The organism is Tabrizicola flagellatus (assembly GCF_046295235.1).
GTDB classification, from domain to species: domain Bacteria; phylum Pseudomonadota; class Alphaproteobacteria; order Rhodobacterales; family Rhodobacteraceae; genus Tabrizicola; species Tabrizicola flagellata_A.
In genome coordinates, this window is the sequence record NZ_JBKBLV010000009.1 from 1 (window position 1) to 56,911 (window position 56,911).

A 56,911-nucleotide genomic window follows, 5' to 3' on the forward strand; every position below is an offset into this window, starting at 1 on the left:
GCCGGTCGCGCAGTGGAGGCGGCGCGAGCCGCCGGGCGGAACGCACCGCGATCAGCTTCGAGACCGCGCGCTTCATCCAGCGCAACATCCCGAACTTCGAGATCCTGAACGAGGAAGCGCTCCAGATCATCGAGCACAATGCCGAGACGGTGCTGGAAGAGATCGGCGTCAACTTTGTGGAAAACCCGGCGGCGTTGCAGCGCTGGCGCGATGCCGGGGCCGACGTACAGGGCGAACGCGTCCACATTCCCCGTGGCCTGGCGCGCAAGCTGATTTCCACCGCGCCCAAGACCTACACCCAGCACGCCCGCAACCCGGAACGCAACGTCGAGGTGGGCGGCCGCAACCTCGTCCTCGCCCCGGTCTATGGCCCGCCCTTCGTCCGCGACATGGAAGGCGGCCGCCGCTATGCGACGCTGGAGGATTTCCGGAACTTCGTGAAGCTCGGCTACATGTCGAAGTGGCTGCACCATTCCGGCGGTACGGTGTGCGAGCCGACCGACGTGCCGGTGAACAAGCGCCATCTCGACATGCTGCTTGCCCACATGACGCTGTCGGACAAGCCCTTCATGGGCTCGGTCACCGAACCCAGCCGCGCGCAGGATTCGGTGGACATGGCCTCGATCCTGTTCGGCAAGGACTTCGTCCAAGAGAACACGGTGATGACCAGCCTCATCAACATCAACTCGCCGATGGTCTTCGACGGGATCATGATGGGCGCGCTCGAGGTTTATGCCGCGAACAACCAGGCCTCGATCGTCTCGCCCTTCATCGTCGGCGGGGCCATGGCGCCGGTGACGGTGGCGGGGACGCTGACGCAGGTGCTGGCGGAAATCCTCGCGGGCGTCAGCTACAGCCAGCTTGTCCGCCCCGGCTCGCCCGTCATCGCGGGGGCCTTCGTGACCTCGATCGACATGAACTCGGGCGCCCCCACGTTCGGGACGCCCGAGGCCGCGCACATCACCTATGGCGCGGGTCAGCTGGTGCGGCGGCTGGGGCTGCCCTACCGTTCGGGCGGGTCGTTCTGCGGGTCCAAGCTGCCGGACGCGCAGGCCGCCTACGAGACCGCGAACAGCCTGAACATGGCGCTTCTGGCGGGCGTGAACTTCATGCTGCACGCCTGCGGCTGGCTGGAAGGGGGCCTCGTGTCCTCCTACGAGAAATTCGTCATGGACGCCGATCAGCTGGGCACGCTGCACCATCTGGCGCAGGGCATCCAGATGGACACCAACGGCCAGGCCATGGACGCGATCCGCGAGGTCGGTCCGGGCGGCCACTACCTCGGCTGCGCCCATACCCAGGCGAACTTCAAGTCGGCCTTCTGGCGGTCGGACCTGTTCGACTACAAGCCCTTCGAGACCTGGGCCGAGGAAGGCAGCCGTGACACGCAGACGCTGGCCAACGAACGGGTGAAGAAGCTTCTGGCCGACTACCAGGCCCCCGAGATCGACCCCGGCATTCGCGAGGCGCTGGAGGCCTACGTCGCCCGCCGCAAGGCCGAGATGCCGGACGCCTTCATCTGAGCGGGCAACGGCCCGAAACCGGAAAGGGCGGCCATTGGCCGCCCTTTGCATGTGCGGGGGCGGTTCAGGCCGTCTCGCCCCGGCGCAGGAACTGGGCTTCGGCCAGAAGGGCGATCAGCACCTCGATGTGACGGGCCACCGAATAGCCGGCGTCACCCGCCTGGCGCGTGGCCTCCAGCCGCGCCTCGACCGACATCAGCGAGCTGACCGTCTCTTCCGGCGAGGCCGCGTGGTCAACATATCGGCGCAGGTCACGCTCGCGCCGGTAGTCGCCCAGGCCGAAACGCGCGGCGCGCATCAAGAGCCGCGGGCGACGCAGGGTGGCAAGCAGAGAGCGGCAGTCGGTCATCGGAATCCTCCTTTGCAGGTCAGACGATCTGGACCGAACCATCCTGACCGAATACAACCTGGCGTTGCGCAAGCCCGCTGATCAGCGCGCGGAGGTTACCGAAGAGTTTAAGCTTTCCATCGAATTGTCGGGATATGACGGAAGTTTAACCAACAGGTAACCAATTCCACCCAAGGTTGTGTGCGTCCAAGGCTGGACATATTGCAGCCCGGGTGTGGACAGATACAGGACGACCGAATTGCCAGAACTGACTGCTGCCAGCCTGCCGGACTGGCTTCCTGCTGCCGTGCGTCACTACCTCGACCATACCGAAGACGGCACATCGCTCAGGGAGCTTGCGCGGCGCGAAGGCCTGCATGCCTCGACCATCCTGCGCCAGGTGCGACGGTTCGAGAACCGCCGCGAGGACCCGCTGATGGACGAGGCCCTGACGGCAATCTCCCGTCTCGTCTCCCGCCAGTCCGATGTCTCAGCCGAAAAGGATGTCCTTCAGATGTCAGTCCACCCGCGCCCCGACCGTTCCGGTGAGCCGCCCGAGATGTTCGACGAACAGGCTCTGCTGCGCGAGGGGATTCGCGTCCTGCGCCGGCTGGCCGAACCCGGCGCGGTGATGGCGATTGCCCCCGACCTCGACAAGGCGGTGGTGCTGCGCGACCTGCCCGACGGGCGCAGCCTGCGCACCGCAGTGCTGGAACGTTCGGTCGCCCATGCCTTCGCGCTGAAGGACTGGGTGACCTGCCGCAAGCCGGGCCGGGTTGCGACCTACGAGATCACCTCGGCCGGTCGTGCGGCGCTGAAACGCATGGTGGACGAGGAGGACCGCCGCCGCCAGGGCATGGCCGAGGCCGCGACGCCATTTGGCGAGCAACACCGGGTCTGGGGCGAGCGCGAGGTGATGGACGACGCGGGCCCCCGCCGGGTGCGCTACAACTTGGCGGAAAGCCCGGTGGCTCTTCTGGGCCGGCGCCGGGACCGGGATGGCAAGCCCTTCCTCGAACCGGAACTGGTGGCCGCCGCCGAACGCCTGCGCGAGGATTTCGAACTGGCCCAGATGGGGCCGCGCGTGGCGCAGAACTGGGACCGGTTCCTCACCGGTGGCGACCGCGGCGCCTTCCAGCCCGACAGCGGGCTCGCCGAAGGCCCGTCCTCGGCACGCGGTCGGGTGGCGGCGGCTTTGCGAGACCTCGGGCCGGGGCTCGGCGACGTGGCGCTGCGCTGCTGCTGTTTCCTCGAAGGGCTGGAGGTGGCCGAAAAGCGCATGGGCTGGGCGGCGCGCTCGGGCAAGATCGTGCTGCGCATCGCGCTGATGCGCCTGCGCCGGCACTACGAGGAAACCTATGGCAAGTCCGGCCCGCTGATCGGCTAGGCCCCGACCCTAGGCACCGACCCCGCGCGCGATCAGCACCAGCGAGATCGCCGCCAGCCAGACCGAGGCCAGCCGCCGCAGCAGGAACAGCGCGCGCGGCTGGCCGCTCCCTTGGCGCAGCATGGCGCCAAGGCCGGCCCAGAGCATCGCCACCAGCACCACCAGCCCCGCAAACAGCGCCAGGTTCGCCCCCAGCCGGTCGGGCGAGGGCAGCAGGACCAGCCCGAACAACAGCGCCTTGGGGTTCAGCGAGGTCGTCACGAACAGCGCGCGCGCGCCTACGGCCTGACCGGCCGCCACCGTCTCGGGCAGACGCCACAGCCGGACCGCGAGCACCGCAACCCAGGTGCCCGCCGCCAGCGTCACCAGGCTGCGCAGGGTCTCGGCACCGTCCAGAAGCGCCGCGCCCGCCAGGGCCAGCGGCAGAACGGTCAGGAAATAGCCCGCAAGCTCGGCCGGGATCAGCCGCAAGGCCCCGCCCCAGCCCCGTTCGGCCCCGGCCAGCAGCATCAGCGAATTGGTCGGCCCCGACGTGAGCAGCAGGAGCAGGACGGCCAGCGCAAGTTCGGTGACGGACATCATGACCCGCCGTTTCTGGGGCCTTCCTGCCCGTTCGGCAAGGGTCCGGCCTTGATCCGCGTCAAGCCGGAAGGGGGGCGTCAGAATGGACGCCCCCCCTCCGCCGGGGTTCCCCGTCCCCGGATCGCGCGGCCAGCCTGCCTGTCAGGCGGCGCGCGTAACTCCAGCCCGGTGCAGGATCCCGGCCAGCGCGCCTCCGGCAAGCGGTGCGGCGATGAATACCCAGAGATCGGCCATCGCCTTGCCGTCGACGAACAGCGCCGGGCCGAAGGACCGCGCCGGGTTCACCGAAACACCGGTCACGTTGATGCCGACCAGATGGATCGCCGCCAGCGTCAGGCCGATGGCCAGGCCCGCCAGTTCCGCCGGCGCACCCTCCTGCGTGGCGCCGAGGATCACGGTGACGAAGAGGAAGGTCATCACCGCCTCGAGGATCAGCGCCGAGGCCAGGCTGTATTCGCCCAGGTAGCCCGCGCCATAGCCGTTCTGCCCCAGTCCGTTGACCGCGATGTCGTAGCCCGCCTTGCCCGAGGCGATCGCATAGAGGATCGCCGCGCCGATCACCGCACCGATCAGTTGCGCCAGAACATAGCTGGCCAGTGCCCCCGCGCTCATCCGTCCTGCGAGAAAGGCGCCCAGGCTGACGGCCGGGTTCAGATGCGCCCCCGAGATCGGGCCGATCCCGTAGGCCGCCGCCACGATGGCCAGGCCAAAGGCCAGGGCGATACCGGTCATCCCGATCTCGGCCCCCATCAGCACCGCGGCGCCGCAGCCGAACAGCACCAGGATCGCCGTTCCGATCACTTCCGCAACAAAGGTCTTTGACATCGCGTGCTCCCTTCCGAGTTGCACCCGCTGCATGGGCGGCGGGCGCCAGACGCGGACTCGTCCGCGTTGCCTTGGGCCGGAAACCGGCTTATCTGGGAAGGAACCATGCGGTCAGGGGGAAATTTCCGTGCGCGACCTCAAGCTTCCCGAAGGACGTCACCCGGAAAAGGCGCATCGGCCCGACAATGCGCAACCGAAAAAGCCCGCATGGATCCGCGTGAAGGCCCCGACCTCGGAAGGCTACAAGCAGACCCGCGACATCCTGCGCGAAAAGAAGCTGGTGACGGTCTGCGAGGAGGCCGGCTGCCCCAATGTGGGCGAATGCTGGTCCCAGGGCCATGCCACCATGATGATCATGGGCGAGATCTGCACCCGCGGCTGCACCTTCTGCAACGTGGCGACCGGCAAGCCGCAGACGCTCGACGCCTTCGAGCCCGGCCGGGTGGCCCATGCGGTGGCCGAACTGGGGTTGAACCATGTCGTCGTCACCAGCGTGGACCGCGACGACCTCGACGACGGCGGGGCCGAGCACTTCGCCCAGACGATCCGCGCAATCCGGCATCGCTCCCCCGGCACGACGATCGAGGTGCTGACCCCCGATTTCCTGAAATGCCCGCCCTCGGCGCTGGAAAAGGTGGTCGAGGCGCGGCCGGACGTGTTCAACCACAATCTCGAAACCGTGCCCGGTCTCTACCACGAGGTCCGACCGGGCGCGCGCTACTTCCATTCGCTGCGCCTGCTGCAACGGGTGAAGGAACTGGACCCGATGATGTTCACCAAGTCCGGCATCATGGTCGGCCTCGGCGAGACGCGGCAGGCCGTGTTGCAGGTGATGGACGACATGCGCTCGGCCGATGTCGATTTCCTGACCATCGGGCAATACCTGCAACCGACGCCCAAGCACCACCGGGTTGATCGTTTCGTCACGCCCGAGGAGTTCAAGGCTTACGAGACCGCGGCGTGGGGCAAGGGGTTCCTCATGGTCTCGGCCACGCCCTTGACCCGATCGTCCTATCACGCGGGCGACGATTTCGCGCGGATGCGCGCGGCGCGGCAGGCGGGGCGGGGCTGAAAACGAAAGGGCCGCCCGAAAGCGGCCCACGGCGTTCCCTGCGCGAGGGTTCAGAACTTGAACCCGACGCCAAAGTCCAAGACTTCGTTGCCGTTCTGGATCTTGGTCCCGCCGCCTTCGACGAACAGGCCGTTCGGCAGGCTGTAGGTCGCCGACAGCGAATAGATGTCGCTTGAATCCTGGATCAGCAGCGCGTCGGCCCGCAGGGCCAGCGCGTCCATCACATCGACACTACCGTGCAGCCGCAGGCTGTGGATGGTGTCCGAGCTGTGCAGTTGCGACAGCGCGAGCCCGAGGTCGAACCGCTCGGCGTCGTAGAGGCCGCCGATCTGCAACAGGGACAGGTTCGGGCCTTCGGCATTTGCGTATTCGCCGGCAATGAACAGCGACATGGCGCCCGACTTGTACTGCATCACGCCCTCGATGATGTCGATGTTGTCGCCGTCGTTCAGGTGGTGGTAACCCCCGCCGTAGGTCAGGCTGCCGGCTGTGTTCGAATAGGTCACGCCCGGGGTGGCCCCGTTGTCCTGCATGCTGAACAGCGAGGTCATGGAACCGGTAAAGAAGCTTGTCTCCAGATCGACCACCCGTGACGACGAGAATTTCGGCATCACGTTCAGGCTGTCCACCAGTGGCCGCGGCGCGCCCAGCGCGAACTCGCCCGCGCCGGTGGACAGGACGAGTGCCGCCCAGTAGTTGGACAGATCGGTTCCGTCGTCCAACCGCGTCGTTTCGATAGAGGTGTCGAATCCCAGAAGCCCGCCAGACCGCCAGTTCGCGCCGACATCGCCGTAGAAGGCCCAGATGCGCGGATTGGCGTCCAGATATTCCAGCTTCACCTCACCGCCGAAACTCAGGCCGTTGCCTGTGGTCTGGGCGGCAGCGGGAAGTGCGACGGTCGCGAAAAGGGTGGCGAGAATGATCCTGTTCATGTCACTGTCCGTTCTGCTCGTTTTTTTGTCATTATGACGCAATCGGCGGCAAAGGGAATGCCCAATTTGTCAAGATCTTGTGTTGGGGAGCCGCGGACCTGGCGCCCTTTCATTGGACGGTCGGCACCGCCAGCAGGTATTCCGCCACCGCCACCCGGTCGCTTTCCGGCAGGCGTGCCATGTTCTCCACCACATGCGCCATGTGGCCGCCCACGCTGTCATAGTCCGGCGTGAAGCCCGTGGTCAGGTATTGCACGATGTCGCTCGCGCTCCACCCCAGCTTGCCCGGCGTGATGTTCGGGATCCGGCCCTGGCCCGAGGGGTTCGGCGCCCCGCCCAGCCAGCGCGCGGTGTCGAGCCCGCCCAGCAGGTTGCGCGGCGTATGGCACTCGCCGCAATGGGCCAGCGCCTCCGCGATGTAGCGGCCGCGCGCGGCGGTGGGGGTCAGGTTGCCCGGCAGCGCCCAGGCCTCGGACAGGAACAGAAGCTTCCAGACCCCGACCGTCTCGCGCAGCGAGAAGGGAAAGGCCAGCTCGTGCGGCTGGCTCGGCGTCGGGTCGGCCGGCAGGGTCTTCAGAAAGGCGTAAAGGTCGGCCACGTCCTGCATCTGCATCTTCGCATAGGACGCATAGGGCAGGGCAGGGTAGTAATGCTCGCCCTCCGGGCTGACCCCGCGCTTCAGCGCATTGGCGAGGTCGAGGAGCGACCAGGTGCCGATCCCGTGTTCGGGGTCCTGACTGATGTTCGGCGCGACGAAGGTGCCGAAATCGGAGGGGAACCGCTGCCCGCCCGACAGGACGAGCTGCGCCTCGCCCTTCGCGCCCTCGGCCATGTGGCACGAGGCGCAGCCGGCGGCCCAGAACACGAGTTCGCCCTTCGCCGCGTCGCCCGTCAGGTTCGCCACCGCCGCCGCCGCCAGCGGCTGCGGCCGGGCCATGACATAGACCCCGCCCGCCGCGATCAGCCCCAGGACCACCAGCCAGCGCAAGATCCGCATCCCGTTCTCCGTCTGCAACCCGGACGCGAGCCTATCCGACCCGTGCCCCGCGTCCAATCACGGATTGCGGCGCAGGCTGTCCACCGCCAGCCAGTCGGGCCAGCCGAAGATGCGCTCCAGCACGACCACGGCGAGGCAAGCCGCGACGACGCCCAGTACCAGCTTCACCCGGGCCGCCGAGGGCGGGTTCTGCACCCAGCGCTTCGCGCGCAGAAGCCACAGAAGCTGGTTCATGCCTCCTCCGTGAACCGCACCTTGCCGATATAGGGCAGGTTCCGGTTCCTTTGCGCGAAGTCGATCCCGTAGCCCACGACGAATTCGTCGGGAATCTCGAACCCCGTCCAGTCGGCCTTGACCGGGACTTCCCGCCGTGAGGGCTTGTCCAGAAGCGCGCAGGTCTTCAGCCGCGCCGGGCCGCGCGCCTGCAACAGGTGCAGCACATGCGAGAGCGTGAAGCCCGTGTCGATGATGTCCTCGACCACCAGCACGTCGCGGCCCGCGATCTCGCCGCGCAGGTCCTTCAGGATGCGCACCTCGCGGCTGGAATGCATCGCGTCGCCGTAGGAGGAGGCTTCCAGGAAATCCACCTCCACCGGCAGGTCGATCTCGCGCACCAGATCGGCGATGAACACGAAGGACCCGCGCAGAAGCCCCACCACCACCAGCTTGTCGGTGCCCTCGAAATAGCGCGTGATCTCGCGTGCCAGCGCCTCGACCCGCGCGGCGATGGACTTCGCGCTGATCATCCGGTCGATGACATATGGGCGTTCGGGCATGGCTCTGTCCTGACTGCTCGCCCCTTCCTAGCGCCAAGAGCCGCCCTTGCCTAGGCCGTGACAGGACGCCCGCTTGATCTTGGCCGCGTCTCGGGCCACATCACGGGCAAGAGAAAGCCGATGCCGACCCATTCCGAGACCAAGCGCCTGCCTTACACCGCCCAGCAGATGTACGATCTGGTGGCCGATGTCGCGTCCTATCCGAAGTTCCTGCCCTGGAACTCGGCCGCCCGCATCCGCTCGCGCCGGCCGATCCCCGGCGGGGGAGAGGTGATGGAGGCCGATCTCGTCATCAGCTTCAAGGTGTTCCGCGAACGCTTCGGCAGCCGGGTGACGCTCTGGCCGGACCAGAAGCGGATCGACACCGAATACATCGACGGACCCTTCCGTTACATGCGCTCGAACTGGGCCTTCCGCGATGCGCCGGGGGGCTGCGAGGTGGATTTCCACGTCGATTTCGAATTCCGCAACGCGATCCTGCAAGGCATCATCGGCGTGGTGTTCAACGATGCCATGCAGCGGGTGGTCCGCGCCTTCGAACGGCGCGCGGCAGAGCTTTACGGGCCGGGCGCGGCCTGACGCGACGGAAATCCCTCACGCCGGCGTGAGTGCCTCACATTCCAACGGAGGTATCCCGTGCGACGCTTTGCCCTTCTCCTTGCCCTGCTTCTCCTTCCCATCGCCGCTGCCGCCGAGACGGTCCGGCTCGGCGAGCGCTGGTATGAAATCTATCTGCCTGCGCGCGCCTCGGGGGCGCCCCTGATCCTGGCCCTGCACGGCGGGGGCGGGGATCCCGACCAGTTCGCCAGTGCGTCGGGCCTGGCCCGGGCGGCGAACCGACAAGGTTTTGCCGTGGCCTTCCCCGCGGGCACCGGGCGGCGGGGCGAACGGCTTCTGACCTGGAACGGCGGCTACTGCTGCGGCTATGCCGCGCGGCAGGGCATCGACGACATCGGCTTTCTCGAACAGGTGATCGCCGACGCCGCAACGCGTTTCGGCGTTGACGGCTCGCGGGTCTACCTGACCGGCATGTCCAATGGCTCGATCATGGCCGAGACCTTCGCCGCGCGGAACCCCGCGCGGGTGCGCGCCGTGGCAGGGGTCGCCGGCACCATGGACACCTCGCGCAACCGGGTGCAGGGCAGGGTGCCGGCGCTTGTCATCCACGGCACCGCCGATCCCATGGTGCCCTACGAGGGCGGGCAGGGCGACTCGAGCCTGACGCGGACCGACTTTTCCTCGGTCGCCTCGGTGGTCCGGGCCTTCAAGGCGCCGTGGGGGGCGCTGAGCGAGTCCAGCCGCCGCATCGACCGCAGGGATGACGGCACGGCGGTCATCGTTACCGACTACAGCAAGGCCGGGCGCGTCGTGGTGCGGCTGATGACCGTCGAGGGCGGGGCGCATCACTGGCCCGGCGGGCGCAAGGCGCGGCTGACCGAGGGCAAGACGCAGGAGATCGACGCCAACACCGAAATCCTGCGCTTCTTCGCTCTGCAACCTTAGGGCGGGGGGGCCAAATCCTTTCGAAAGGATCTGGCCCTACTCCAAGGCCCCGGCCAGCAGGTCCAGCGCGTGCCTTGTCGCAGCCGCCCGCACCTTCGACCGGCCAGGCGCGCCGAATTCCACCGTCTCGACCCGCGTCTCGCGGCCGCGCTGGGCAAGGCCGAAGCAGACCCGACCCTCGGGCTTGAACTCCGACCCGCCGGGGCCGGCGATGCCGGTGATGGCCACCGCCAGCTCTGCCGCCGAGTGGGCCAGTGCGCCCTCGGCCATCTCGCGCGCCACCTCCTCGGATACCGCGCCATGCGCGGCCAGCGTCTCGGGGCGGACGCCCAGAAGCTCGATCTTCGCCGCGTTGGAGTAGGTGACGAAGCCGCGCTCGAACACGTCGGACGACCCGGCGATGTCGGTCAGCGCCGCGGCCACCATGCCGCCGGTGCAGCTTTCCGCCGTGGCGATGCGGATGCCCCAGTAGCGCGCCCGCACCAGAATCTCTGCCACATCTACCGCAGCCATGGCTCCACCACCCCATGATAGAGGCCCGCCAGACCCATCGCGGCGACCCCCGCGAATAGCCCCGCCCAGAGGTCGTCCAGCATCACGCCCGTCGCATCGCCCCTCCGGTCGGCCCGGCCTACCAGCCAGGGCTTCCAGATGTCGAACAGCCGGAACAAGAGGAACGGCGCCACCCAGCCCGGCCAGGCGGCCAGAAGGTCCACGCCGTGGCGCCAGAGCGGTATGATGGTGAAGCACAGCGCCAGCAGCTGCCCCGCCACCTCGTCGATCACCACTTCGGACGGATCCTCTCCGCCCGCCCGCGCCAGATAGCGCGGCACCGCCCAGAAGCCTGCCAGTGTCGCCAGGACAAAGCCCGCCGGCACCGCCAGCGCCCAGCCCGCCTCATAGGCCGCCACCGCCAGCGCCACGGTGATCGCGCTGGCCCAGGTGCCGCTTGCCGGCCGCAGGTGCCCCGCGCCGAAGAAGGTGGCGACGAGCCCGCTCATGCCCGCACCAGCGTCGCGGTGGCCAGCGCCGCGATCCCCTCTTCCCGGCCGGTGAAGCCCAAGCGCTCGGACGTGGTGGCCTTGACCGAGACGCGGTCTGCCGCGACCCCCATGATCCGGGCCAATTCCGATTGCATCTCGATGGCATGCGGGCCGATCTTCGGGCGCTCGCAGACCAGGGTCACGTCGCAGTTTCCGAGCTCATAGCCGCGCGACCGGGCCAGGCCCATAGCATGGGACAGGAAGATATGGCTCGGCGCGCCCTTCCATTGCGGGTCCGAGGGCGGGAAGTGCCGGCCGATGTCGCCCTCGGCCAGCGCGCCATAGATCGCGTCGGTCAGCGCATGCATCCCCACGTCGGCATCCGAATGGCCCAGAAGGCCACGCCCATGCGGCACCTTCACCCCGCACAGCCAGACATGATCGCCCTCGCAGAAGGCATGCACGTCATAGCCGTTGCCCAACCTGACTTGTGGCCGCACATCCATCTCGCGCCCCTTCAGGATCGCCTCGGCCCGGGCGAAGTCGCCGGGAAAGGTCAGCTTCAGATTGGTTTCCTCGCCCTCGACGATCGCCACGTCAAGACCCGCGGCGCGCGCCACCTGCACATCGTCCAGCGACCCCGCGCCATACACCCGATGCGCGGCAAGGATCGGGCCATAGCGGAAAGCCTGCGGCGTCTGCGCCCGGTAGAGACCCGTGCGGTCGACCGTACCCGCGACCAGCCCCTCTGCCCCGCGCCACAGCGCATCCGTCACCCCCACACCCGGCGCGGCACCCTCGTGCCGCTCCAGCGCCGCCAGAAGCCGCCCGATCAGCGCCCGGCTGACCAGCGGCCGCGCGCCGTCGTGGATCAGCACCGCCTCTACCCCCGACCCCTCCAGCGCCTGCAACCCCGCCAGCACCGAGGCATCCCGCGTCGCCCCCCCCTCGACCAGCGGCACACCAAGGGCTTCGGCGCGGGCGCGGTCGTCGGGATGGATCACCACCAGCACCTGCATCCCGGCGAAGGCCGCCAGCGTGTGGGCCAGCACCGGCTTGCCCGCAAGCATCTGCCATTGCTTGGGAACCTCGCCGCCCATGCGGCTGCCGCGACCGGCGGCGACGATGATGACTGCTGTGCGCATGCGGGCTCCTTTGCCTCTGCCTAATCCAGCCCGACCTGCATGACAATCTGGCGCTTGCACCAGCGCATTGCACAAAATTTGTGCATCGCATCTTTTTCAGTCATGATCCCCGATGCGCCGGCTTGGTCGGCATCCCATCCCGGACTAACACCGGATCAATTGCACAAGGAACAGGCTCTTGCCCCTCGCTCTCGGCCCGCTCACGCTCGATCCCCCCGTGTTTCTGGCTCCGCTGGCCGGAATCACCGACCTGCCGTTCCGCCGGCTGGTGGCGCGCTTTGGTGCAGGGCTTGTCGTCAGCGAGATGGTGGCCTCCGCCGAGGTTGTCCGCGCCCATCCCGAAGCCCGTGCCCGGGCGGAACTGGGACTCACTGAACAGGCAACCTCGGTGCAACTCGCAGGCCGCGATCCGCACTGGATGGCCGAAGGCGCGCGCTTCGTCGAAGGGCAGGGCGCGCGGATCATCGACATCAACATGGGTTGCCCGTCCAAGCGGGTGACGACCGGCCTCTGCGGCTCGGCGCTCCTGCGCGACCTCGACCTTGCGCTGAAGCTCATCGAGGCCGTGGTGAAGGCGGTCAAGGTGCCGGTGACGCTCAAGACCCGCCTCGGCTGGGACGACACGCTCCACAATGCCCCCGACCTTGCCCGCCGCGCCGAAGAGGCTGGGGTGCGGATGATCACCATCCACGGCCGCACCCGCTGCCAGTTCTACAAGGGCGCAGCCAACTGGGCCGCGATCCGCGCGGTGAAGGAGGCCGTGTCGATCCCCGTGATCGCCAACGGCGACATTACCGACACCGCCACCGCGCGCGAAGCCCTGCGCCAAAGCGGCGCCGACGGCATCATGATCGGCCGCGGCGCGCAGGGGGCGCCCTGGCGGCTGGCCCAGGTCGCGCATGATCTCTACGGCACGCCAGCGCCCCAGATCCCCGAGGGCGGACGGCTCGGCCGGATGATCCTCGACCATTATGACGACATGCTCACCTTCTACGGCACCGAACTGGGCCTGCGCATGGCGCGGAAACACCTCGGCTGGTATCTGGAGGAAGCCGGCCTGCCCCATGCGCGCGAACCGATCCTGACCTCGACCGACCCGGCCGAGGTGATCCGTCTGGTCGAACTGGCCTTCGCCGATCTGGAGCTGGCCGCATGACCGCCTACCGCGCCCCCTATCCGGTGCCCGGCGTCATCTGGGCCTCGCTGCCCTTCCCGACGCTTCTGATCGACCAGGGGGCGACCATCCTGGAAGTGAACCCGGCGGCCGAGACCTTCCTCAACACCTCGCAGAAGGCGCTGCGCGGCCAGCCGGTGTTCGACCGCCTCGCGATCGACGCGCCCATGGACGAGGCGCTGACGCGGGTCCGCGCCAACCAGTCGCCGCTGAACATCAACGACGTGGACGTGACCTCGGGCGAACGCCCGCCGGTGCAATGCACCGTCCACCTCGCGCCGATGCATGACAACCCCGGCATCGTCATGCTGATCCTCAGCCCCCGGGAACTCGCCGACCGGATGGGCCGGTCGCTCGGCGCCAAGACCGCCGCCCGCTCGGCGATCGGCATGGCCGAGATGCTGGCGCATGAAATCAAGAACCCGCTCGCCGGCATCTCGGGCGCGGCGCAGCTTCTGTCGATGAACCTGACCCCCGAGGATCAGGAACTGACCGACCTGATCGTCGAGGAGACCCGCCGCGTCGTGAAGCTTCTGGAACAGGTCGAACAGTTCGGCAACCTGCGCCCGCCGGACCGCAAGGCGGTGAACATCCACGACGCGCTCGACCGCGCGCGCCGCTCGGCCCTGGTGGGCTTTGCCGCCCACATGACCATCACCGAGGACTACGACCCCTCGTTGCCGCTGACCTATGCCGACAGCGACCAGCTGATGCAGGTGTTCCTCAACCTCATCAAGAACGCGGCCGAGGCCTGCAAGGATGGCGGCACGATCCGGCTGCACACCTTCTACGACCTCTCGCTGCGCCTGCGCCGCAAGGACGGCCCCTCGGCCGCGCTGCCCTTGAACGTCGAGATCATCGACGACGGCCCCGGCATCCCGCCCGAGATCGCCTCGAACATCTTCGAGCCCTTCGTCTCGGGCCGCGAGAACGGCACCGGCCTCGGCCTTGCGCTGGTGTCCAAGATCATCACCGACCACGAGGGCTGGATCACCGTCGATTCGATCCCTGGTCGCACCGTGTTCCGCGTGTCGCTGCCCATGGCGCCACGCGACTTGCAGAAGGAGTCCCCCTGATGGACGGCACGATCCTTGTCGCCGACGACGACCGCACGATCCGCACCGTGCTGACCCAGGCCCTGACCCGCGCGGGTTGCAAGGTCCATGCGACCTCGTCGCTGATGACGCTGATGCGCTGGGTCGAGGAAGGCAAGGGCGACCTCGTGATCTCGGATGTCATCATGCCCGACGGCAACGGTCTGGACGCGCTGCCCCGCATCTCGAAGATGCGCCCCGGCCTGCCGGTCATCGTGATCTCGGCGCAGAACACGATCATGACCGCGATCCAGGCCGCCGAGGCCGAGGCCTTCGACTACCTGCCGAAACCCTTCGACCTGCCCGACCTGATGAAACGCTCGGCCAAGGCGCTGGAGCAGAAGCGCCACGCCGCCCGCGTCGTGGTCCCCGCGCGCGAAGCCGGCGAGGACCTGCCGCTGGTCGGCCGGACGCCCGCGATGCAGGCGCTGTATCGCCTGGTCGCGCGGGTGATGAACACCGAACTTGCCGTGCTGATCACCGGCGAATCCGGCACCGGCAAGTCGCTGATCGCCCGTGCGATCCACGACTTCTCCGATCGCCGTACGCTGCCCTTCGTCGTTGCGCAGGCCGCAGACCTGGCCGGGATCGAAGGCCCCTCGACGCTGCTTGCCCGGGCGCGGGGCGGCTCCATCGTCTTCGACGAGGTGGCCGATTACGACGCCGACACCCAGGCCCGCGTGGTCCGCATGCTGGACATGCTGGGCGACAAGGCCCCGCGCGTGATGGCCACAAGCCAGACCGACCTTGCCGCACGGATGGAGGCGGGCAAGTTCCGTCAGGATCTCTTCTACCGCCTCGGCGGGGTCACCCTGCATGTGCCCGCCTTGCGCGAACGGGTCGAGGACATCCCGCTTCTGGCCGAGTATTTCCTGGCCCGCGGCGAGCGCGATCTCGGAACGGTCCGCCGCCTGTCGCAGCCGGCTGGCGATCTGATCCGCGCCTATTCCTGGCCGGGCAACGTGCGGCAACTGGAAAACACCATCCGGCGCCTTCTCGTGACCTCTCCGGAGACGGAGATTGCCCGCGCCGAGGTGGAACATGTGCTCGGCCAGCAGCCCAGCCCCGAACCCCTGGCCGGGGTGGGCGAAGGCGACAAGCTTTCCGCCTCGGTCGCGCGGCACCTGAAGCGGTATTTCGACCTGCATGGTGGCCAGCTGCCGCCGCCCGGCGTCTACCAGCGGATCCTGCGCGAGGTGGAACTCCCGCTGATCGAGATCGCGCTGGATGCCACAGCCGGCAACCAGGCAAAATGCGCCGACCTCCTGGGAATCAACCGCAACACGCTCCGCAAGAAGATCACGGACCTCGACATCCGTGTGACCCGTCGTCGAAAGTTGATGTAGCGGCGCAACGCCTGTCTGTGTCTTTTCGGTTTCACCCGGTGCGACGGCTAGATATAGTGGTGACTGGTGGGCGAGCCACCGGCTGACGGGCAGGGCAGGGTGCAAGGGGCGGTTCACAGGGATGTCTGGATGCGCTTGTCGCGCCTGCGCCGGCAGCGACGGGTGCAGACGGCGGTTACGCTGGGCCTCGTCTTCCTGGGTCCGGTTCTGGCGGTGGCGACCTTCCTCGCGCTCGGTTCGATCAACACCAGCGCCGCCTCGCCCGTCCTGCGGCTGATCCTGCTGGCAGACCTGATCTATGTCCTGGTGATCGCCGCGCTGGTCCTGGCCCGCGTCGCCCGGCTTATCGCCGACCGCCGCTCGCGTTCGGCCGGATCGCGGCTGCACATGCGGTTGTCCGGCGTCTTCATGCTGATCGCGCTGATCCCGACCGTGCTGGTCGCGGTATTTGCCGTGCTGTCGATCAACATCGGCCTCGAAGGCTGGTTCTCCGACCGGGTCCGCTCGGTTGTCGGCTCCTCGCTCTCGGCCGCCCAGGCCTACGAGGCGGTGCAGCGCGACGATCTGGCCGCCGATGTCGTCACCCTTGCCGGCTATCTCAACGAGGCCAAGCGCAAGGCCACCTTTCTGCGCGACGACCAGTTGCGCCCGCTTCTCTCCCAGGCCCAGGCGGTCGTCCAGCGCGGGCTGAAGGAGGCCTACCTGGTCGATGGCACCGGCAAGCTGATGACACGGGGCGAAAAGTCTTACCTCTTCGACTTCGAACCCCTGACCCCCCAGCAGCTGCGCCTGGCCAGCGAGGGCAAAACCGTCCTGATCCCGGACTGGAAGAACAACGAATTCCGCGCCCTGATCCGGCTGGACGCCTATGCCGACCGCTATCTCTATGTCACGCGCACGGTGGACGGCTCGATCCTGTCGCTGCTCGACGAGACGCAGGAGACGGTCCAGCTCTACAACCAGCTCGAGGCCGAGCGCGGCCGGCTCCTGTTCAACTTCGGGCTGATCTACCTGGGCTTCGCGCTGATCCTGATTCTGGCGGCGGTCTGGCTGGGGCTCTGGTTCGCCGAACGGCTCTCGCGGCCCGTGGGGCGCCTCGCGGGGGCGGCGGAGCGGGTCGGGGGCGGCGATCTCGACGTGCAGGTGGTCGAGGAAGAGGGCGACGACGAGATCGCCTCGCTCGGCCGGCTGTTCAACCAGATGACCCGGCAGTTGAAAGGTCAGCGCGAGGCTCTGGTGCAAAGCCATGCCCAGACCGAGACGCGCCGCCGCCTCTTCGATTCGGTGCTGTCGAACGTCACCGCCGGAGTGATCGGCCTGGATCCCGACGGCGACATCGACTTCGTGAACCGTGCGGCCGAACGCCTGCTCGACCTGTCCGGGCGGCAGGTGGACACCCCTCTTGCCGCCGCCGTGCCGGAATTCGCCGCGCTCTTCGACCGGCTGCGCGAAGGCACCGGCAACGCGGTGCAGGACGAGGTCCGCCTCACCCGTCGCGGCAAGCTGGAAAGCCTTCTGGTCCGCATGTCCACCCGCCGCAGCGAGGCGGGAAATCTGGAAGGCTATGTCGTGGCCTTCGACGACGTGACCGACCTCGTCTCGGCCCAGCGCATGGCCGCCTGGGGCGATGTGGCCCGCCGCATCGCGCACGAGATCAAGAACCCGCTCACCCCCATCCAGCTGTCGGCCGAACGGATCAAGCGCAAGTTCTCGACCCAGGTCCGCGACCATGAGGATCTGGAACAGTACACCGACGTCATCGTGCGGCAGACCAACGACCTGCGCCGGATTGTCGACGAGTTCTCGAAATTCGCCCGAATGCCCGAACCCGACCGCCGCGATTGCGACCTGGTGGAGCTTCTGAAGGGCGCGCTCCTGTTGCAGGAAAACGGCCAACCCGGTGTGCGCTTCGTCAAGGAGATCCCGGAAGAGCCGATCGTGATGGAACTTGACGCCACCATGATCGGCCAGGCTCTGACAAACCTGATCAAGAACGCCGGGGAAGCGATTGAAAGCTTTCAGGAAAAGGGCGCGGCGCCGGGCTTCGTCCCCGAAATCCGTGTGACCATGACTGCCGACGATTCCGAAGTGACGATCCGCATCGCCGACAACGGCACCGGCCTTCCGCCGGACCGCGCGCGACTGTTCGAGCCTTACGTCACCACGCGCGAGAAGGGCACCGGCCTTGGCCTGCCCATCGTCAAGAAGATCATCGAGGAACACGGCGGCACGCTCGCGCTTCTCGATGCGCCCGTGTTCCCGGGCAACGACCATCCGGGCGCCATGGCCGAGATCCGGCTACCCCGAACCCTCCGCAAACGTCCGCGAACGCATATTCCGCTCGGCGCCGCGCCGGGCACAAGGGAGACCCAGGCATGAGCATTCTGATCGTTGACGATGAACAGGACATCCGCGAACTGATCGGCGACATCCTGCGGGACGAGGGCTATGCCACGCGCCTCGCAGCCAATTCCGACGAATGCATGGCCGAGATCAACGCCGATCCCCCGGCGCTCATGATCCTCGACATCTGGCTCAAGGACAGCCGGATGGACGGGATCGACATCCTCAAGACCGTCAAGCGCGACAACCCTGACATCCCCGTGGTCATCATTTCCGGCCACGGAAACATCGAAATCGCCGTGGCCGCGATCAAGCAGGGCGCCTATGACTTCATCGAAAAGCCCTTCAACATCGACCAGCTCATGGTCGTCGTCGCACGCGCCATGGAAACCAGTCGCCTGCGGCGCGAGAACCAGGAGCTCCGCCGCCGCGACGTGACGTCGGCGGAAATGGTCGGCTCCTCGCTCGCCTTCAAGACCCTCAAGGCAAACCTCGACAAGGTTACCAAGTCGAACGCCCGCGTCATGCTTACCGGAGAGCCGGGCACCGGCAAGGAAATGGCGGCGCGCTACATCCACATGCAGTCGAATCGCGCCAGCGCGCCCTTTGTCACCGTCTCTTCGGCCTCTATCGAGCCCGAGCGGATGGAAGAGGTGCTTTTTGGCCGCGAATCCGCCGAACGCGGCGTCGAGCCGGGGCTTCTGGAGCAGGCTCACGGCGGGATCGTCTATCTGGACGAGGTTGCCGACATGCCGCTCGGTACGCAAGGCAAGATCCTGCGCGTTTTGACCGAGCAGCAGTTCACCCGGGTCGGCGGCAATGACAAGGTGCGGGTGGACCTGCGCGTGATCTCCTCGACCTGCCGCGACCTGCGCGCCGAGATCGGAACGGGCCGCTTCCGGCAGGAACTCTACGACCGCCTGAACGTGGTGCCGATCGCGGTGCCGCCGCTGTCCGCGCGCCGCGAGGATGTGCCGGAACTGGCGCGGCATTTCATCGACTGGTTCCACCGCAGCCAGGGCCTGCCGCAGCGCAGCCTGACCGACGAGGCGGAAACCGTCCTCCAGACGCTGCCCTGGCCCGGCAATATCCGACAATTGCGCAACGTGATCGAACGGATCCTGATCCTTGGCGACGGCACCGGGCCGATCGACGCTTCCGAGATCCCCGGCACCGAACCGAAGGTCGAGACCGAGAGCCCTCTGTCGCTGTCCGGGACCATCGCGACCTTGCCGCTGCGCGAGGCCCGCGAGCTGTTCGAGCGGGAATATCTCTTGACCCAGATCAACCGCTTCGGCGGCAACATCAGCCGCACGGCCAGCTTTGTGGGCATGGAACGTTCGGCGCTGCACCGCAAGCTGAAGTCGCTCGGCGTGGTCGGTGCGACCCGCGGCGGCAGGGGCGGCGAGTTCGACGAATGACGCCAACCCCGCCGGGCCGGCCGGATTGACCCCTCCGCCCCGATCTGACATTCAGGGGCCGACGGCGGATCGCGGGGGGTCTGATGAAGGTCATCATCTGCGGGGCGGGTCAGGTCGGCTGGCAGATCGCCCGGCACCTGTCCGGCGAAAAGAACGACGTTACCCTCGTTGACATGAACGCCGATCTCGTCCGGCGCGCGACCGACACGCTGGACGTGCAGGGCGTGGTCGGCTTTGCCAGCCATCCCGACGTGCTGGAAAAGGCCGGCGCACGCGACGCCGACATGCTGATCGCGGCCACCCATTCCGACGAGGTCAACATGGTCACCTGCCAGGTGGCTCATACCGTGTTCGACATCACCCGCAAGATCGCCCGGATCCGGGCGCAGAACTACCTCGATCCGCTCTACGGCAATCTGACCAACCAGGATGGTCTGGCGATCGACGTGGTGATCTCGCCCGAACGCGAGGTGGCCGAAGCCGCGCTGCAACGGCTGGCCGCGCCCGCGACCTTCGACACCGAAAGCTTCATGAACGGCCGCGCGCAGCTTCTTGGCATCCAATTGACCGAGGACTGCCCGGTCCTGAACACGCCGCTCCGCCAGCTGAACGAGCTGTTTCACACCCTCCGCGCCATCGTCGTGGGGATCCGCCGCGAGGACCGGCTCTTCGCGCCCGATCCCGGCGACCAGCTTTATTCCGAGGATCAGATCTACGTCTTCACCCATATCGAGGACGTGAACCGCGCGCTGGAAATCTTTGGAAAGAAGACGAAAAAGCAGGAACGGGTTGTGATCGTCGGCGGCGGCAACGTGGGCCTTGCCGTGGCCCGCGCGCTCGAGGCGCGGACCGACCGCATCCGCGCCAAGATCATCGAGAAGAACCGCGCCACCGCCGAAATCGCCGCCGATGCGCTGGAACGCACCATCGTGCTGCACGGCGACGGCATGGACGCGGACCTGCTGGCCGAGGCCTCGGTGGACCGCGCCGACGCGATGCTGGCCGTCACCGACGATGACAAGACCAATCTGCTCGTCTCGGTCCGCGCCAAGCAGGCGGGTTGCCCGATGACCATCGCCCTGGTGAACGACCCCACGCTGGCACCGCTCATGGCCCCCCTCGACATCGACGCCTACATCAACCCGCGCGCGACCACCGTCTCCTCGATCCTGCGCCACATCCGCCACGGTCGGGTGCGCGCCGTCTATTCCATCGGCGATGCCGAGGCCGAGATGATCGAGGCGCAGGTCCTGTCCACCTCGCCGCTCGCCGGTCGGCTGATCCGCGACATCGAGTTTCCCGAGGGCGTCCTGGTCGGCGCGGTGATGAAGGGCGACAAGGTGCTGAAGCCGACCGGAGACCTGAGGATCGAGGCAGGCGACGTGATCGCGCTCTTTGCCATGGCCAAGGACGTGCCGGAGGTCGAGCGCCTCCTGCAGGTTTCGATCGACTTCTTCTGATGCTGACCCGGCTGGCCGAACTGCCGCTTCTGGTGGTGCTTCTGGGCCTGTGCGGCCTGGCCACCGTCGTGCCCGCGCTCTACGGGCTGGGCGCAGCCGACTACAAGCACGCCCGCGATTTCCTCTACTCCGGTCTGTTCCTTCTGGTCATCACCGTGATGCTGGGGATCGCCACCGCAGCCTATGGCCCACGCGACCTGGCCCGCAGCCATCTCGCCGCGCTGGTGCTGGCCTATGCCCTGCTGCCCTTCGCCCTTGCGCTGCCGCTGGCCGAGGCGCTGCCGGACACGACCCTGGTCAATGCCTGGTTCGAGATGACCTCGGCCTTCACCACCACCGGGGCCACGGTCTATGCCCCCGACCGCCTGGCCAATACCGTGCATCTCTGGCGGGCGACCGTGGGCTGGTTCGGCGGGTTCCTGACGCTCCTGGCCGCCTATGCGATCCTCGCGCCCCTGAACCTCGGCGGGATCGAGGTCATCTCGGGCCGCGCGCCGGGACGGGGGGCGGTCGGCACCGCGCAGGTCACCCGAACAGCGGACCCGACGCAGAGGCTGACCCGCTTTGCCCTGACGCTTTTCCCCGTCTATGCTGCGCTGACCGTGCTTCTTTGGTGCGTCCTGATGATCCTCGGTGAATCCGGCATCACGGCGCTGATCCATGCGATGGGCACGCTGTCCACCTCCGGCATCACCGGGCAGACCGCCTTTCAGTCCTCAGGCGGCGGGATCCCGGGCGAGATGGCGGTTTTCGCCTGCTTCCTCTTCGCCGTGACCCGCCGGGCCCTGCCGGGCGTCCACCTGTCCGAGAACCGCCGCCCGCTGCTGAAGGATCCCGAGCTGCGGCTTGCGGCGCTTCTTCTGGCGATCGTCACGCTTCTGCTTTTCCTGAGGCACTGGTTCGTTGCCAACTGGACCGGTTCGCCAGACGGTGCCGACGCGCCGCATGCCCTTTGGGGCGTGCTGTTCACCGCGGCCTCGTTTCTGACCACGACCGGCTACATCTCGGCCGATTGGCAGACGGCGACGCAATGGTCCGGGATCGGCACGCCGGGGCTGGTGCTTCTCGGCCTCGCGATCATCGGCGGCGGCACGGCGACCACGGCCGGCGGGGTCAAGCTCCTGCGCGTCCACGCGCTTCTGCGCCACGGCGAGCGCGAGCTGGAAAAGATCATCCACCCCAATTCCATCGGCCGCGGCGGGACCGAGGCGCGGCGGCTGCGGCGCGAGGGGGCGCAACTCGCCTGGGTCTTCTTCATGCTCTTCGCCACCTCCATCGCGCTGGTGATGGCCTGCCTGCTCCTCGCCGGGGTCAAGTTCGAGCCCGCCCTGGTCCTGACCATCGGAAGCCTGACCACCACCGGCCAGCTGGCCGAGATCGGCGCGGCCCAGCCGATCCCCTACGCCACGCTGTCCGATCCGGTGAAACTGATCCTCGGCCTGACCATGGTGGTCGGACGGCTTGAAACCCTCGCGCTTCTCGCGCTCGTCCTGCCGGGGACCGACCGGCGCTAGCACCCGGAACCGGACCCGAAGGGCGGCGTTTAAGAGCCTGATTTTTGTGCTGGAAACTCACCCGCCGGCACGACATACTCAACCTGCCGTTCCAGGCGGCAGCGACAGGGCACCAAGAACGACAACGACGCGACAGTGAAGCGATAGAAAAAAACAAGGCACAACAACGATGGCCGCTGACAAGCAAAACCTGCAAGACGCCTTCCTCAACCATGTCCGCAAAGCCAAGGTGCCGGTCACGATCTTCCTGATCAACGGCGTCAAGCTGCAGGGCGTGATCACCTGGTTTGACAACTTCTGCGTGCTCCTGCGCCGCGACGGCCAATCGCAGCTCGTCTACAAGCATGCGATCTCGACCATCATGCCCGGCGCCCCGATCAGCCTCTACGAAGGGGAAGACTGATCGCACACGACCCGCAGGACGAAACCGATCTCCTGTCCGAAAGGGCGGGCAATCGGTTGCGGGACACCGCCGTTGCTGCCACCCGCACCTGGGTGCTGCATCCGGCGTTGAAATCGGCCAATGCGCGGCGCCTGCCTGAACACGGCCTGGCCGAGGCCGTGGCGCTTGCGGCAGCCTTGCCCGAGCTTGAGGTCTGCGGCTCCGAGGTCGTCCGTCTGGCGCGCACCCATCCCGGCACGCTCTTCGGGTCGGGCAAGCTGGCCGAGCTGAAGGCGCGCTTCAAGGCAGACGGCATCGACCTGGTCATCGTCGATGGTCCGGTGTCCCCGGTCCAGCAGCGCAACCTCGAAAAGGAATGGGGGGTAAAGCTGCTCGACCGCACCTCGCTGATCCTGGAAATCTTCGCCGACCGCGCGCGGACGCGCGAGGGCGTGTTGCAGGTGGAACTCGCCGCGCTCAGCTACCAGCGCACGCGCCTGGTCCGCGCCTGGACCCACCTCGAACGCCAGCGGGGCGGCTTCGGCTTCGTCGGCGGCCCGGGCGAGACGCAGATCGAATCCGACCGTCGCGCCATCGACGACCAGGTGGTGCGGCTGCGCCGGCAGCTCGACCAAGTGGTCAAGACGCGGGAACTCCACCGCGCCGCCCGCGCCAAGGTGCCGTTCCCTGTCGTGGCGCTGGTGGGCTACACCAACGCCGGCAAGTCCACTCTGTTCAACCGGATCACCGGGGCCGAGGTCATGGCCAAGGACATGCTCTTCGCCACGCTCGACCCCACGATGCGCGGCGTCGTGCTGCCCTCCGGGGCGAAGGTCATCCTGTCCGACACCGTGGGCTTCATCTCGGACCTGCCGACGCAGCTTGTCGCCGCCTTCCGCGCCACGCTGGAAGAGGTGCTGTCGGCAGACCTGATCCTCCACGTCCGCGACATCAGCCATCCCGAGACGGTGGAACAGGCCGCCGACGTGACCGACATCCTCGCGAGCCTCGGGGTCAAGGAGGAGACGCCGATCATCGAGGTCTGGAACAAGCTCGACCTTGTCGATGCCTCCCAGCGCGAGGCGCTGACAGCGCAGGCGGCGCAGCGGCCGATGGTGCTGCCGGTCTCGGCGCTGACGGGCGAGGGGGTGGAGGCGCTGCTCGCCCTCGTCTCGCGCACGCTGGACGAGGATCGGGCCGAGGCCGTCCTGACCGTCCCCTTCGACCAGGGCCGCCGCCGCGCCTGGCTGCACGAACAGGGCGTAGTGAAAAAGGAAACACAGACCGAGACCGGCTGGCAGATCACCGTCCGCTGGACCGCCCGGCAAGAGGCACGATGGCAGCGGTTGTAAGGGGTCTGGGCCTCTGGGCCCTGGCTGCTCTGGCGCTGTTCCTGCCTGCGCTGGAAGGGATTCCCGGCGACTATCTGGGGCAGGGCTATCCGCTGACGCCCGGGCTGGTGGTGACGGGGCCGGGGCTGCTGCGCGATGCGGCGCTCGCGACCCTGCCCATCGCGCCGGTCGCCGCGCTCGCCGCCTGGGCGGGGACGCGCTGGCGGGGGCTGCCGCTGCTTGCCTCGCCGCTCGTTGCGCTGCTCTGGCTTCTTGCCGCCGCGACCGTGATCGCGCCCTTCGCCGTGGATTTCGGCAACACCTGGTCCGGGATCGAGCCGCTGGCCGAGCTTTTCCTGCACCCGGTCCTCACGCCGCTTGCGCTGGTCTCGCTGCTGGCGGCCACGGTCTTCCTGCTGAGGCCCTCGGACCCCACCGCCGGCTGAGACCGGACGGAAGCGACAGAACCTGTTGACGAAACGTTAATGTGGCCCTGCAAGTCCTTGAAATCGCAAGATCCGCTTGCCTGTCCACGGTGGACGTATCGGCTCAGGCCTGGGCCACGATCCCGCGATCGATCAGCGCGCCGATCTGGCCCGAGCCAAGGCCCAGCACCTCGGCCAGCACGGCCTCGCTGTCCTGGCCAAGGCGCGGCGCGGGGGCGGGCGGGCGGCGCGCGAAGCCGGACCAGGCGACCGGGCTGCCCGGCATCAGGTAGGGTCCGATCCCCGGTTGCTCGACCCGGGCGAACATCGGGTTCTCCTCCGAGAGGTCGGGATCCTCGGCCACCGCGCCGGCAAAGCTGCGGTAGGGGCCCCAGGTCAGCCCGGCGGCATCGAACAGCCGCGCCACCTCGGCGCCGGTCCGGGCGGCGAACCAGGGGGCGAGATGCGCGGTGATCCGGTCGCGGGCATGCCAGCGGTCGCCCTCGCCCCGAAGCTCCAGCCCCTCGGCCTCTAGCGCCGGGCCGATCCCCGTCACCTTCACCAGCCCGCGCCACTGCCGGTCGGTCAACCCGACGACCATGATGCGCTGCCCGTCGGCGCAGAGGAAATCCTGCCCATAGGCGCCGTAAAGCGCGTTGCCATGGCGCGGCCGGTCCACCCCGTTGACCGTGACTTCGCCGATGATCCCCAGATGCCCCAGCATCGCCGCCGCCACGTCCTTCAGTGCCAATTCGGCCAACTGGCCCTCTCCGGTGCGCAGCCGGTGCCGTTCGGCGGCCAGGATCGTGCCGACCAGCATCTGCCCGGTGATGCAGTCCCAGGCCGGCAGCACATGGCCCACCGGCTCGGTCATGCCGGCTGGGCCCGTCGCCAGCGGAAAGCCGAGGCCGGGGTTGATCGTGTAGTCCACCGCCGGCTCGCCGCGCCGGGTCCCGATCACCGAGACCATGATCAGATCCGCGCGCCGGGCCGAGAGGGCGGGATAGTCGAGCGGCCCCTTGCCGCGCAGGTTGGTCAGGAACAGTCCGGCACCGGGGCCGGGAGCGGTGATGAGCGCTGCCATCAGTTCCACCCCCTCGGGCGCGGAAAGGTCGATCGCGACGCTGCGCTTGCCCTTGTTCATGCCGGCCCAGAACAGGCTTGCGCCGCTGTCCGTCACCGGCCAGCGCGCGGCGTCGAGACCGCCCTGCAGCCGGTCCACCCGGATCACCTCGGCCCCCATCTGCGCCAGGGTCATTCCGGCCAGCGGTGCCGCGACGAAGGCCGAGCTTTCGATCACCCGCATTCCGTGAAGCGGCGCGGTCATGGGGTCCATCCGATCTCGGCCTGCATGCAGCAGATGCCCTCGCCGATCACCGTCGCCAGCGCCTGCGTGCCCGCCTCCGCAGGCCAGCCGCGCAGATCGACACGGTCGAAATGGAACATCGGCCGCACGCCGCGAAAGCGGAACCGGACGGGCAGGGCGCCCCCCGCCTCGGCCCGGGCGGCCTGCATCAGGAACATGGCCTGCATCGGCCCATGCACCACGAGACCGGGGTATTTCTCGACCCCGGTCGCATAGGGCAGGTCGAAATGGATCCGGTGCGCGTTGAAGGTCAACGCGGAAAAGCGGAAGAGCCGCACCGTGTCCATCGTCACCGGATGCGACCATGCCGCCCCCTCCGGCGCGGGGACGGGCGGGGGCGGGGTGAAACGGTCGGGCATGGCGACATAGACGATGTCCTGCTCTTCGCGCACCGCGAGGCCCTCGGGCCCCTCGATCTCGTGGCCCACGGTGACGAAGACCATCCGCCCGGTCGATCCGGTCTTTTCCGCCACCTTCAGGATGGTGGAGCGCCGGTGCATCGGCCGGCCGATCCGCAGCGGGGCGAGGAACTCCAGCCGCCCGCCCGCCCACATGCGGCGTTCCAGCGGGACCGGCGGCAGGAACCCGCCCCGCGCCGGGTGGCCGTCCGGGCCGAGGCCGCCCATCGGCGTCTCGGGCAGCCAGCCCATCCAGTGCCAGAGCGGCGGCAGGGGCGCCCCCTCGGCAAGATCGGCCATGGGGCTTTCCAGCGTGGCCGCCATCTGCCGCGCCTGCCGCGCGGTCACCACATCCTCGGCCTCCTCGCGGCGTCCGACCCAATCGGCGAATGCTGACGACATGATCTGTCCCTTGAGACTGCGAATGCGCAATGATGTTGCGCAATGCTCAAAGGTCAAGCGCGGCCTTTGGTCACGCTGCAGGTGCAGAAACGGCGAGAGCCGCTCAGTTCGCCGGGGTCAGCACCATGACCCCCACCGCAGCGGCGCGGGCCAGTTCGGGGTCGAGCGACATCGGAATGTATTCCCCCCGCCGCCACAGCTCGCCCAGGTCGTCATAGTGGCGGCTCAGCGGGTGGCCCGACTGGCCGGTGGCGGTGATGAAGACCGAACTGTCCGGGTCGGCGAAGTCATAGACCCCGCGATAGCCCGCGGCATGGACGTTCTGGTAGGGCTCCGGCCCCTCGCCGCGCGTGACCCCGCGCATCAGCGTGTCGTCCCCGCCGCTGGTCGATTGCCGGATGTTGACGAAATACTTCAGGATCGGCACCTCGCCCAGAACCGGATGGTCGTGCACCGCCTGGTGCGCATCCCCCCAGCGCCAGCTTTCCAGGTTCGGCCCGTAGCGTTCGGTCAACTCGACCAGCGCATCGTCCAGCGCGATCCGCGCGATGTCGGTGCAGCTTTCCACCGCCGCCGACTGGATCACGTCGCACCAGATGCTCGCGCCCCCCACGTTGCGATAGACCCGCTCGATGAAGACCGGCGAGATATGGGTGAAACTGTCCGCCATCGCCCCCAGCTCGTCCTGGATGAGCCGCTTCTGCAAGGCGCGCAGCCAGGCCTCGGCGATCAGCGGCTCGGGCAGATGCTCGTTCATCTCGCCGTTCCATTCCGCCAGAAGGATCAACGCCCGCTGCCGCAGCCGTTCCGGGGTTCCGTCCGGCGCGGCCTCGCCGGTGAACCACAGATCCGCCCCGATCAGCGGCAACAGCGCCCGCGCCGTCGGGTTCACCGTGTCAAGCTGTGCCTCGATGAAACTTTCCCGCGTGTGCACCTCGCGCGCCTTCATCAGCGCCAGCCAGCGCTGGATGCGCTGGGTGTCGCCCCAGTCGAAGCTGACATGGTTCGGGAAGGGCCGATCCACCGTCTTGTTGTTGGTGTTGCCCAGAAGGCCCGAGGCCGGATCGCGGAAACGCGGATTGTCCTCGTAGGGCAGGATGCCCTTGAACCCCACCGCCGGGTCCGACCCCAGTGCCGGCAGCCTGCCTTTCGACGGATGCGCCGCATCGCGTGCCGGGATCGCCCCCATCACCTGCATCGCGATGCCGCTCCCGTCCGCCAGCATCACGTTCTGCGCCGGCGCGATCACCTTCCGCCCCGCCTCCAGCGCCTCGGGGATCGACCTGGCCTTCATCAGCGCCATCGCCCCGCTGACCGAAGTGTCGGCCCCCGAGAGCGCGGTCCAGCTGATCGCCGCCACATGCCCCGCAGGCGTGATCGTGCCCAGGTTGTAATGCCCGCCCGGCAGGATCGGCCCGTTGCGCGACCAGCGCAGGGTCAGCGTCACCGGATCGGCATTCTTGACCCGGATGATCGACTGGCGGCTTTCGAACCGGGCCCAACCGTCCGGGGTCCGGTATTCCTCGGGATTGTCCGGGTTCAGTTCCTCGATCACCACGTCCTGGTCATCGACATAGGCCGTTGTCAGGCCCCAGCCCAGAGCATCCGATCGTCCGACCAGCACCAGGGGCGTGCCGGGGATCGTGCCGCCGATCACGCCGCCCGACTGCAACTCCAGCCGCGCGAGGTACCAGATCGTCGGCGCGGTCAGTCCAAGGTGCGGGTCGTTGGCCAGAAGGCTGCCCCCCGCCGCCGAGCGTCCGGGCATCGCGGCCCAGGCGTTCGACGCGCCCGCCATTCCCGGATCCGCCACGGGCGAGAACGGCCCGCCGGCAAAGTCCATCGGTGCCACCAGCGGCGCCACCCCGGGCACCAGGCTGGCATAATCGGGCAGCGCCGCGACCCCCTGTCCCGGATCGTCGGGCAGGATGTCGGCTAGCCGCTGCGGCGACAGAAGCAGCGAGACGCGCGCGCGCAGCACCTCGGATTGCAGCGCACCTGACAGTTGCAGCGCCATCAGCTTCAGGATCGCAATCGAATCCGCCGGCGCCCAGGCCGAGATTTCCGGCTCGAACAGGAAGAACTCCGGCGCCCCCCGGCCGCGCGCGCCAGCGTTGACCTCGCCGATCCAGGCATTGACCCCGGCGGAATAGGCCTCAAGCGCGCGGCGGGTCGGCTCGTCCTGCGCTTCGACGGATTGCAGGGCCAGACCGTAAAGGTCATAGCGTCGCATCAGCTCGTCCACCTGCACCGTGGCCGGGCCGAACAGTTCCGACAGGCGCCCCTGCACCGTGCGCCGCAGCATGGTCATCTGCCACAGGCGGTCCTGCGCATGGGCAAAGCCAAGGGCAAAGAACACATCCTCGTCCGTCTTGCCGAAGATATGCGGCACGCTGTCGTTGTTGCGCACGATCTCGACCGGCGCCGAAATGCCGCGCAGGGTGAAGTCCTCGTCATAGTCGATCAGGGACCGCGACAGGATATAGTAGACCAGAAGGACCGCGACCACGCCCAGGACGGTCATGCCGGTGGCGATCCGGATCAGCCAGCGGAAGGCGGTCAGCATTTGGGCCTGTTCATGACGGCATGTCCTTGACGGAAGACTGCAGATCGGTCCTAGTCCAAGCGCCGGTCAAGGGCAATGATGAGGGGGAGCCGATGGCGAAAGTGTCATTTCTGGGCCTGGGGGTGATGGGCTTCCCGATGGCGGGACATCTGGCCGCGAAGGGGCATCAGGTGACGGTCTACAACCGCTCGTCCGCCAAGGCCGAGGCATGGGTCGCCCGCCATCCCGGCCGCTCTGCCCCCAGCCCGCGCGAGGCCGCTGAGGGCGCCGAATTCGTCATGGCCTGCGTCGGTAACGATGATGATCTCGTCCAGGTCTGCACCGGCCCCGATGGCGCCTTTTCCGGCATGGCACGGGGGGCGATCTTCGTCGATCACACCACCGTGTCGGCCACCGTGACTCGCAGGCTCGCGGCAAAGGCCGCTGCGCTCGGCCTCGCCTTCGTCGATGCGCCGGTCTCGGGCGGGCAGGCGGGGGCCGAGAACGGGCAGCTCTCCATCATGTGCGGCGGCCGACCCGAGGATTACGCCCGCGCCGAGCCGGTGATGGCGTCCTACGCCCGAATCTGCCGGCGGATCGGCGACAGCGGGGCAGGGCAGCTGGCCAAGATGATGAACCAGATCTGCATTGCCGGGCTGATGCAGGGCCTCTCCGAGGCGCTGGCCTTCGGCGAGAAGGCGGGTCTCGATGGCGAGGCAGTGGTCGAGGTGATCTCGCAGGGCGCGGCGGGATCCTGGCAGATGGTCAACCGCCACAAGACCATGCTGAAGGGCGAGTTCGACTTCGGCTTCGCGGTGGACTGGATGCGCAAGGATCTGGCGATCTGCCTCGATACGGCCGACGAGATCGGCGCGCGCCTGCCCGTCACCGCGCTGGTGGACCAGTTCTACAAGGACGTGCAGCTGATGGGCGGCGGCCGCAACGACACCTCCAGCCTGATCCGCCGCCTGCGCTGAGCCCAGGTTCGAGCCACCGGGCCGCACCCAGGCCCGCCGCGCGCTGCCCGATCGCCCGCGCAAGCCGCTCGCACGGTCATGTGTCTTGCCCTTTTCCCAAATACTCCCGCCGGAGGCATCCGACAGCTGCACCGGGCGCGCCGGCGACAGGACGGGGAAGGCGCGGGATCGGGGTTGACAAAACCCTAACGTCCGCGCGCAACATATTGTTTCTGCGATGAAATCCGGAAATGTCCACCGTGGACGGGCTCAGGGGATGATCCGGGTGTACTTGACCCCGGCCAGCGAGGCCCCGGCGATCAGGCCCTGCTGGCCGAAGACAAGCGCGATCACGTCGTTCAGCTCGGTCGATTCCTTCCCGATCGAGGCGCCCTCCTCGGGGCTGGCATAGCGGATGTCCCCGCTCACCGCCCAGCCCGAGGAGCGGCGGAACTTCTCCAGCGCCTCGGGGGTCATGAAGAACAGGGCATGGGCATACTGCTGTGCCCCGATCTGCAGCCCGAAGGACCCCTTGGCGGCGGAATAGTAGTCCACCGTAACCCCCTGGATCCGCAGCGCACCGCGTCCGAAGGCCCCGCCGAAGCCGGCGCCGACTTCGGTCATCAGGGGCATGTAAAGGACGCCGGCCGCCCGACTGGCCAGGTCGCGCGTCCCCGGATATTGGGAGAACAGGAAGCTTTCGGTCGCCGAAACCCGCGCCTCGATCTGGTTTGCCCCGTTCGATCCGATCCCGTTGTTGCACCCCGAAAGTGCGCCCGTCGCGGCAAGCGCCCCCGCGCCCAGCACAAGCCCGCGCCGCGTCATCCACATGTCGGTCATCTGTTCCGCCCTCTCATGCCTCTTGGGGTCTCAAGGCCCCTTGGCTGCCACCCTAGCCGCTTTCCCGCCGCCTGTCATGCCCGATGCAGCGCACCGGCGGGCGCATGCCTAGCCGGTCAGCGTGGCATAGAGCGCGAAATCCTCGGCCGCGACCTCGCGCAGCAGCGCCGCCGTTGCCGGGGTCAACTCGGTCGTCCCCGCTGGCGAGACGTTCAGGCGGGGCAGGGTGATCTCGCATTCCAGCCGGTCTTCCAGGAACCGGACGAACCCGTCGATCTCTTCATACCTGAACAGTCGGTCCACCCCGACGCCCTGACGCGGCCGCAGGAACTTTGCCTGGCTCCCCACGTCGGCGAAATCCGGTCGTGGGTCGCTGCACCAGGCGCGGACGAATTCGTCGAAGCTCATGCCGCGCGTCGATTTTCCCGCATCCGCCTCGTCGCGCTGGCGGAACCGGTACCACGACCCCAGCCAGTCGGTCGGTTCGCGCATCAGTGCGACCAGCGTGAAGCTGTCCTTCGAGGCCGCCTCGAGATAGGGCCCGATGAACCGGCGGTAGCGGTGGACCGTCGTGTGCTTCAACAACGGCGGGCGCTGGATCGACACGGCGGCCAGCGATTCGAGGGCGGCCGCGATGGCGGTCGAGCCAGTCTTGGGCGTGGCCAGAAACGCGAGCCTCTGTTCCCAGAACACCAGCATCATTGCCCCATTCACTCGATTTCTCGAACGACGCCCGCTTGGGGCGAGCGCGTATCAACACTCCCTTAACCAAAGCCGGGGAAAACTGCCATCACGAGATTTGAGTTGAAATGTTCCCCGTTTGGTCTCATAAGTACAAGAACACTTGGGGAACACCGGCAAGGATTGCCGCCACGATGCGGCTATGAAATAAGGAGAACGACATGGCGGTGGCTAACCTTCTCGACCTCGGGGGCAAGCGGGATATGGACAAGTCGAAGGCGCTGGAATCGGCGCTGGCACAGATCGAGCGGCAGTTCGGCAAGGGCTCGATCATGAAGCTCGGCGCCGACAGCCCGGCGATGGAGATCGAATCGACCTCGACCGGCTCTCTGGGCCTCGATATCGCGCTGGGGATCGGCGGCCTGCCCAAGGGCCGGATCATCGAGATCTACGGGCCGGAATCCTCGGGCAAGACGACGCTGACGCTGCATGTCGTGGCCGAAGAGCAGAAGAAGGGCGGCGTCTGCGCCTTTGTCGATGCGGAACATGCGCTTGACCCGCAATATGCCAAGAAGCTGGGCGTCAACCTCGATGAGCTTCTGATCTCGCAGCCCGACACCGGCGAACAGGCGCTGGAGATCGTGGACACTCTGGTGCGTTCGGGAGCGGTCAGCCTGGTCGTCGTCGACTCTGTCGCGGCTCTGGTGCCCAAGTCGGAAATCGAAGGGGACATGGGCGACATGCAGATGGGCAGCCAAGCCCGCCTGATGTCCCAGGCGATGCGCAAGCTGACGGCCTCGATCGGCCGGTCGAATTGCATGGTCATCTTCATCAACCAGATCCGCCAGAAGATCGGCGTGATGTTCGGCAACCCCGAAACCACCACCGGCGGCAACGCGCTGAAGTTCTATGCCTCGGTCCGGCTGGATATCCGCCGCATCGGCGCGATCAAGGATCGGGAAGAGGTCGTGGGCAATACGACCCGGGTCAAGGTGGTGAAGAACAAGGTCGCCCCGCCCTTCAAGCAGGTCGAGTTCGACATCATGTATGGCGAGGGCATCTCGAAGACCGGCGAACTGATCGACATCGGCGTAAAGGCCGGGGTCGTGGAAAAGTCGGGCGCCTGGTATTCCTTCAAGGACGAACGCATCGGCCAGGGCCGCGAGAATGCCAAGGCCTTCCTGAAGCAGAACCCCTCGGTCGCGCTGGAGATCGAGGACAAGATCCGCGCGGCCAACGGGCTCGATTTCACCATGGCCGGCGACGAGTCCGCCGAAGTGCTGGACGAGTGAGCGATCACGTCACCATTGACGAGCTGATGGCCGCGCTGCCGGGGGTGCTGTCTGCACCCAAAAGCGGCAGCGCGGTCGAACTTTTGTGCCTGCGTCCCGATTTCGGCCAGCGTCGTTTCGTTGATGAGATCATGGTGACCAGGGCGCAGGGCATCCCCGGCGAGCGCTGGGGCAGAACGCCCTGGCTCAAGCTACCCGACGGGAGCGGCCATCCGGGCATCCAGGTCTCGATCCTGCCCCGTCGGGTGCTGGACCTGGTCTGGCGTGACCGCGAGAACGTTGTCCATCCCGGTGACACGTTCGTGTGCGATCTGGACATGTCGGAAGCCAACCTGCCCGCCGGCACCCTGCTGGCGGTGGGTACGGCGGTTCTGCGCGTGTCCAAGGTCTGGAACGACGCCTGTGCCAAGTGGAAGGTGCGGCACGGCGAGGCGGCCTTCACTTGGGTCCGCGCCCACCCGGAGCTGCGGCTGCGTGGCGTCCTCTGCTCGGTCGAACGGGACGGCGTGATCCGCAACGGCGACGTCGTCGAAGTCCTGCGCTGAGCGTCCTTTTTTCCCAAGGCGGCGGCCCGGCTGTGGACAGGCCCCTTGCGGGGGGCTACATGGGGGGCCGACCATACGTTTCCGCCGCAAGGACCGTCCCGACATGGCCTCGTTGAACGACATCCGCTCGACCTTCCTCGACTTCTTCCGCCGCAACGATCACCGGGTGGTGGAAAGCTCGCCCCTGGTGCCGCGGAACGACCCGACGCTGATGTTCACCAACTCGGGCATGGTGCAGTTCAAGAACCTCTTCACCGGAGTCGAGACGCGGGACTACAAGCGCGCGACAACGGCGCAGAAATGCGTGCGGGCAGGGGGCAAGCACAACGACCTAGACAATGTCGGCTATACGGCGCGGCATCATACCTTCTTTGAAATGCTGGGGAATTTCAGCTTCGGCGATTATTTCAAGGAACAGGCCATCGCCTATGCCTGGGAGCTCTTGACCAAGGACTTCGGCCTGCCGAAGGACAAGCTTCTGGTCACGGTCTATCACACCGACGACGAGGCGGCGGAGTATTGGAAGAAGATCTCGGGTCTTTCGGACGACCGCATCATCCGCATCGCCTCGGACGACAACTTCTGGCGCATGGGTCCGACTGGCCCCTGCGGTCCCTGCACGGAAATCTTCTACGACCACGGGCCGCACATCTGGGGCGGTCCTCCGGGCAGCGCCGAGGAGGACGGCGACCGGTTCATCGAAATCTGGAACAACGTCTTCATGCAGAACGAACAGTTCGCCGATGGGCGTCTGGTGCCTCTGGAGATGCAGTCGATCGACACCGGCATGGGGCTGGAGCGGATCGGGGCGCTTCTGCAAGGCAAGCACGACAACTACGACACCGACCTGATGCGCTCGCTGATCGAAGCCAGCGCGAATGTCACCAGCCAGGACCCTGACGGGCCAGGGAAGATCCACCATCGGGTCATCGCCGACCACCTGCGGTCAACGTCCTTCCTGATCGCCGACGGCGTCATGCCCTCGAACGAGGGCCGTGGCTATGTCCTGCGCCGCATCATGCGTCGCGCCATGCGCCATGCGCACATGCTTGGCGCGCAAGATCCGGTGATGCACCGCCTCGTCCCGGCGCTGGTGCGGCAGATGGGCGGCGCCTATCCCGAACTGTCGCGGGCGCAATCGCTGATCGAAGAGACGCTGCGCACCGAAGAAACCAAGTTCAAGCAGACCCTCGACCGCGGGTTGCGGCTCTTGGACGACGAACTTTCCGGCCTTCCCGAAGGCGCGGCGCTTCCGGGTGCGGCGGCCTTCAGGCTGTACGACACCTATGGCTTCCCGCTGGACCTGACGCAGGATGCCCTGCGCGAGAAGGGACGGGAGGTCGATGTCCAGGGCTTTGACGCGGCAATGGCCGAACAGAAGGCGAAAGCCCGAGCCGCCTGGTCGGGAACCGGGGCTTCGGGCGATGCAAAGATCTGGTTTGACCTGGCGGAAGAGCACGGCGTCACCGAGTTCCTGGGATATGAGACCGAAACCGCCGAGGGCGTGATCACCGCGCTGGTGCGGGACGGGGCGGTCGTCGGTCAGGCAGCCATGGGCGAGACAGTGCAGATCGTGGCCAACCAGACGCCATTTTACGCTGAAAGCGGTGGACAGGTGGGCGATGCAGGTCTGATCCGTACCCAGACCGGTACCGCAGAAGTGACCGATGTGAAGAAGGCCGCCGGCATCTTCATCCACATTGCGACAGTGACGGAAGGCACGATCATCAAGGGACAGCCGGCAAAGCTGGAGGTGGCGCATGCGCGCCGCGCTGCGATCCGCGCGAACCACTCTGCCACGCACCTGCTTCATGAGGCCTTGCGCCGGACCTTGGGCGACCATGTCGCGCAGCGGGGATCGCTCAATGCCGCAGACCGCCTTCGGTTCGACTTCAGCCATTCCACGGCGATCCAGGCCTCGGACCTGGCCGCCATCGAGGCCGAGGTCAACGCCTTCATCCGTCAGAATTCGCCCGTCGAGACCCGGATCATGACCCCCGATGATGCCCGCGCCATCGGTGCGCAGGCCCTGTTCGGCGAGAAGTACGGCGATGAAGTCCGCGTCGTTTCGATGGGCAAGCTGGAGGGGTCGGGCAAGGGCAGCGACGGCAAGACCTACAGCCTTGAGCTTTGCGGGGGCACGCATGTGCAGCGCACCGGTGACATCGGCTCGATGGTGATCCTGTCGGAAAGCGCCTCCTCGGCCGGCGTGCGGCGGATCGAGGCCTTGACGGGGCAGGCGGCGCTGGATCACTTGCGCCAGCAGGATGCGCGGCTGAATGATATCGCTGCCATCATCAAGGCCCCGCCGGCCGAGCTCGCAGACCGGATCCGCGCACTCTTCGAGGAACGCAAGGCGCTTGCGAACGAGGTTGCCCAACTGCGCCGCGAGGTGGCGATGGGGGGCAAGGCAGCCGGCCCGGAAGCCAAGGAAATCAACGGCGTGAAGTTCGTTGCTCAAGTGCTGTCGGGCGTGTCCGGCAAGGATCTTCCGGCGCTGATCGACGAGGTTAAGGCCAGGATCGGCTCGGGTGCCGTGCTGCTTATCGCAGACACGGGCGCCAAGCCGGCGGTCGCCGCGGGCGTGACCCAGGACCTGACCGGAAGACTTTCCGCCGTCACCCTTGTGAAGGCCGCGGCCGAGGCCCTTGGCGGCAAGGGCGGGGGCGGCCGTCCCGATCTGGCCCAGGCGGGCGGCGCCGACATCGGTCAGGCCCAGGCTGCGATCAAGGCGGCCGAAGCCGCAATCGGAGGATGACCATGCCCACCGCTCTGTGGATCGCCCACGTTCACGTCACGGATGCAGAAGCCTATGGCCGCTATGCCCGGGAAGCCGGTCCTGCCATCGCGGCCCATGGCGGCGTCTTTCTCGCCCGGGGCGGGCGCTATGTGCAACTGGAGGGCAACGACCGCGCCCGCAATGTCGTCGCCCGGTTTCCGAGCCTGGAAAAGGCGGTGGAGTGCTACAATTCCCCCGCCTATCAGGCTGCCCTCGCCCATGCGAAGGGCGCCAGCGTCCGGGATCTGATGGTTGTCGAGGAGATCGAGTAAGGTTTTCCGCAAATTCAATGCGGTATCTTCCCGGGTCTGGACGATTTCTGCTAGATTGTCGAAAACGTCGAGGTCGGGCTGATGTTCCTGTTCTGTGAGGGCACGTTCTGATGTGCCGCTGGGCCGCCTATACCGGGGCGCCGATCTTCCTGGAGGAGATCATCAGTCGCCCCGGTCACTCACTGATCCACCAAAGCCACTGTGCTACTCAGTGCCACACGGCGATCAACGCTGATGGGTTCGGCATTGCCTGGTATGGCGCCAAGCCGGAGCCAGGGCTGTTCCGCGATGTGCTTCCGGCATGGTCGGACCCGAACCTGAAAAGCCTGACGGCACAGGTCCAGTCGCACCTCTTCCTTGCGCATGTGCGGGCCAGCACCGGAACGGCCACCAGCCGCAACAACTGCCACCCGTTCACCCATGGCCGGTGGAGCTTCATGCACAATGGTCAGGTCGGAGGCTATGACAGCTTCCGTCGCGATGCCGACATGATGATCCCCGAGGCACTGTATCCCCACCGCAAGGGCGCCACCGACAGCGAGGCGCTTTTCCTCGTGGCACTGGCCGAGGGGCTGGATGACGACCCCCGGGGCGCGCTGGAACGGGCGGCGGCGCGGTTCATCCGGCTTGCCCGAGAGAAGGGTGCGGCTCCGCATCTGCGGATGACGGCGGCACTGTCGGACGGAAAAAGGCTGTATGCCGTGCGCTATGCGACGGACGCTGCGGCCCCATCGCTCTACCATCGCTGGTCCGACAGCCGGCAGGGCAGGGCCGTGGTGTCCGAGCCGCTGGAAGCCGAAGAAGGCGGCTGGGAGGAGGTGCCCTCCTACAGCTTCTGCACCTTCGAGGGCGAAACCGCCATGGTCGAGGATTTCATGCCCTGTCGGCTTGCGGCCGTCGCCTGAGCCTGCGGCTCCCGGGGCAGAGGCCCTGCGCGGACCCCGCACCGGATCGCGACATTCCGATGCTGCTGTGCCCGAAAGCCGGACAAGACCTTGCGCCTTTGTCGGTATGCGGCAGCATGCCGATAAAACCATGGATATCCTCGAAAAATCTGGATAAGCGCAAGGCGAGACAATCCGTTCCGGATCACTGATCATGCCGATTTCCGACCACCCGCTGCGCTATGCCACGGTCAACGAGCTGCACGCACGGCCTTTCCCGTCGCTGGAGGTGCCCTCAACGGCCGTCTATGTGGCGATCAAGGAGCCTGTTCAGGCCCAGAACCGCGATCGCGACCGCGACCGTGCGCATCTTGTTGCGCTTCTTGACCGCAACGGCTCGGCGCATCCCCAGCCGGGGGCCACGCATTTCCAGGGGCCGATCGGCCGGGCAGAACTGAAATGGGAAAGCCATACCGAGTTCGTCACCTACACGGCCTTCAGCCGGGGCCTGTCGGCGCGGCCTTTCGATCCGGCCGAGGCGGAGGTGCTGCCCGAAGACTGGCTGGCCGACGCGCCCGGAAAGCGCCTGACATCAGTTCTGATCCGGGTGGAGCCGATGCCGGCCAACGATGCAGAACTGCTGAGGCGGGTGGACGAGTGGTTCGTGCCCGAGAGCCTGGCGGTAAGCCGCGTCGTTGACGGCGCTGCCGTGGTTGCGGGAGATTTCCGGATCGACCCGGCCGGACACATGCGGTTTGCCGTCTTCGTCGCGCCCGGAACCGGCCGGAGGCGCGTGGGGCGGATCGTGCAGCGCCTGTGCGAGATCGAGACCTATCGGGCGATGTCGATGCTGGGGCTGATGCGCTCGCGGGATCTGTCGGCGCGGCTGAATGCCCTTGACCCCAGGCTCTCGGCGCTTGTCTCCGGCCTGGACAACGCGGAACCCGCGCCGGAAGCCGCGCTGCACGACCTTCTGACCATTTCGGCAGAGCTGGAAAGCCTGGCGGTGCAGTTCTCCTTCCGCTTCGGGGCGACAGCGGCCTACGAGGCGATCGTCAACCAGAGGATCGAAGTGCTGCGCGAACAGCGCATCGAGGGGCGGCAGACCTTCGCAGAGTTCATGATGCGCCGCTTCGATCCAGCGATGCGAACGGTCAAGTCGTCGGAGAACCGGCTGGCCGCGATGGCAGAGCGGGCGGAACGGGCGGCAGAACTCTTGCGGACACGGGTGGATGTCGAACGGTCAGCGCAGAACCAGAAGCTTCTGGAAAGCATGGACAAGCGCGCGGACCTGCAATTGCGGCTGCAGCGCACGGTCGAGGGCCTGTCGACGGTCGCGATCAGCTACTATGCCGTGAACCTGGCGGCCTATCTGCTGGAACCCGCAGCACATGCCCTGCACATCAGCCATGGGGCGCTCTTGGCGGGACTGGTGCCCGTGGTGGTGCTGGCGGTCTGGCTCATGGTTCGGCGCATCCGCAAGGTGCTGCACTAGGCGGATGCTCCTCCTGCGCCTTCGGCTGCTCGTCGCGCGCCATGCGAGGAGCACCGAAGTTGACGACGAGCCGTATCCTCACCGGCCGCGGATGCGGGGATCGAGCGCGTCGCGCAGCCCGTCACCGATGTAGTTCACCGACAGGACGGTCAGCGAGATGGCCAGGCCGGGCCAGACCACGCGCTCGGGATAGACCTGCATGTATTGCAGGCCATCGAACAACAGGCGACCCCAGGTCGGGAAGTCGGGCGGAAAGCCGAGGCCAAGGAAGCTGAGCACGCTTTCCGTTATGATCGCCTCGGCCACGCCGAGCGTCGCCGCGACCATGACCGGCGAGACCACGTTCGGCAGGATGTGCCGTAGGATGATCCGGTTCGGCTTCGCCCCGATCGAGCGGGCGGCGAGCACATATTCGCGCTCCTTCAGCGTCAGAACCTCGCCGCGCACGATGCGCGCCGTGGCCATCCAGGACGTGATGCCGATGGCGAACACGATCAGGGTGAAGGCGCCAAGCTCGGGGCCGATCATCCCGGCGATGCGGTCGCGGAACAGCATCACCATGACCAGCAAGAGCGGGATCAGCGGCAAAGCAAGGAACATGTCGGTCAGCCGCATCAACGGCCCGTCGAGGCGGCGGAAATAGCCGGCAAGGATGCCAATGAATGTGCCGAAAACGATGGCGATGACCATGGCGACCAGGCCCACCGCCAGCGAGACCCGACCCGCCAGCAGCATCCGGGACAGCATGTCGCGTCCCAGCTGGTCGGTGCCGAGCGGAAAGCGCAGGGACGGCCCCTGGTTCTTCAGCTTGATCGCCTCGGCCACCGTCAGCTTCTCTGGCACCCAGAGGTATGGTCCGATAAGCACGGCGAGGATGAGGAGTCCCAGGGTGATCAGACCGAACAGGGCGCCCTTGTGCGTGCGGAACTGGTTCCAGATGTCGCGCAGCTGGCTCGACGGTTTCGGCTGGGTGGCGCTGGCGTCAGTCATAGCGGATCCGCGGATCGAGGAGGCCGTAGAGGATGTCGGCGATCAGGTTGAAGAGCACGATCAGGACCGCGAAGATGAAGGCGAGCGTCTGCACCATCGGCAGGTCGTTGGCGTGGATCGCGCCGATCAGGGCCGCACCGATGCCGTTCACGCCGAACAGGTTTTCGGTGATGATCGCCCCGCCGAAGATCGCCGGGATCCCGAGCGCGATCACCGTCACCACCGGGATCAGCGAGTTGCGCAGGACATGCTTCAGCACGACGGTGCGTTCGGACATGCCCTTGGCACGAGCTGTGCGGACATAGTCCATCCCCATGTTGTCCAGCATCGAGGACCGCATGTAGCGGCTGATCGCGGCGGCGTTGGCCAGGCCCAGGGTCATGACCGGCATGGCCATCTGCTTGATCTGCTTGACGAAACTCGCCCAGTCGTTGACGACCAGCTGGGTGTCGTACTTGGTCGGGAACCAGCCCAGCCAGACGGCGAAGACGATGATGAGCAGTGTGCCGGAAAAGAAGGTTGGCACCGAGAAACCGATCATCGCGAACAGGGTACCGGCCTGGTCGAACCAGGAATACTGCCGGTAGGCCGAATAGATACCGATCGGCACGGCAATCAGAATGCCGACCAGATAGGCGGTGCCGATCACGGTCAGTGTCTGGGGCAGGCGCTGGCCGATGATGGTGAAGACGGGGCTGCGCGACTGCCAGGACAGGATGCGCTGTTCACCTTCCGCAAGCGTCGTGCCGAACCAGCCGTCGATCAGGCTGGCGGGCTCGACCCAGAAGAACTGCCGCAGCCACAGGAAATAGCGCACGAAGACCGGCTGATCGGCCCCCAGCGCCTCGATCATCTTCTGCCGCACATCCGGCGGTACGGTCAGCGGGATCTCGGCCATGGGCGAGCCCGGGGCCAGATCGACCAGCAGGAAGATCACCAGGCTGATGACCAGCAGGGTCGGAATGGCCAACAGCAGCCTGCGAAGCGTGAAGGTGAGCATGCAGCTCTCGCATGACGGGAAGGAAGGAAGATGCGGGGCCGGATTGCTCCGGCCCCACCCGGGTCAAGTCACTTGACGCGGAACCAGTCCGCGACGTTCCACATCTCCGAGTCCCAGGCGTTGATCTGAACGCCGCCCAGGGTGTTGGAATGGGCCGACAGGGTGCCGCGGTGGACCAGCGGGATCACGATCATGGAGTCCTTCGTCACCATGTCGTTCAGCTTCTTGGCAATCTCCTGACGGGCCGCGATGTCGGTCGTGGTCGCCATGGTCGCGTAAAGCGCGTCGTATTCCGGGTTGCAGAAGCGGTTGATGTTCTCACCCTGCCACTGGGTTTCCGGGGTCGGCGCGTTCTTGCACTGGTACTGGCCCAGATAGCTTTCCGGGTCCGGGCTTTCCGAGTTGTTGGCATACATCTCGATGTCTGCGTAGAACTTCTGGAAGGTGTCCGGCGAGCCCGGATCGCCGCCGAAGAACACGCCCGGGTCGATGGCCTTCAGTTCCACCTCGACCCCCAGTTCCGTCCACCAGTCCTTTATCAGCGCCTGGAAGTCCTGGCGGATCGGGTTGACGGTGGTCTGGTACAGAAGCTTCAGCTTCTTGCCGTCCTTGTCCCGCACGCCGTCGCCGTCGCTGTCCTTCCAGCCGGCTTCGTCCAAGAGAGCCTTGGCACCTTCCATGTCCTGCGCGATGCAGCCCTCGTTGTCCGAGGCCCAGCCTTCCGGCCCGGGGATCACGTTGCAGGTCGGCTTGCCGCCGGCGCCATAGCCGACTTCGACCAGGATCGAGCGGTCGATGGCCTTGGACAGCGCCGTGCGCACCTTGATGTCCGACAGGATCGGGTGCGGATGCTTGGCGGTGGAACGCTCGCCTTCCGGCAGGGCCGGGTCGGGGTCGGTGGTGTTCGTTTCCAGCCGCTCGACCAGCGTGCCGAAGGCGACGACGAACTGGCCCTTGCCGGCGGCCAGCATCGAGGCCTGGGTGTCCGGTGGGATCTGGGTGTTCCATGCATAGTCGAACTCGCCCGTCTCCATCACGGCGCGGGCCGAGCCTTCCGCATCGCCGCCGCCCTTGATGACGGCGGTCGCGAAGGCCGGCTTGGCCGGATCACGGTAGTTCTCGTTCGCGGCCAAGGTCACCGTGTCGTTCACCGTGAAGCCGGTGACCTTGAACGGCCCGGTGCCGATCGGCATGTTGTTGGCGTCGGTGCAGGTGGGGGCAGCAGCGCCGAGGCAGGCCTCGAACTGCGCCTTCTGCAAGACGGGCGACAGCGCGCTGACGAAGGCGGTATAGGGGTTCGCCTTCGGGCCGTTGAAGGTGACCTTGATGGTCTGGGGATCGACGGCCTCCACCGAAGCGACACCCTCGTATTTCGTGGCCTGGCTGCAACCGCCTTCCGGATGGGTGCAGTATTGCCAGGTGAAAACGGCGTCATCTGCCGTCACCGGGGTGCCATCCGACCATTTCAGATCGGGCAGGAGCTTCCAGGTGATCGAGGTGCGGTCCTCGGAAATGCCGCCGTTTTCCAGCGTCGGGATTTCGGTGACCAGTTTCGGGATCAGCACGCCGTTGGGGTCCAGACCGGCCAGCGGCTCCAGCACCATTGAGGACGCATAGATGTCCTTGGTCCCGCCCGACAGGTAGGGGTTCATGATCGACACGGCCTGCGGGAAGGTGAGTTTCACCTCGCCGTCGGTGCCGCGTTCGGCAAAGGCCGCGGGGGCAATGCCCAGCACGGCAACGGCGCCCATAAGGGCGGCTCTCAGTTTCATCGCGTCTCTCCTTGTTGGTTACGCTCGTTTGCCTCGGGCGCGCCGGTTGATCCGGCGGCGGGTGTATAGAGATGACAGGCGACCATGCGCCCCGGCTCGACTTCGACAAGGTCGGGCTTCACGGTCTTGCAGATGTCCATGACCTTCGGGCAGCGGGTGCAGAAGTTGCAGCCCTTCGGCGGGTTCGCCGGCGAGGGCACGTCGCCCTTCAGGATGATGCGCTTTCGGCGGGCGGCAAGCTCGGGGTCCGGCTCGTTCACGGCAGACAGAAGCGCCTCGGCATAGGGATGCAGGGGGCGGGCGTAGAGATCTTTCGAGGGAGACAACTCTGCGATCCGGCCCAGATACATCACTGCGACCCGCTGCGCGAGGTGGCGGACCATCGACAGGTCGTGGCTGATGAACAGATAGGTCAGCCCCAGTTTTTCCTGCAGATCCTCCAGCAGGTTCACCACCTGGGCCTGGATCGAGACATCCAGTGCCGCGATGGGTTCGTCGCAGACGATGAATTTCGGCTTCAGCGCCAGCGCGCGGGCGATCCCGATCCGCTGGCGCTGCCCGCCGGAAAACTCGTGCGGGAAGCGGTTCACGAAGCGGCGGTTCAGGCCGACCTGATCCATCAGCTCGTAAACCCGCTCCAGCTTCTGCGCCCGCGACCAGTCGGTGTGTTCATCCAGGGGTTCCGAGACGATCTCGGCCAGGGTCATGCGGGGATTGAGGCTGGCCTGCGGATCCTGGAAGACCATCTGCATGGTCGGTCGCTTCTTCCGCAGGGCTTCGGGTGGCAGGCGGGCGACATCGTCGCCATCGATGATGACCTGGCCGGCAGTCGGTTCATAAAGCCGCAGCATGGCCCGACCGACGGTCGACTTGCCGCAGCCGGATTCGCCGACCAGCCCGAGCGTCTGACCCGGAAGGATCTGGAAGGACACGCCATCGACCGCCTTCACGTCCCCGACATGCCTGCGGAAGATCCCGGCGTAGATCGGGAAATGCATCTTCAGGTCGCGGACCTGAACCAGGGGCGCCGGTCCTGCATCAAGCATCGGCTGCCTCCCGTCCTGCGGGCGCATGCCAGTGGCAGGCAACATCGTGGCCCCGTCCGATCGGAAGCCCGTCCACGGCCCGACGCGACGGGTTCATCGCGTCGCAGGCGTCGTGCCGGAACTCGCAGCGGGCACGGAACGGGCAGGCCGTCAGCGGCGCGGTCAGGATCGGCGGCTGGCCCTCGATCACCTTCAGCCGCGCCTCGCGGTCCCCCGTAATGCGGGGAATGGTCTGCAACAGGGCCCGGGTGTAGGGGTGCTGCGGGTTTGCGAACAGTTCGCGCACGGGGGCCTGCTCGACGATCTGGCCGCCATACATCACCATGACCCGGTCTGCGATTCCGGCAATGACCCCAAGGTCATGCGTGATCCAGACGATCGCCATCCCCAGCTTCCGCCTCAGTTCGCGCACCAGTTCGAGGATCTGCGCCTGGATCGTCACGTCCAGCGCCGTGGTTGGTTCGTCGGCGATCAGCACGTCGGGGTCGCAGGCCAGCGCGATGGCGATCATCACCCGCTGGCGCATGCCGCCGGAAAACTGGTGCGGATACTGGTACAGCCGGTTGCGCGCATCCGGGATGCCGACCAGTTCCAGAAGCTCGACGGCCCGCGCCTCGGCCTGGGGCTTCGTCATCTTCATGTGCTTGATCAGCGGCTCCATGATCTGGTTGCCCAGCGTGAAGACCGGATTGAGGCTGGTCATCGGGTCCTGGAACACGAAGCCGACCTTGGCCCCCCGAACCGTGCGCAACTCGTCGTCGCTCATCGACAGGAGGTCGCGCCCGTTCAGAATCGCCTGACCGCCACGGATCTCGGCCGGAGGCATTGGCAGAAGGCGCAGAAGCGACATCATCGTCACCGACTTGCCCGAGCCGCTTTCACCCACGACGCCCAGCAGTTCGCCCCGACGCAGGTGGAAGCTGACATCGTTCACGGCGTGAATTTCGCCACCGCGGGTGCGGAAAACGGTCTTGAGATCCTTGACCTCAAGGACAGACGCGGCCCCATCGGCCATTCAATACTCCCCGCGACGTTCTTAAGTCTTGTTATTATTGGCTGATTTTACAGCCATGCAGCTTGTGGTTGCTGACTTCCCGTCAAGTCTTTCCGATTCTCGGACTTCTATCAATCCCGATTTGACGCGCGATTCCAGACCGTTCATTGGGCAGAATGACCGAACCTTGCGTCACTTTGCCAGATATTGACATGTTTCGGACCGGACGACAGGTTGGCTACCACATCTAGACCCAGCAAGGGAAAACACGATGACACCGCTGACGCCGCGTCAGATTCTGGATCGGCTGGTCAGCTTTCCGACCGTCAGTCGCGAATCAAACCTTGCGCTGGTCGACTGGCTTGAGGGCTACCTGACCGGGCAGGGGGTGAAATGCTTCCGCCACTGGAACGAGGACCGGCAGAAGGCGGCGCTGGTCGCGCATGCCGGGCCCTGGGTCGAGGGGGCGGTGGTGCTGTCGGGCCATTCCGACGTGGTGCCGGTTGACGGTCAGGTGTGGACCTCGGACCCCTGGACGGTCGTGGAACGCGACGGGCGGCTCTACGGGCGCGGGACCTGCGACATGAAGGGCTTCGTCGCGCTGGCGGTCTGGGCGGTGGTCGAGGCGCAGGCGCGGGGTCTTGCACGTCCCCTGCAACTGGCGCTGTCCTATGACGAGGAGGTGGGCTGCACCGGCGCCCCGCCGATGATCGAGACGATGCAGGCCGTGGTGCCGAAGGGCGAGATCGCGCTGATCGGCGAACCCTCGCGGATGAAGGTCATCACCGGGCACAAGGGCGGCACGGGCTACGCGGTGCATGTGAAGGGGTATGAGGTGCATTCCTCGCTTCTGCCCGAGGGGGTGTCCGCGATCATGGAGGGCGCGCGGCTGATCCAGTGGGTGAACGACCGCAATGACGCGATCCAGGCCCGGACCCCGGGGCCGGTCGCCGCGCGGTTCCATCCTCCCTTCACCACGCTGCATGTCGGGCGCATCCAGGGCGGCACGGCGGACAACATCACGGCGGCAGACTGCCGCTTTGCCGTAGAAATGCGCTGCGTGCCGGATGACGACATCGAGGCCCACGCCAGCGCGTTCCGTGACGCTGCGATGGAACTGGACCGGGCGCTGAAGGCCAGGCGGCCCGAGGCGGGGGTGCATCTGTCCAAGTTCTTCGACGTCTCGCCCCTGCGGCCCGAAGTGGACGGGGCGGCGGAGGCTCTGGCCCGCGCGCTGACCGGAGACAATGCGACGGGCGTCGTGTCCTATGGCACCGAGGCCGGGCAGTTCCAGGATGCGGGCTATTCGGCGGTGGTGGCCGGGCCCGGCGACATCGCCCAGGCGCATCAGGCCGACGAATACCTCGAGGTCAGCGAGTTCGAGGCCGGCCAGCGGTTCATGGAACGGCTTCTGGAGCGCTGCGCATGAGCTTTCCGATCTCCGAAGCCTCGCCGGTCCGGTTCAACGCGCCCTTGCCCGCGCGGGCGGATGTGGTCGTGGTGGGGGGCGGCGTCATCGGGGTGATGACAGCCTGGTTCCTCGCCGAACGGGGCCTGTCGGTCGTGGTCTGCGAAAAGGGCCGGATCGCGGGCGAGCAATCGGGCCGCAACTGGGGCTGGGTGCGCCAGCAGGGCAGGGACCCGGGCGAGTTGCCGATCATGGTGGAAAGCCTGTCGATCTGGAAACGGCTTGCGGCCGAGATGGGCGACGGCCTCGGGTTCCGCCAGACCGGTGTCCTGTATCTCGCGAAGACGGAACGCGAGATCGCGGGCTTCGAAGCCTGGACCGAACATTCCCGCGCGCATCAGCTGGACACGCGCCTTCTGACCGCCGCCGAGACGATGGCGATGCTGAAGGGGGCGGTCGCGCCGTGGAAGGGCGCGCTGTGGACGGCCTCGGACGCGCGGGCCGAGCCCTGGGTCGCGGTCCCGGCGCTGGCGGCGGTGGCCGAGGAGAAGGGCGTCGTCATCCGCGAGGCCTGCGCGGTCAGGGGGCTGGAGCTGGCGGCCGGCCGCGTGGCGGGCGTGGTGACGGAAGCGGGCCGCATAGCCTGCGACCATGTCGTCGTGGCCGCCGGGGCCTGGTCGCGGCTGTTCCTCGGGCAGCATGGGATCGCGATTCCGCAGCTGTCGGTGCTGGCCTCGGTCGCGGCGACCGAACCGATGCCGGAGATTTTCCCGGGCAATGCGGCGGACGACGACTTTGCCTTCCGGCGCCGGGCGGACGGGGGCTATTCGATCGCGCCTGGTGCGCGGCACGACTTCTTCATCGGCAGGGACGCCTTCCGCAGCTTCGGCGTCTATCTGCCTGTGCTGAAAAAGGATTTCCGGTCCACGAATTTCCGGCTTGCCGCCCCGAAGGGCTTCCCCGACGCCTGGGGCACGCCGCGACGCTGGGCGATGGACCGGGTAAGCCCCTTCGAACGCCAGCGCATCCTGAACCCCGCGCCGAACATGGGCACCTTGGCCGAGGTGCAGGACAGTTTCGCGAGGGCCTTCCCCTCGCTGGGCCGACCAAAGCTGAAGGCGGCCTGGGCGGGAATGATCGACAGCCTGCCAGACGTGGTGCCCGTTGTGGACCACGCGCCGATCCCGGGCCTGACCATCGCCACGGGGATGAGCGGGCACGGCTTCGGCATCGGGCCGGGCATGGGGCGCGTTGTGGCGGACCTGGTGACGGGGCGGCCCGTGGGCCATGACCTGAATCGCTTCCGCCTGTCGCGGTTCGCGGACGGCAGCCGGATCGAGCCGGGGCCGAGCCTCTAGACGACGGTCGCCGGATAGCCCGCCGCCTCCAGTGCCCTGAGCAGCTCGGCGGTTGGCGCCGGGCCGGAGACATCGACCGTGCGGGTGGCAAGATCGACCTTGACCTCGCCCGCCTGCGGGACTGCGGCCAGGGCGGTCTCGATGGCAGCTTTGCAGTGGCCGCAGCTCATGTCGGGAACGGAAAATGTGGTCATGGACAGGTCCTCTCTGCCTTGCATAGGTGCGCAGCCGGCCCGTCGCGTCAAGGGCCAGAATCGAAGCTGCGACATCCCTGCCGATCTGCCGCGAAATTCGCCGAATCAGGTTTCCAAACCGCTTTAAATCACTTAAATGGGCTTAATGTTTGCGGTAACAGCGCGTTTCGACCCGCCGTCCCCGAATGCCCGCTTGACCGCCGTCCCGCGGCGCTTAGGCTTCCCAGGGAGTAGACCTTGCTGGATAGACCCGTGACCGACCTGAGCGTGACCCCGAACCTCTTGCAGGCCGACATCCTGCGCCACCTGACCTTCACGGTGGGCAAGGATGCCCCGCATGCCAGCGTGCATGACTGGCGCATGGCGCTGAGCCACGCGATCCGCGACCGGATTGTCGAACCCTGGTTCGCCTCGACCCGCCGCACCTGGGCCGAGGACCGCAAGCGCGTCTACTACCTGTCGATGGAATTCCTGATCGGGCGCCTCCTCGAGGACGCGACGATCAACCTTGGCCTTTACGATGCGGCGAACGAGGCGATGGCGGCGGTGGGCGTGGACCTGCGTGCGGTGATCGACGACGAGCCCGACGCGGCGCTGGGGAACGGGGGGCTCGGGCGGCTCGCGGCCTGTTTCATGGAGTCGATGGCGACGCTGGGCTGCCCGGCCTATGGCTACGGCATCCGCTATGAACACGGCCTGTTCCGCCAGCATTTCGACCACGGCCGCCAGATCGAGACGCCGGAGAACTGGCTCGCGCAGGCGCACCCTTGGGAATTCGCCCGGCCGGAAAGCAGTTACACCGTGGGCTTCAAGGGCCATGTCGAAAGCCGCGACGGCCGCGAGATCTGGTATCCGCAGGAAACCGTGACGGCCGAGGCCTTCGATACTCCGGTCATCGGCTGGCAGGGCAAGTGGGCCAACACGCTGCGGCTCTGGGGGGCGAAGGGGACGACGAACTTCGACCTCGAACGCTTCAACCGGGGCGATTACACGGCGGCGGCCGAACCCGAGACGCTGGCGCGGACCCTGTCCCGGGTGCTTTACCCCGACGACACCACCTACCAGGGCAAGGAGTTGCGGCTGAAGCAGGAATTCTTCCTGACCTCTGCCGCGTTGCAGGACATCCTGCGCCGCTATCTCGCCAACCATTCCGACCTGCGCGCCTTGCCGCGGCATGTGGCGATCCAGATGAACGACACGCATCCGGCCATCGCCGGGCCGGAGCTGATCCGGCTTCTGTCGGACGACCACGGGCTGCCCTTCGACGAGGCGCTGACCATCGCGCGGGCCTGCCTCGGCTACACCAACCACACGCTCTTGCCCGAGGCACTGGAACGCTGGGCGACCTACACGTTCGGCACCGTCCTGCCGCGCCACATGCAGATCGTGGAGCGGATCGACAGCTGGCACCGCCGCGCCTATCCGAACCGTCCGCATTATGTGGGCATCGTCAAGCACCAGGAAGTGCGGATGGGCGAGCTTGCCTTCATCATGAGCCATAAGGTCAACGGCGTCTCGGCGCTGCACGCCGAGCTGGTGAAGAAGACCCTGTTCCCGGAACTGAACGGACTGCATCCGGGTCGGATCATCAACCAGACGAACGGCGTCACCCCGCGCCGTTGGCTGCGGATGGCGAACCGGCCCCTGTCGGCGCTGATTACCGAGACGATCGGCGCGGGCTGGGAGGCAGACCTCGACCGCCTGCGCGAACTGGAGCCGCATGTCGCCGACAAGGGCTTCCGCGACCGGTTCGCCGCTGCCAAGCGCCAGAACAAGGTGGCGCTGTCGAACTGGATCGGCCGCGAGATGGGGGTCCAGGTCTCGCCCGACGCGCTCTTCGACGTGCAGGTCAAGCGCATCCACGAATACAAGCGTCAGCTTCTGAACATTCTGGAGACAATCGCGCACTGGCACCGGCTACGCTCGGACCCGAAGGGACCTTGGGTGCCGCGGGTGAAGATCTTCGGCGGCAAGGCCGCGCCCGGCTATGTGGTGGCAAAGGAAATAATCCGCCTTATCAATGACGTGGCCGAGGTTGTTAACAACGACCCGGTGACCGGCGATCTGCTGAAGATCGTCTATCCGCCGAACTACAACGTGACGATGGCCGAACGGGTGATCCCGGCTGCCGACCTGTCCGAGCAGATCTCGACCGCCGGAAAAGAGGCCTCGGGCACCGGCAACATGAAGTTCATGATGAACGGCGCCCCGACCATCGGCACGCTGGACGGGGCGAACGTGGAAATCCTGCAGGAAGTGGGGGCCGAGAACTTCTTCCTCTTCGGGCTGACGGCCGAGGAGGTCCAGAAGCGGCGCGAAGACCCCGAGCATGCGAAGAAGGCGATCGAGGCCAGCCAGCCCCTGATGGATGTCCTCCAGATGATCGCCGAGGGCCGTTTCTCGCCCGACGAACCGGGGCGCTATCACGGCCTGGTCCATGGCATGTGGCATTCGGACTACTTCCTCGTGGCCTCGGATTTCGCGGCCTATCACGCGGCCCAGGGTGAGGTGGACAGGGCCTATCTGGATCCGGACCGTTGGTGGCGGATGGCGGCGCTGAACACGGCGCGGAGCGGGTTCTTCTCCTCTGACCGGACGATCCGCAGCTACATGGCAGAGATCTGGCAGACGACATCGGCGCTTTAGGCGCTCCGGCAGGCTTTCGGGGAGGAGAGCATGGCTGAGACGACACTCGACAGAGGCGCGGCCGAGGCCATTGCCGGGGGCTGGCATGGCGATCCCTTCGGGGTTCTCGGGCCGCACAAGGTGGCGAAGGGCTGGGAGGTCCGAGCCTTCGTGCCGGGGGCGGAGCGGCTGTGGGTTCTGTCCGGTAAGACCGAGGTCGAGGCGGTGCCCTATCCGGGACTGCCGGGGCTGTTCACGCATCAGATGGCGCGGAAGACCAACTACAGGTTCCGCGCGGAAGGCCATGGCAACACATGGGAATTCGAGGACGCCTATCGCTTTGGCCCGGTGCTGGGCGAAATGGACGAATACCTTCTGGGCGAAGGGAGTCACCGGCGGCTCTGGCAGGCGCTCGGCGCGCATGTGATGACGCACGAGGGCGTGGAAGGCGTGCATTTCGCGGTCTGGGCGCCGAATGCGGAACGGGTCTCGGTCGTGGGCGACTTCAACGTCTGGGACGGACGCCGGAACCCGATGCGGCGGCGCGGCGGGACCGGGGTCTGGGAAATCTTCATGCCCGGCCTGACCGAGGGCACCGCCTACAAGTACGAGATCAAGGGGCCGGGCGGCGCGGTGATGCCGCTGAAGGCCGATCCGGTGGGATTCGGGTCTGAACATCCGCCGGCAAATGCCTCTGTCGTCAGGACAATTCGTGGCGACTGGCATGACGGTTCCTGGATGGAAACCCGCGCGGCACGGCACACCATCGATGCGCCGATCATCATTTACGAGGTGCATCTGGGATCCTGGCGCCGCGCGCCCGGCGACCGGATGCTGAGCTACCTCGAACTGGCCGAGCAGCTGGTGGAGTACGCGGCCGACATGGGTTTCACCCATATCGAATGCCTGCCGGTCAGTGAATACCCCTTCGACGGGTCCTGGGGCTATCAGCCGGTGGGCCTGTTCGCTCCGACGATCCGGCATGGCACGCCGTCCGAGTTCCGCGCCTTCGTCGATGCGGCGCATCGCAAGGGGCTGGGGGTCATTCTCGACTGGGTGCCCGGGCATTTCCCGACCGATGCGCATGGCCTTGGCCGCTTCGACGGCACCGCGCTTTACGAACACCAGGACCCGCGCGAGGGGTTCCACCAGGACTGGAACACGCTGATCTACAACTACGGCCGGGTCGAGGTGAAGAACTACCTTGTCTCCAACGCCTTGTACTGGCTGGAGGAGTACCACGTCGACGGGTTGCGGGTCGATGCCGTGGCCTCGATGCTCTACCGCGACTATTCGCGCAAGCACGGCGAGTGGATCCCGAACAAGGACGGTGGTCGCGAGAATTACGAGGCGATCGACGTCCTGCGCAGCATGAACATCACCGCCTACGGGGAATGCCCCGGCATCATGACGGTGGCCGAGGAATCGACGGCCTTTCCCGGCGTGTCACGGCCGGCGAACTGGGGCGGCCTGGGGTTCGGCTTCAAGTGGAACATGGGCTGGATGAACGACACCCTCAGCTACATGCAGAAGGACCCGATCTACCGGAAATACCACCATCACCAGATGACCTTCGGCCTGGTCTATGCCTGGTCGGAAAACTACATCCTGCCGATCTCCCACGACGAGGTGGTGCACGGCAAGGGCAGCATGCTGGCCAAGATGCCGGGCAACGGCTGGGAGAAGTTCGCCAACCTGCGGGCCTATTACGGCTTCATGTGGGCGCATCCGGGCAAGAAGCTTCTGTTCATGGGGCAGGAGTTCGCGCAAGGGGCCGAGTGGAATCACAACCAGAGCCTCGACTGGCATCAGCTTGATATCGCTGAACATCGTGGCATGCAGCGGCTGGTGCGCGACCTGAACCGGATCTACCGCGAGACGCGCGCGCTGCATGTGAACGACACGCGGCCCGAGGGATTCGCGTGGATAGAATCGAACGATGCCGAAGCCGGGGTCTATGCCTGGGTGCGCAAGGGCAACGACGCCGACAAGCCGGTCGTGGCCGTCGTCAACATGACGCCTCTGGAGCGGACCTATCGCCTGGGCCTGCCCGCAGCGGGCAAATGGAACGAGATCCTGAACACCGATGCGGAAATCTACGGCGGGGGCAACCGCGGCAACCTGGGAGGGGTCGCCACGGAAAAGACGCCCTGGCACGGCCAGACGCAGTCGGCGCTTGTCACGCTGCCGCCGTTGTCGGCAGTCTATCTGCAACAGGACTGAAACTCAGGCGGCAAGGACCGCCCATCCGGGGAGGGATGCGATGAAACCGAGACCGAACCAGCGGCTTTCCTCACAGGCGATGGCCTTCGTCCTGGCGGGGGGGCGCGGCAGCCGGCTGAAGGAACTGACCGACCGGCGCGCGAAGCCTGCGGTCTATTTCGGCGGCAAGACCCGGATCATCGACTTCGCGCTGTCGAACGCGCTGAACTCGGGCATCCGCAAGATGGCGATAGCGACGCAGTACAAGGCGCACAGTCTGATCCGGCATTGCCAGCGCGGCTGGAACTTCTTCCGGGCCGAGCGCAACGAATATCTGGACATCCTTCCCGCAAGCCAGCGGATGGATGAGGTGAACTGGTATCGCGGCACGGCGGACGCCATCGCGCAGAACATCGACATCATCGACAGCTACGGCGTGAAGTATGTGATCGTCCTGGCCGGCGACCACATCTACAAGATGGATTACGAGGTGATGCTGCGCCAGCATGTCGAGGCCGGGGCGGATGTGACGATCGGCTGCCTGACCGTGCCGCGCAAGGAGGCCTCGGCCTTCGGGGTGATGCATGTGGACAAGTCCATGCGGATCACCGATTTCCTGGAAAAGCCGAAGGACCCTCCTGCCATCCCGGGCGACCCCGATCATGCTCTTGCCAGCATGGGGATCTACGTCTTCGACTGGGCCTTCCTGCGCGACCTCCTGATCCGCGACATGCAGGACGACAATTCGACACATGACTTCGGCTTCGATCTGATCCCGAACATCGTCAAGAACGGAAAGGCAGTCGCGCACAAGTTCGCGGACAGCTGCGTGACTTCGGGCCTGGAGACCGAACCCTACTGGCGCGACGTGGGAACGATCGACGCCTTCTGGCAGGCCAACATCGACCTGACCGATTTCGTCCCGAAGCTGGACCTTTACGACAACGCCTGGCCGATCTGGACCTATGCCGAGATCGTGCCGCCAGCCAAGTTCATCCATGACGAAGACGGCAGGCGTGGCAGCGCGGTGTCCTCGCTGGTCTCGGGCGATTGCATCGTGTCCGGCTCGGCGGTGTCGAACAGCCTCTTGTTCACCGGCTGCCGGACGCACAGCTATTCGACGCTGGAATATGTCGTCGCCCTGCCGCAGGTGGTGGTCAACCGCAAGGCCCAGCTGAAGAACTGCGTGATCGACCGCGGCGTCGTCATTCCCGAGGGCCTGGTGGTCGGCGAGGATCCCGAGGAGGATGCGAAGTGGTTCCGCCGGTCCGAGGGCGGGATCGTGCTGATTACCCAGGACATGCTGGACGCCCGAGCCAGGGCGCTTGGCTGAAGGCTGGACGCGGCGCACAAGCCCGGTTAACTTCGGTCGGGAAGCTCTTGAAAGGCAAGGGAAATGGGCGGACGTGTCCTGTCGGTGGCCTCGGAATGCGTCCCGCTGGTGAAAACCGGCGGGCTGGCGGACGTGGTGGGTGCCTTGCCATCCGCCCTTGCCGCGACCGGCTGGGAGATGCGGGTGCTGCTGCCCGCTTACCGCGCGCTCCGCGCGAGGGCCGCGGATTGGTCCGTGGTCTGGCAGGAGCCGGATCTCTGGGGCGGCCCCGGTCGTGTCCTGGCCGGAGAGGTGGCGGGCGTGCCGCTGCTGCTTCTCGATGCGCCCCATCTCTATGACCGCGAGGGCGGGCCCTATTCCGCGCCAACAGGCGACCACCCCGACAACGCCGTGCGTTTTGCCGCGCTGTCCTGGGTCGGCGCCCGCATCGCGCGCGAGGGGCTGACAGACTGGAAGCCCGACATCCTGCACGCGCATGACTGGCAGGCCGGTCTCGCGCCCGCCTATCTGGCCTATCACGGCACGGGCGGGGTCAAGTCCGTGATGACCGTGCACAACATCGCCTTTCAGGGCTGGGCTCCGGCGCACATGCTGGGTGTCCTCCGCCTGCCGGGTCATGCCTTCCACCCCGAGGCGCTGGAATACTATGGCGGCATCTCCAGCCTGAAGGCGGGGCTGGTGACGGCGGACTGGATCACCACCGTCTCGCCGACCTATGCGGCAGAACTGATGCGGCCGGAGTTCGGGATGGGCCTGCAGGGCGTGATCGCGGCGCGCGGGCCGGTCGTCTCGGGCATCCTGAACGGGGTCGATACCGCGCTTTGGGATCCCGGCTCCGAGGATCCGCCCTTCGGGCCGAAGGCGATGGCCGGCAAGGCCGCGGCGCGGGCGAAGATCTGCGCTGAATTCGGGCTCGAGGTTCCGGGGCCGCTCGCCATCGTCGTCAGCCGGCTGACCGACCAGAAGGGGATCGACCTTCTGCCCGAGGTCGTGCCGGATTTCGTGCTTGGCGGTGGCGGGCTGATCGTGCTCGGCTCGGGCGATGCGGGACTGGAGGGGGCAATGCGCCATCTGGCCGACCGCTTCCCCGGCCGGGTAGCCACGCGGATCGGCTATGACGAGGCGCTGAGCCATCGTCTGTTCGCGGGGGCGGATGCCGTTCTGGTGCCCTCGCGCTTCGAGCCCTGCGGTCTGACGCAGATGTATGGGTTGCGCTATGGCGCGCTGCCGGTCGTCTCGCTGGTCGGCGGGCTGGCCGATACCGTGATCGGCGCCAGCCCGGCCGCGCTGGCCAAGCCGGTTGCCACCGGGATCACCTTTCATCCCGTCGATGCGCTGGCCTTCGGCCGGGCGCTGGCGCAACTGGTGGAGCTTTACCGCCAGCCGAAGCTGTGGGCAAAGCTGCGGGCCAATGCCATGGCGCAGCCGGTCGGCTGGGAAGCCTCGGCCCGGGCCTATGCCGGGCTATACGAAAGGCTTGCCGCGTGACACCGCAGACCGTCTCGCCGCCCGCGCGGCTTCAGGGGCATGCCGTTGCGCCCGGCCGGCCCTGGCCGATGGGGGCAAGCCTGACGGGCGACGGCGTCAACTTCGCGGTCTTTTCCGCCCATGCCGAGCGGATCGAACTGTGCCTCTTCACCGCCGATGGCCGCAAGGAACTGGCGCGGCTGCCGATCACCGAGCGCGACGGCGACATCTGGCATATCGAGGTCTGCGGGCTGACGGTCGGCGCGGTCTACGGCTTTCGCGCCTACGGGCCTTATGCCCCCGATCAGGGCCACCGCTTCAATCCGCACAAGCTGCTCTTGGACCCCTATGCCCGCGCGTTGGAGGGGCGGCTGAAGTGGTCCGACGCGCTGATGGGCTACAAGATCGGCTCGCCGCGCGGCGACCTCAGCTTCGACACCCGCGACAGCGCCTTTGCCGTGCCCAAGGCCGTGGTGACCGATCCCTCCTTCACCTGGGGCAACGACCAGCCGCCGCGCACGCCGCGCTGCGAGACGCTGATCTACGAGGCGCATGTCAAGTCGATGACCGCGCTGCATCCTGGGGTGGACAAGGGCCTGCGTGGCACCTACTTGGGCCTGTCGTGCGACCCGGTGATCGACCATCTCCAGAAGCTCGGCGTCACCGCGATCGAACTTCTGCCGGTGCAGTCCTTCATCGACGACCGCTTCCTGGTCTCCCGCGGCCTGCGCAACCACTGGGGCTACAACACGCTGTGTTTCTTCGCCCCCGAGCCCCGCTACATGAGCCAGGGCGCGCTGTGGGAAGTGCAGACCATGGTGCGCCGCTTCCACGCGGCAGGGATCGAGGTGATCCTCGACGTGGTCTACAACCATACGGCAGAAGGCGACGAATGGGGCCCGACGCTCAGCTACCGGGGGCTCGACAATGCCAGCTATTATCGCCTGGCCGGTGGCGGGCGGCACTATGTCAACGACGCTGGCACGGGCAACACGCTGAACCTGACCCATCCGATGGTGCTGCGGATGGTGATGGACAGCTTGCGCTACTGGGTCGAGGCCGTGCACGTCGATGGCTTCCGCTTCGACCTTGCCACCACGCTGGGGCGCGAGGCGCATGGTTTTGACCCGAACGGCGGCTTCTTCGACGCGATCCGCCAGGATCCGGTCCTTTCCCGCGTCAAGCTGATCGCCGAGCCCTGGGACCTCGGCCCGGGCGGCTATCAGCTCGGGGCCTATCCGCACCCGTTCCACGAGTGGAACGACCGTTTCCGCGATGGGGTGCGGCGGTTCTGGAAGGGGGATGCGGGGCTGACCCGCGACCTTGCCGCGCGGCTATTGGGCAGCGCCGAACGCTTCGACCACTCGGGGCGCGCGGCCACATCCTCGATCAACTATGTCACCAGCCATGACGGTTTCACGCTGGAGGATCTGGTCAGCTACACCGTCAAGCGCAACTTCGCCAATGGCGAGGACAACCGCGACGGCCACCACGAGAACCATTCCGACAACCTGGGTGTCGAGG

The 56,911-nt window shown here is 66.8% G+C and carries 50 protein-coding genes (1 of these 50 cut by a window edge); 29 read left to right on the top strand and 21 right to left on the bottom strand.

Translation table 11 applies throughout. The features are described from left to right. Window positions 1–1,523, top strand: a 1,523-nt coding sequence (locus ACK4IU_RS05215; protein WP_409732362.1) for a trimethylamine methyltransferase family protein, incomplete at its 5' end; no start/stop codon positions are given. Between the two features lie 64 nt (window positions 1,524–1,587). On the opposite strand, the gene ACK4IU_RS05220 is transcribed toward ACK4IU_RS05215, so the two are convergent. Further along, window positions 1,588–1,872: a DUF6477 family protein gene (locus ACK4IU_RS05220; protein WP_409732364.1), complete on the bottom strand. Its 285-nt coding sequence runs from the start codon at window positions 1,870–1,872 to the stop codon at window positions 1,588–1,590. Between the two features lie 238 nt (window positions 1,873–2,110). Between ACK4IU_RS05220 and ACK4IU_RS05225 the strand changes: the two genes are divergently transcribed. Continuing rightward, a complete protein-coding gene (locus ACK4IU_RS05225; protein WP_409732366.1) occupies window positions 2,111–3,238 on the top strand; it encodes a DUF6456 domain-containing protein in 1,128 nt (375 codons plus the stop codon). Between the two features lie 9 nt (window positions 3,239–3,247). Here ACK4IU_RS05225 and ACK4IU_RS05230 read toward each other — a convergent pair whose 3' ends face one another. Beyond that, window positions 3,248–3,820: a hypothetical protein gene (locus tag ACK4IU_RS05230; protein WP_409732368.1), complete on the bottom strand. Its 573-nt coding sequence runs from the start codon at window positions 3,818–3,820 to the stop codon at window positions 3,248–3,250. Window positions 3,821–3,961: 141 nt separating this feature from the next. Then, window positions 3,962–4,645 carry an aquaporin gene (locus tag ACK4IU_RS05235; protein WP_409732370.1) on the bottom strand — a complete coding sequence of 228 codons (684 nt, stop codon included), beginning with the start codon at window positions 4,643–4,645 and terminating at the stop codon, window positions 3,962–3,964. A gap of 127 nt (window positions 4,646–4,772) precedes the next feature. Here ACK4IU_RS05235 and lipA point away from each other — a divergent pair, with 127 nt between their 5' ends. Next, window positions 4,773–5,717 (top strand): lipoyl synthase, encoded by a 945-nt coding sequence (gene lipA / locus ACK4IU_RS05240; RefSeq protein WP_409732372.1) that lies wholly within the window; start codon window positions 4,773–4,775, stop codon window positions 5,715–5,717. Between the two features lie 50 nt (window positions 5,718–5,767). Here lipA and ACK4IU_RS05245 read toward each other — a convergent pair whose 3' ends face one another. The 4 genes from ACK4IU_RS05245 to hpt all read right to left on the bottom strand — a co-directional run bounded on the left by ACK4IU_RS05245 (window position 5,768) and on the right by hpt (window position 8,422). Continuing rightward, window positions 5,768–6,649: a hypothetical protein gene (locus ACK4IU_RS05245; protein ID WP_409732374.1), complete on the bottom strand. Its 882-nt coding sequence runs from the start codon at window positions 6,647–6,649 to the stop codon at window positions 5,768–5,770. 109 nt (window positions 6,650–6,758) lie between these two features. After that, the gene (locus ACK4IU_RS05250; RefSeq protein ID WP_409732376.1) at window positions 6,759–7,646 is read right to left on the bottom strand and encodes a c-type cytochrome; all 888 of its coding nucleotides are present in this window, start codon (window positions 7,644–7,646) and stop codon (window positions 6,759–6,761) included. 57 nt (window positions 7,647–7,703) lie between these two features. Further along, a complete protein-coding gene (locus tag ACK4IU_RS05255) occupies window positions 7,704–7,880 on the bottom strand; it encodes a hypothetical protein (RefSeq protein WP_409732378.1) in 177 nt (58 codons plus the stop codon). Further along, on the bottom strand, window positions 7,877–8,422 hold the full coding sequence (gene hpt / locus ACK4IU_RS05260) for a hypoxanthine phosphoribosyltransferase (protein WP_409732380.1): 546 nt from the start codon (window positions 8,420–8,422) through the stop codon (window positions 7,877–7,879). Before hpt ends, ACK4IU_RS05255 begins: the two co-directional genes overlap by 4 nt. A 120-nt stretch (window positions 8,423–8,542) precedes the next feature. On the opposite strand from hpt, the gene ACK4IU_RS05265 reads away from it, so the two are divergent. Both ACK4IU_RS05265 and ACK4IU_RS05270 read left to right on the top strand, forming a co-directional pair. After that, entirely contained in the window at window positions 8,543–9,001 is a 459-nt protein-coding gene (locus ACK4IU_RS05265) for a type II toxin-antitoxin system RatA family toxin (protein WP_149587057.1), read from the top strand. Between the two features lie 57 nt (window positions 9,002–9,058). Continuing rightward, window positions 9,059–9,925 (top strand): alpha/beta hydrolase family esterase, encoded by an 867-nt coding sequence (locus ACK4IU_RS05270; RefSeq protein ID WP_409732382.1) that lies wholly within the window; start codon window positions 9,059–9,061, stop codon window positions 9,923–9,925. Window positions 9,926–9,961: 36 nt separating this feature from the next. Here ACK4IU_RS05270 and ACK4IU_RS05275 read toward each other — a convergent pair whose 3' ends face one another. The 3 genes from ACK4IU_RS05275 to ACK4IU_RS05285 are packed head-to-tail and all read right to left on the bottom strand — an operon-like array spanning window position 9,962 to window position 12,053. Further along, on the bottom strand, window positions 9,962–10,438 hold the full coding sequence (locus tag ACK4IU_RS05275; protein ID WP_409732384.1) for a CinA family protein: 477 nt from the start codon (window positions 10,436–10,438) through the stop codon (window positions 9,962–9,964). Next, a complete protein-coding gene (locus tag ACK4IU_RS05280; protein WP_409732386.1) occupies window positions 10,426–10,926 on the bottom strand; it encodes a phosphatidylglycerophosphatase A in 501 nt (166 codons plus the stop codon). Before ACK4IU_RS05280 ends, ACK4IU_RS05275 begins: the two co-directional genes overlap by 13 nt. Then, entirely contained in the window at window positions 10,923–12,053 is a 1,131-nt protein-coding gene (locus ACK4IU_RS05285; protein ID WP_409732388.1) for a bifunctional 2-C-methyl-D-erythritol 4-phosphate cytidylyltransferase/2-C-methyl-D-erythritol 2,4-cyclodiphosphate synthase, read from the bottom strand. The genes ACK4IU_RS05280 and ACK4IU_RS05285 overlap by 4 nt, the downstream gene beginning before the upstream one ends. Before the next feature lie 178 nt (window positions 12,054–12,231). Here ACK4IU_RS05285 and dusB point away from each other — a divergent pair, with 178 nt between their 5' ends. The 10 genes from dusB to ACK4IU_RS05335 all read left to right on the top strand — a co-directional run bounded on the left by dusB (window position 12,232) and on the right by ACK4IU_RS05335 (window position 24,564). Continuing rightward, a complete protein-coding gene (gene dusB, locus ACK4IU_RS05290) occupies window positions 12,232–13,209 on the top strand; it encodes a tRNA dihydrouridine synthase DusB (RefSeq protein ID WP_409732390.1) in 978 nt (325 codons plus the stop codon). Further along, window positions 13,206–14,303 (top strand): two-component system sensor histidine kinase NtrB, encoded by a 1,098-nt coding sequence (locus ACK4IU_RS05295; RefSeq protein WP_409732392.1) that lies wholly within the window; start codon window positions 13,206–13,208, stop codon window positions 14,301–14,303. Before dusB ends, ACK4IU_RS05295 begins: the two co-directional genes overlap by 4 nt. After that, on the top strand, window positions 14,303–15,667 hold the full coding sequence (locus tag ACK4IU_RS05300) for a response regulator (RefSeq protein WP_409732394.1): 1,365 nt from the start codon (window positions 14,303–14,305) through the stop codon (window positions 15,665–15,667). Before ACK4IU_RS05295 ends, ACK4IU_RS05300 begins: the two co-directional genes overlap by 1 nt. 129 nt (window positions 15,668–15,796) lie before the next feature. Beyond that, window positions 15,797–18,046, top strand: a complete 2,250-nt coding sequence (locus tag ACK4IU_RS05305; RefSeq protein WP_409732397.1) for an ATP-binding protein — start codon at window positions 15,797–15,799, stop codon at window positions 18,044–18,046. After that, window positions 18,043–19,431, top strand: coding sequence for a sigma-54-dependent transcriptional regulator (locus ACK4IU_RS05310; RefSeq protein WP_409732399.1), 1,389 nt, complete (start codon window positions 18,043–18,045; stop codon window positions 19,429–19,431). Before ACK4IU_RS05305 ends, ACK4IU_RS05310 begins: the two co-directional genes overlap by 4 nt. An 83-nt stretch (window positions 19,432–19,514) precedes the next feature. Then, window positions 19,515–20,891 carry a Trk system potassium transporter TrkA gene (gene trkA, locus ACK4IU_RS05315; RefSeq protein ID WP_409732401.1) on the top strand — a complete coding sequence of 459 codons (1,377 nt, stop codon included), beginning with the start codon at window positions 19,515–19,517 and terminating at the stop codon, window positions 20,889–20,891. Further along, window positions 20,891–22,405: a potassium transporter TrkG gene (locus ACK4IU_RS05320; protein ID WP_409732403.1), complete on the top strand. Its 1,515-nt coding sequence runs from the start codon at window positions 20,891–20,893 to the stop codon at window positions 22,403–22,405. Before trkA ends, ACK4IU_RS05320 begins: the two co-directional genes overlap by 1 nt. Before the next feature lie 169 nt (window positions 22,406–22,574). Beyond that, window positions 22,575–22,808, top strand: coding sequence for an RNA chaperone Hfq (gene hfq, locus ACK4IU_RS05325; protein WP_008028786.1), 234 nt, complete (start codon window positions 22,575–22,577; stop codon window positions 22,806–22,808). Between the two features lie 56 nt (window positions 22,809–22,864). Next, complete coding sequence (gene hflX / locus ACK4IU_RS05330) at window positions 22,865–24,139, top strand: GTPase HflX (protein WP_409732405.1); 1,275 nt, start codon at window positions 22,865–22,867, stop codon at window positions 24,137–24,139. Beyond that, entirely contained in the window at window positions 24,124–24,564 is a 441-nt protein-coding gene (locus ACK4IU_RS05335) for a hypothetical protein (protein ID WP_409732407.1), read from the top strand. The genes hflX and ACK4IU_RS05335 overlap by 16 nt, the downstream gene beginning before the upstream one ends. Window positions 24,565–24,667: 103 nt before the next feature. On the opposite strand, the gene ACK4IU_RS05340 is transcribed toward ACK4IU_RS05335, so the two are convergent. From ACK4IU_RS05340 to ACK4IU_RS05350, 3 genes are all read right to left on the bottom strand, one after another. Then, a complete protein-coding gene (locus tag ACK4IU_RS05340; RefSeq protein WP_409732409.1) occupies window positions 24,668–25,870 on the bottom strand; it encodes a CoA transferase in 1,203 nt (400 codons plus the stop codon). Beyond that, on the bottom strand, window positions 25,867–26,709 hold the full coding sequence (locus ACK4IU_RS05345; RefSeq protein WP_409732411.1) for a MaoC family dehydratase N-terminal domain-containing protein: 843 nt from the start codon (window positions 26,707–26,709) through the stop codon (window positions 25,867–25,869). Before ACK4IU_RS05345 ends, ACK4IU_RS05340 begins: the two co-directional genes overlap by 4 nt. 103 nt (window positions 26,710–26,812) lie before the next feature. Next, window positions 26,813–29,275 carry a penicillin acylase family protein gene (locus tag ACK4IU_RS05350; RefSeq protein WP_409732413.1) on the bottom strand — a complete coding sequence of 821 codons (2,463 nt, stop codon included), beginning with the start codon at window positions 29,273–29,275 and terminating at the stop codon, window positions 26,813–26,815. Window positions 29,276–29,367: 92 nt separating this feature from the next. On the opposite strand from ACK4IU_RS05350, the gene ACK4IU_RS05355 reads away from it, so the two are divergent. Next, on the top strand, window positions 29,368–30,231 hold the full coding sequence (locus ACK4IU_RS05355) for an NAD(P)-dependent oxidoreductase (RefSeq protein WP_409732415.1): 864 nt from the start codon (window positions 29,368–29,370) through the stop codon (window positions 30,229–30,231). Between the two features lie 249 nt (window positions 30,232–30,480). On the opposite strand, the gene ACK4IU_RS05360 is transcribed toward ACK4IU_RS05355, so the two are convergent. After that, a complete protein-coding gene (locus tag ACK4IU_RS05360) occupies window positions 30,481–31,041 on the bottom strand; it encodes a YSC84-related protein (protein WP_409732563.1) in 561 nt (186 codons plus the stop codon). A 117-nt stretch (window positions 31,042–31,158) separates the two neighbouring features. Continuing rightward, complete coding sequence (locus tag ACK4IU_RS05365) at window positions 31,159–31,749, bottom strand: hypothetical protein (protein WP_409732565.1); 591 nt, start codon at window positions 31,747–31,749, stop codon at window positions 31,159–31,161. A gap of 203 nt (window positions 31,750–31,952) precedes the next feature. On the opposite strand from ACK4IU_RS05365, the gene recA reads away from it, so the two are divergent. The 6 genes from recA to ACK4IU_RS05395 all read left to right on the top strand — a co-directional run bounded on the left by recA (window position 31,953) and on the right by ACK4IU_RS05395 (window position 38,998). Continuing rightward, window positions 31,953–33,023 carry a recombinase RecA gene (gene recA, locus ACK4IU_RS05370; RefSeq protein ID WP_409732417.1) on the top strand — a complete coding sequence of 357 codons (1,071 nt, stop codon included), beginning with the start codon at window positions 31,953–31,955 and terminating at the stop codon, window positions 33,021–33,023. Window positions 33,024–33,049: 26 nt separating this feature from the next. After that, on the top strand, window positions 33,050–33,568 hold the full coding sequence (locus tag ACK4IU_RS05375; RefSeq protein WP_409732567.1) for an MOSC domain-containing protein: 519 nt from the start codon (window positions 33,050–33,052) through the stop codon (window positions 33,566–33,568). Window positions 33,569–33,671: 103 nt separating this feature from the next. Next, complete coding sequence (gene alaS / locus ACK4IU_RS05380) at window positions 33,672–36,326, top strand: alanine--tRNA ligase (protein WP_409732420.1); 2,655 nt, start codon at window positions 33,672–33,674, stop codon at window positions 36,324–36,326. Between the two features lie 2 nt (window positions 36,327–36,328). Continuing rightward, window positions 36,329–36,619: a DUF1330 domain-containing protein gene (locus ACK4IU_RS05385; RefSeq protein ID WP_149587037.1), complete on the top strand. Its 291-nt coding sequence runs from the start codon at window positions 36,329–36,331 to the stop codon at window positions 36,617–36,619. Between the two features lie 110 nt (window positions 36,620–36,729). Then, window positions 36,730–37,524 carry a class II glutamine amidotransferase gene (locus ACK4IU_RS05390; RefSeq protein WP_409732422.1) on the top strand — a complete coding sequence of 265 codons (795 nt, stop codon included), beginning with the start codon at window positions 36,730–36,732 and terminating at the stop codon, window positions 37,522–37,524. 190 nt (window positions 37,525–37,714) lie between these two features. Beyond that, window positions 37,715–38,998, top strand: a complete 1,284-nt coding sequence (locus tag ACK4IU_RS05395) for a DUF3422 family protein (RefSeq protein ID WP_409732569.1) — start codon at window positions 37,715–37,717, stop codon at window positions 38,996–38,998. Window positions 38,999–39,076: 78 nt separating this feature from the next. On the opposite strand, the gene ACK4IU_RS05400 is transcribed toward ACK4IU_RS05395, so the two are convergent. The 5 genes from ACK4IU_RS05400 to ACK4IU_RS05420 form a co-directional block, all read right to left on the bottom strand. Beyond that, the gene (locus ACK4IU_RS05400) at window positions 39,077–39,988 is read right to left on the bottom strand and encodes an ABC transporter permease (protein WP_409732424.1); all 912 of its coding nucleotides are present in this window, start codon (window positions 39,986–39,988) and stop codon (window positions 39,077–39,079) included. After that, window positions 39,981–40,988: an ABC transporter permease gene (locus tag ACK4IU_RS05405; RefSeq protein WP_149587033.1), complete on the bottom strand. Its 1,008-nt coding sequence runs from the start codon at window positions 40,986–40,988 to the stop codon at window positions 39,981–39,983. The genes ACK4IU_RS05400 and ACK4IU_RS05405 overlap by 8 nt, the downstream gene beginning before the upstream one ends. A 68-nt stretch (window positions 40,989–41,056) precedes the next feature. After that, on the bottom strand, window positions 41,057–42,760 hold the full coding sequence (locus ACK4IU_RS05410; RefSeq protein WP_409732426.1) for a peptide ABC transporter substrate-binding protein: 1,704 nt from the start codon (window positions 42,758–42,760) through the stop codon (window positions 41,057–41,059). Continuing rightward, on the bottom strand, window positions 42,757–43,806 hold the full coding sequence (locus ACK4IU_RS05415) for an ABC transporter ATP-binding protein (protein WP_409732428.1): 1,050 nt from the start codon (window positions 43,804–43,806) through the stop codon (window positions 42,757–42,759). The genes ACK4IU_RS05410 and ACK4IU_RS05415 overlap by 4 nt, the downstream gene beginning before the upstream one ends. After that, a complete protein-coding gene (locus ACK4IU_RS05420; protein ID WP_409732430.1) occupies window positions 43,799–44,821 on the bottom strand; it encodes an ABC transporter ATP-binding protein in 1,023 nt (340 codons plus the stop codon). Before ACK4IU_RS05420 ends, ACK4IU_RS05415 begins: the two co-directional genes overlap by 8 nt. Before the next feature lie 250 nt (window positions 44,822–45,071). Between ACK4IU_RS05420 and argE the strand changes: the two genes are divergently transcribed. Both argE and ACK4IU_RS05430 read left to right on the top strand, forming a co-directional pair. Continuing rightward, the gene (gene argE / locus ACK4IU_RS05425; RefSeq protein WP_409732432.1) at window positions 45,072–46,229 is read left to right on the top strand and encodes an acetylornithine deacetylase; all 1,158 of its coding nucleotides are present in this window, start codon (window positions 45,072–45,074) and stop codon (window positions 46,227–46,229) included. Beyond that, window positions 46,226–47,566: an NAD(P)/FAD-dependent oxidoreductase gene (locus tag ACK4IU_RS05430; RefSeq protein ID WP_409732434.1), complete on the top strand. Its 1,341-nt coding sequence runs from the start codon at window positions 46,226–46,228 to the stop codon at window positions 47,564–47,566. Before argE ends, ACK4IU_RS05430 begins: the two co-directional genes overlap by 4 nt. On the opposite strand, the gene ACK4IU_RS05435 is transcribed toward ACK4IU_RS05430, so the two are convergent. Next, window positions 47,563–47,760, bottom strand: coding sequence for a heavy-metal-associated domain-containing protein (locus tag ACK4IU_RS05435; protein ID WP_409732436.1), 198 nt, complete (start codon window positions 47,758–47,760; stop codon window positions 47,563–47,565). The two genes, ACK4IU_RS05430 and ACK4IU_RS05435, sit on opposite strands and share 4 nt — an antisense overlap. A gap of 252 nt (window positions 47,761–48,012) precedes the next feature. On the opposite strand from ACK4IU_RS05435, the gene ACK4IU_RS05440 reads away from it, so the two are divergent. The 5 genes from ACK4IU_RS05440 to glgX form a co-directional block, all read left to right on the top strand. After that, window positions 48,013–50,406 (top strand): glycogen/starch/alpha-glucan phosphorylase, encoded by a 2,394-nt coding sequence (locus tag ACK4IU_RS05440; RefSeq protein WP_409732438.1) that lies wholly within the window; start codon window positions 48,013–48,015, stop codon window positions 50,404–50,406. Window positions 50,407–50,436: 30 nt separating this feature from the next. After that, entirely contained in the window at window positions 50,437–52,608 is a 2,172-nt protein-coding gene (gene glgB, locus ACK4IU_RS05445) for a 1,4-alpha-glucan branching protein GlgB (RefSeq protein ID WP_409732440.1), read from the top strand. Between the two features lie 40 nt (window positions 52,609–52,648). Next, the gene (gene glgC, locus ACK4IU_RS05450; RefSeq protein WP_409732444.1) at window positions 52,649–53,920 is read left to right on the top strand and encodes a glucose-1-phosphate adenylyltransferase; all 1,272 of its coding nucleotides are present in this window, start codon (window positions 52,649–52,651) and stop codon (window positions 53,918–53,920) included. A gap of 63 nt (window positions 53,921–53,983) precedes the next feature. Next, entirely contained in the window at window positions 53,984–55,408 is a 1,425-nt protein-coding gene (gene glgA / locus ACK4IU_RS05455) for a glycogen synthase GlgA (protein WP_409732446.1), read from the top strand. Next, a protein-coding gene (gene glgX, locus ACK4IU_RS05460; RefSeq protein WP_409732448.1) for a glycogen debranching protein GlgX crosses the window boundary here: on the top strand, window positions 55,405–56,911 show its 5' portion. It continues 620 nt past the right edge of the window; 1,507 of the gene's 2,127 nt are visible here — the first part of the coding sequence; its start codon is at window positions 55,405–55,407; its stop codon lies off the right edge, out of view. Before glgA ends, glgX begins: the two co-directional genes overlap by 4 nt.

Excerpts from the sequence above, each read along its gene's own strand:
- ACK4IU_RS05245 (WP_409732374.1), bottom strand. The coding sequence starts at position 6,649 with ATGAACAGGATCATTCTCGCCACCCTTTTCGCGACCGTCGCACTTCCC.
- alaS (WP_409732420.1), top strand. The coding sequence starts at position 33,672 with ATGGCCTCGTTGAACGACATCCGCTCGACCTTCCTCGACTTCTTCCGC.
- ACK4IU_RS05400 (WP_409732424.1), bottom strand. The coding sequence starts at position 39,988 with ATGACTGACGCCAGCGCCACCCAGCCGAAACCGTCGAGCCAGCTGCGC.
- ACK4IU_RS05385 (WP_149587037.1), top strand. The coding sequence starts at position 36,329 with ATGCCCACCGCTCTGTGGATCGCCCACGTTCACGTCACGGATGCAGAA.
- argE (WP_409732432.1), top strand. The coding sequence starts at position 45,072 with ATGACACCGCTGACGCCGCGTCAGATTCTGGATCGGCTGGTCAGCTTT.
- ACK4IU_RS05350 (WP_409732413.1), bottom strand. The coding sequence starts at position 29,275 with ATGCTGACCGCCTTCCGCTGGCTGATCCGGATCGCCACCGGCATGACC.
- ACK4IU_RS05420 (WP_409732430.1), bottom strand. The coding sequence starts at position 44,821 with ATGGCCGATGGGGCCGCGTCTGTCCTTGAGGTCAAGGATCTCAAGACC.
- ACK4IU_RS05375 (WP_409732567.1), top strand. The coding sequence starts at position 33,050 with ATGGCCGCGCTGCCGGGGGTGCTGTCTGCACCCAAAAGCGGCAGCGCG.
- ACK4IU_RS05255 (WP_409732378.1), bottom strand. The coding sequence starts at position 7,880 with ATGAACCAGCTTCTGTGGCTTCTGCGCGCGAAGCGCTGGGTGCAGAAC.
- ACK4IU_RS05410 (WP_409732426.1), bottom strand. The coding sequence starts at position 42,760 with ATGAAACTGAGAGCCGCCCTTATGGGCGCCGTTGCCGTGCTGGGCATT.
- ACK4IU_RS05250 (WP_409732376.1), bottom strand. The coding sequence starts at position 7,646 with ATGCGGATCTTGCGCTGGCTGGTGGTCCTGGGGCTGATCGCGGCGGGC.
- ACK4IU_RS05280 (WP_409732386.1), bottom strand. The coding sequence starts at position 10,926 with ATGAGCGGGCTCGTCGCCACCTTCTTCGGCGCGGGGCACCTGCGGCCG.
- ACK4IU_RS05285 (WP_409732388.1), bottom strand. The coding sequence starts at position 12,053 with ATGCGCACAGCAGTCATCATCGTCGCCGCCGGTCGCGGCAGCCGCATG.
- glgB (WP_409732440.1), top strand. The coding sequence starts at position 50,437 with ATGGCTGAGACGACACTCGACAGAGGCGCGGCCGAGGCCATTGCCGGG.
- ACK4IU_RS05230 (WP_409732368.1), bottom strand. The coding sequence starts at position 3,820 with ATGATGTCCGTCACCGAACTTGCGCTGGCCGTCCTGCTCCTGCTGCTC.
- ACK4IU_RS05310 (WP_409732399.1), top strand. The coding sequence starts at position 18,043 with ATGAGCATTCTGATCGTTGACGATGAACAGGACATCCGCGAACTGATC.
- glgA (WP_409732446.1), top strand. The coding sequence starts at position 53,984 with ATGGGCGGACGTGTCCTGTCGGTGGCCTCGGAATGCGTCCCGCTGGTG.
- ACK4IU_RS05220 (WP_409732364.1), bottom strand. The coding sequence starts at position 1,872 with ATGACCGACTGCCGCTCTCTGCTTGCCACCCTGCGTCGCCCGCGGCTC.
- ACK4IU_RS05320 (WP_409732403.1), top strand. The coding sequence starts at position 20,891 with ATGCTGACCCGGCTGGCCGAACTGCCGCTTCTGGTGGTGCTTCTGGGC.
- recA (WP_409732417.1), top strand. The coding sequence starts at position 31,953 with ATGGCGGTGGCTAACCTTCTCGACCTCGGGGGCAAGCGGGATATGGAC.
- ACK4IU_RS05365 (WP_409732565.1), bottom strand. The coding sequence starts at position 31,749 with ATGCTGGTGTTCTGGGAACAGAGGCTCGCGTTTCTGGCCACGCCCAAG.
- ACK4IU_RS05265 (WP_149587057.1), top strand. The coding sequence starts at position 8,543 with ATGCCGACCCATTCCGAGACCAAGCGCCTGCCTTACACCGCCCAGCAG.
- ACK4IU_RS05360 (WP_409732563.1), bottom strand. The coding sequence starts at position 31,041 with ATGTGGATGACGCGGCGCGGGCTTGTGCTGGGCGCGGGGGCGCTTGCC.
- trkA (WP_409732401.1), top strand. The coding sequence starts at position 19,515 with ATGAAGGTCATCATCTGCGGGGCGGGTCAGGTCGGCTGGCAGATCGCC.
- ACK4IU_RS05300 (WP_409732394.1), top strand. The coding sequence starts at position 14,303 with ATGGACGGCACGATCCTTGTCGCCGACGACGACCGCACGATCCGCACC.
- hpt (WP_409732380.1), bottom strand. The coding sequence starts at position 8,422 with ATGCCCGAACGCCCATATGTCATCGACCGGATGATCAGCGCGAAGTCC.
- ACK4IU_RS05405 (WP_149587033.1), bottom strand. The coding sequence starts at position 40,988 with ATGCTCACCTTCACGCTTCGCAGGCTGCTGTTGGCCATTCCGACCCTG.
- ACK4IU_RS05390 (WP_409732422.1), top strand. The coding sequence starts at position 36,730 with ATGTGCCGCTGGGCCGCCTATACCGGGGCGCCGATCTTCCTGGAGGAG.
- ACK4IU_RS05355 (WP_409732415.1), top strand. The coding sequence starts at position 29,368 with ATGGCGAAAGTGTCATTTCTGGGCCTGGGGGTGATGGGCTTCCCGATG.
- ACK4IU_RS05435 (WP_409732436.1), bottom strand. The coding sequence starts at position 47,760 with ATGACCACATTTTCCGTTCCCGACATGAGCTGCGGCCACTGCAAAGCT.
- ACK4IU_RS05305 (WP_409732397.1), top strand. The coding sequence starts at position 15,797 with ATGCGCTTGTCGCGCCTGCGCCGGCAGCGACGGGTGCAGACGGCGGTT.
- ACK4IU_RS05415 (WP_409732428.1), bottom strand. The coding sequence starts at position 43,806 with ATGCTTGATGCAGGACCGGCGCCCCTGGTTCAGGTCCGCGACCTGAAG.
- glgC (WP_409732444.1), top strand. The coding sequence starts at position 52,649 with ATGAAACCGAGACCGAACCAGCGGCTTTCCTCACAGGCGATGGCCTTC.
- ACK4IU_RS05275 (WP_409732384.1), bottom strand. The coding sequence starts at position 10,438 with ATGGCTGCGGTAGATGTGGCAGAGATTCTGGTGCGGGCGCGCTACTGG.
- ACK4IU_RS05235 (WP_409732370.1), bottom strand. The coding sequence starts at position 4,645 with ATGTCAAAGACCTTTGTTGCGGAAGTGATCGGAACGGCGATCCTGGTG.
- ACK4IU_RS05340 (WP_409732409.1), bottom strand. The coding sequence starts at position 25,870 with ATGACCGCGCCGCTTCACGGAATGCGGGTGATCGAAAGCTCGGCCTTC.
- ACK4IU_RS05430 (WP_409732434.1), top strand. The coding sequence starts at position 46,226 with ATGAGCTTTCCGATCTCCGAAGCCTCGCCGGTCCGGTTCAACGCGCCC.
- hfq (WP_008028786.1), top strand. The coding sequence starts at position 22,575 with ATGGCCGCTGACAAGCAAAACCTGCAAGACGCCTTCCTCAACCATGTC.
- ACK4IU_RS05335 (WP_409732407.1), top strand. The coding sequence starts at position 24,124 with ATGGCAGCGGTTGTAAGGGGTCTGGGCCTCTGGGCCCTGGCTGCTCTG.
- ACK4IU_RS05295 (WP_409732392.1), top strand. The coding sequence starts at position 13,206 with ATGACCGCCTACCGCGCCCCCTATCCGGTGCCCGGCGTCATCTGGGCC.
- ACK4IU_RS05345 (WP_409732411.1), bottom strand. The coding sequence starts at position 26,709 with ATGTCGTCAGCATTCGCCGATTGGGTCGGACGCCGCGAGGAGGCCGAG.